This is a genomic window from Myxococcus sp. CA039A (genome assembly GCF_013336645.1).
Taxonomy (GTDB): Bacteria; Myxococcota; Myxococcia; order Myxococcales; family Myxococcaceae; genus Myxococcus; species Myxococcus llanfairpwllgwyngyllgogerychwyrndrobwllllantysiliogogogochensis.
The window spans coordinates 1-56,041 of sequence record NZ_JABUMQ010000027.1; the positions used below are offsets into that span (position 1 = coordinate 1).

Below are 56,041 nucleotides of genomic sequence, written 5' to 3' on the forward strand. Positions count from 1 at the left end.
GCATCGAGGAGGCGGGGAGGGCGGGGGAGGTGTTCACCATTTCACGCCGGGGCCCTGCCCGGCAACGGCCTCCGTGTGGAGGTGGCGAGGTGGATCTCCCCTCTCGGGTTACCTGCCTGCCCGGACATGGCGCGGAGGTCGTCACCTGGAGTGTGCCTGGATGTGTGGTGCCGTCGCGGAGGAAGGTGTTTCACTGACCTGGCGGCACATGCGGGTGTGGCCGTGTCGTGCCGACGTGGAGACATCGTGAGGGGGACGCTCGGGCTCCCGGGTCAGCAAGCTTCCCGGGGCCTGTATGGGATTGGGTAATCCCATACAAATGCCGCCATGCGGGTCGGGGCTGGCGAGCCGCACACTCGCCAGCGACCCACGTGCTCGCGCTACAGGCCGTACGTCTCCAGCAAGCGCAGCCACACCTCACTCATCGTGGGGAACGACGGCACGGCATGCCAGAGCGTGTCGAGCGACACCTCACCCGCGACGGCGATGGTGGCAGCGTGAAGCATCTCGCCCACCTCGGGTCCGGTGAAGGTGGCACCCAGGATGACCCGGCGCTTCTCGTCCACCACCAGCTTCGCCGTGCCACCGAGCTTCTCGCCGAACAGTGATGTACCCGACACCTTGCCCAGGTCGTACTGCACGGTGCGCACGGGCAGCCCCGCTTCACGGGCCTTCGCCTCCGTGAGGCCCACGCTCGCCACCTGCGGGTGCGTGAAGATGACCTGCGGCGTCGCCTTCGTGTCCGCCCACGCGCTCGCCTTCTTGCCCGCGATGACGTCACCCACCAGTCGCGCCTGGTACTTGCCCATGTGCGTCAGCAGGTTGCGGCCATTCACATCGCCGCATGCGTAGAGCCAGCCACCCTCCACGCCCTTCGCGCGGAGCTGGTCATCCACCTGCACCGTCTCGCCGGCCTTCAGCCCCACCGTCTCCAGGCCCAGGGAGTCCGTGCGCGGCACGCGGCCCATGCCCACCAACACCGCATCGCCCTTCAGCTCCTCGCCCGTCGAGAGTTTCACCGTCACCTCGCCTTGGCCTCCCGGGCGACTCACGCCGGTGATGGATGTGCTCAGCATCACCTTCACGCCTTCGTCGCGCAGGGCCTGGGCCACCTGCTCACCCACGAAGGGCTCGAAGCGGGACAGCAGCGCCTTGCCGCGCTCCACCAGCGTCACCTCCGAGCCCAGCGAGCGCCACGCCTGCGCCAGCTCCACCGCCACCACGCCGCCGCCCAGCACCAGCAGCCGCTTGGGCACCTGCTTCGCGCCCGTGCCCTCGCGGTTGTCCCACGGCCGGGCTTCCTTCAGCCCCGGGATGTCCGGGATGCGCGGCCGACTGCCCGTCGCGAGCACCACCGCGCGCTTTGCCTCCAGCTCGCGCACGGTGCCGTCCTTGGCCTCGACGCGCACCTTGCGTGGGCCGGTGAGCTTGCCGTGGCCGCGCACCACCGTCAGCTTCGCGCCCTCGGCCCACTTCACCTGGGAGTCGTCGTTGTAGTAGCCGACCATGGCATCGCGGTGCTCCAACACCGCGCTGGCGACCAGCGGCCCCTTGATGGTCTCTCGCACACCCGGCGAGTGCTTCGCCAACCAGAGCGCCTCCGCTGGACGCAACAGCGCCTTGCTCGGAACGCAGGCCCAGTAGGAGCACTCGCCGCCGAGCAGCTCGTGTTCGACCAGCGCCACGGAAAGCCCGGCCGCGGCGGCTCGCGCTCCCGCATTCTCTCCCGTGGGCCCACCACCAATCACCACCACATCGAAGACATCCGCCATGTGTTCGCCCTCGCGCCCTGCTGCGTAGGCAGGGAGGTGCGAAGGGGCCAATCCCACGCGAGGCTTCTCGTCGGATGGTGGAAAGAAGGGGTGGCGACCACCGGACATCCGCCCCCTCTCCAGGAAGGTCGACGGTGCGCGCTGTCCTCCAGGTGACGCCTGCCTTGTCCCGAGAGGAGGGCCCCCGTCCCCGCGTGTCAGGAGTCCCCAGGCATTTTCGTCGGCGTCCGCCGGTGTGCGCGGACAGGCGGTGAGCGCCGTCCGTTCTCCCCGTCGGAAACCCACGAGTGCCCGTGCCGGAGACTCCGAGCGCGGCGGGAGGTGTGCCATGGGGACTGTATTGAACGGTGTCTCGGGTCGCTTCGCGTCGTGCTCGTCTCACGAGCGCTGAGTTCCTCCCTCACCCGCCTTCGAGGATGAGTGGGTCGGAGAGGGTTGTGTCCTCGTCGAACCAGCACCGCGCGCAAGCCTTTGTCACCGTGCACTCCGGCCGTCGTGCCGCACGCGTCCTCGTGAGCTGAGTCACGAGGTGTGCGCCGCACGCGCGGCCTGCTGGGAACTCTTCGTCCACTCATGGCTTCTTCCAGGAATCGTCGTCCCCGCGCGTCCCGTCGGCGCGAGGGTGCTGCTGCATCATCGTTCTCGTTGTCGTCGTCCGAACCTCCCTCCGCGCGTCACCTGCGCGTTCAGTCCACCCTGTTCCAGGAGGTCTCCCTCCTCTTCCGGAGCGAGCTGTCCGACCCTCGACTCGAAGGTGTCTCACCGGCGTCCTTCGAACTCACACCGGATGGTCGGCTCATCCGCATTGGCTACACCCTCACCCCGGCGGCGGTGTCCGGCGCGCGTGAAGTCCAGGAGGCACTGGCCCGAGCCAGTGGCTACCTGCGCTCGCAGCTCGCACAGCACCTGGACCTCAAGCGGGTGCCTCAACTGCGCTTCATCTACATCGGCGTGGCCGAGCACCCGACGGAGGCGTTGTCCGCCGAGCCTCCAGACGACGCCGTCCCCGAAGACGAGGACGAAGTACCCGGGTCCTTCGACGAGGACGGCGATGACGAAGGAGGTGCGCGATGAATCCACGCATCCTCCCGGCGGCGCCCGGCGCCGTGCCCATCCTCGTCTGGGCACGCGCCCTTCCACCCGGCGCGGAGAAACAACTCCGGCACCTCGCCGCCCAGCCCTACGTCGTCGAGCACGTGGCCGCGATGCCGGATGTCCACGTCGCGCACGGCGTCGCGGTGGGCTCCGTCTTCGCCACCGAGCACCACGTTGTCCCCGGTGCCCTCGGTGGAGACCTGGGCTGTGGCGTGAGTGCCTACCGCTTCGCATATCCCGCCGCGTCGCTGGGGCGTGACACGCTGGAGCTGCTGCTCACCCGCTTGTCCCAGGTCATCCCGGTGGGAGACGCGACGCATCGAGGTCGCGGCCTTCCTCTTCCGTCCGCGCTGGAGGCGCCGCCGCTCTCGACCCAGAAGCTGCGCCATGCCTGGGAGCGGCTGGCGCCGCGACACCTGGGCACGCTCGGCGGTGGCAACCACTTCCTCGAGCTGGACCGGGACGCGGGAGGGGACCTCTGGCTGCTCCTGCACTCCGGCTCTCGCGGCGTGGGCGCGGCCATCGGCGAGCATCACCAGCGTGTCGCGAAGACGCTCGGGGAAGGCAGCCTGCCTGGCCTGAGCCTGCACACGCCCGAGGGAGCCGCCTGCCTCGCGGACCTGGACCTCGCCTGTCGCTTCGCCCGAGCGAACCGCGACGCGCTGGCCGCCCGGGCCCTGGAGGTGTTGTCCCAGACGCTGGGCATCTCACCGGAGCTCGAGTCCACGGTGGACCTCCACCACAACCACGTCGCCGGGGAGACGCACTTCGGCCGCGCGCTGTGGGTCCACCGCAAGGGCGCGGTGGGCCTGGAGTCAGGGCGGCAAGGGCTCATCCCCGGTTCGATGGGCACCGCCTCCTATGTGGTGGAAGGCCGGGCCGAGCCCCGCGCGTTCCGCTCCTGCTCCCACGGAGCCGGTCGGGTCCTCACCCGGACCGAGGCCCGCGCCCGCATCCGTCCCTCGGCCCTGGAGCACGCCCTGCGCAGGGTGGTGCATGACTCCCGCCGGGCCGCGGCGCTCGTGGAGGAGGCGCCCGCCGCCTACCGCGACATCGTCGAGGTCCTCGAGGACGAGGCGGACCTCGTCACTCCCGTCCGGCGCCTGACACCCATCGCCGTCCTCAAGGGCTGAATCCCGCCTCCCGGGGGCCCGGAGCTTCGTCTCCGGGCCCTCGCGCCGATACACACGGAGTGGTCAATTCACTCCAGGTGGAATTCAGCGCGTCCGGACCCGTTCTTTCCGGGGTTGATCCTCGTGGAAGAGGGGTGGAAGGGGGAGACGACACATCCCGACGTCAGAGTGGGTTCCCGAGCCCGTCCAGATGCCGTAGAATCGGCCGCCAGAAGTTCACGTGCGAACCTGCTGGGGCGTCGTCTAATGGCAGGACATCAGACTTTGACTCTGAGTATCAAGGTTCGAATCCTTGCGCCCCAGTCATTCCGCTCCGGGGGGACGCGGTAGCCAGCGCGTCCGTCCGTGTGCATGAAGGACGGTGGCCCGATGCCGCAGAAGACGCTCCTGCTGGTCTCCGTGGGAAGCCCAACGGCAACCCTGTTGAAAGACCTCCAGGACCCACTGACCACACAGATGGGCACCGCTTCGGTGGTGGCGAAGACGGCGCTCCCGACGCCGGCCTATGCCTTCAACAAGGACCGTGCCCAGTACCACTGCAACGCCATCATGCGTCGGCTCACGCCGATGATGGAGCCCGGTCAGCACCTGGTGCTCGGCGTGACGGACGTGGACCTCTTCGTCCCGGACTCGCCCTTTGTCTTCGGCGAGGCGGACCGCGAGTCCCGCACGGCGGTGGTGAGCGTGTTCAGGCTTCGCCAGGGCGCTGACGGCGAGCACCTGCGGCGGCGCATCCAGGTGGAGGTCACCCACCAGGCGGGCCACCTGCTCGGGTTGTCCTACTGCGAGGACCCCCGGTGCGTGATGTTCTTCGCGCAGTCCCCGCAGGACTGCGACCGCAAGCAGCTGTCGCTCTGCAACCAGTGTCGCAACGAGCTGGCCAAGCTCAACCGCTGAACCCCTTCGCGCGGGCTTGCCCGTGAATGCCTTCGCACGCGTTGACGTCCGACCCGGCGCGCCCTGTAGTGCGGGGCGCTGAACCGGGCCGGCAACGTGGAGCGATTGTGATGACGGGCACGCGGTATTTCGTCGGTGGGCTGTTGGTGGTGGGGCTGCTGGGTGGCTGCGAGCCGTTCGAGGATGATGGCGGCGGCGGCGGCGTGGGAGGCGTCCGGTTCAGCAAGGGCTTTGCCTTCGTGCGCGAGGACGACCGCAACGTCTTCGTGGTGGACGACGCGGGAGACCCCAACAGTCCGCAGCGGCTGACCAGCACGGGCGGGGCCTACTGGCCCTCGGTGTCGAAGGATGGTCGCAGCGTCGTCTTCGTCCAGCGCGGTGGCCTTGGCACCTCGCTGCTGACGGTGCCCACCACGGGTGGCACTGTGGCCACGTTGTTCAGCGAGAATGACGCGGCCTGCGCGCGGGGCTGCACCAATTTCCGCACGCCCACCTTCAGTCCGGACGGCCGCGGCGTCGTCTTCGTCTTCTCCCCCGGCAACAGCTCCCTCACGTCGCTCGGGCGGGTGAACACGGACGGCAGCGGCTTCCAGGAGCTCACCCCGAACTCCGTCGTCGCCTATGGGGCGCCGTCCTTCGTCCCCAATGGGACCGCCGTCGTCGCGCCCACGGGCAGCGGGCTCCAGCAGCTCAATCAGGTGGCGTACGTGCCGCTCTCGGGGGGCGCCATCATCGCCTCGTCGCTGGGCAATGACGTCGGGACCGTGGCCAACCGTGTCGCGGTGTCGCCGGACGGCTCGCAGGTGGTGCTGGACGGGCGCGGCTCCTCGAGCAGCGTGCGCACCTATGTGGGAGCCCTGAGTGGAGGTCGCCTGGGCGCTTTGCGACGCGTCACCAGCTATGGCGGCGCGAGCGCCCAGGAGACGTGGCCGGTGTGGACGGGCGCGAGCCAGGTCGGCTTCCTCTTCGCCGACTCGGCGGGTGGGGACCCGGGCATCTACCGCTCCACCGTGAGCGCGGCGCCGTCCAACTCCGTCACGCTCGCGGTGCCCAGCGCGGCCGAGCCTTCGTACGGCCCGCTGTAGGCCTGTCCCCAGGCTCCCAGGTCCCTGGCATCCGCGCCCCCGAGGCGCGATGCTGTCGCGCTGGAGGCTGCCATGTCCCTCTTCGATGCCGTGCTCGCGGGAGACCGCGAGTCCTTGAAGTCCCAGCTCGACGCGGGCGCGGACCCCAATCCGTTCGATGACGAGGGACTCACGCCGCTGATGGTGGCGGCGCGGGAGGGACACGCAGGGCTCGTGGAGCTGCTGCTGAAGGCGGGCGCGGACGCGACGATTACGAACCGCATCGGAGAGTCCGCGGTCATCATCGCCGCCGCCCATGGCCACTCGAACTGCGTGTCGGCGCTCTGGGAGAGCGCGACGGAGGACGAGCGCTCCATGGTGCCCCTGTTGCTGCGCACCGATGCCATCACCGGTCCGGGCACGGCCTCTCCGGCCGCGACACCGCCGAAGGAAGACTTCCGCCGGAAGCTCGCGTCCGCGGGTGCGTACGTCGCGGGCAAGCTCGGGGATGACGGGGCCACGAAGCGGTTGGAGCGAGTGCTGCGTTCGGAAAAGCAACGCAAGCCCTGAGCACGCGTCCGTGTCCGGACACTCGCGGCGTTCACCACCCTCCACGTGCGGGCGGCCCCGCACCGCATGGGGGGCTTCACACGTACGGTCCGCCCCCGTCCGAGAGGAGCCACCGCATGGCGACGTCCGAGCCAAAAATCGTCCACAGCGGGACGGTGCAGGGCCTCTTCCAGATTGCGCTGAAGGACCGTCTGTCCGAGGACGCGTGGCGCCTGCTGCGTGAGGCGGGGTTGGATTTGTCCGTCCCGCTGCAGCCGACGTATCCCCTGGCCTCGTGGCTGCGCTGGCAACACATCGTGCTGGGTGACTTGTGGCCGCACCTTCCGCTCGATGAGGCCTGGCGTCAGTTGGGGCACGCGGTGATGGAGGGCCTGCTGGCCACGGTGCTCGGCCGGATGCTGGGCGTGGGCGCTCGCGCGTTGGGACCCCAGTTCATGTTGTTCCAGCTCAACCGGGGCTTTCGCGGCACGGACAACTATGTGGAGACGCTGGTGAAGGCCAGCTCGCCGGGGCGCGCCGAGCTGTGGCTCAGCGACATCAACGACAGGCCCATCTACTACGTCGGCGTCCTGGAATTCCTGCTCACCCTCTCGGGCGCGAAGGAGCCCCGAGTCTCCGTGCTCGTGCGCGAGGGCTCCTCCTGCACGTACCTGCTGGAGTGGGTGAAGTGAGCGCCTGAAACGACGAAGGCCCGGGGCTTCACGGTGGAAGCCTCCGGGCCCAGTGTCTGCTTCCCGAGCCGCTACTCCGGCTTGGCGCTCAACGTCGCGCCGGGAGCCACGCCACCGGCCGCGCCGCTGCGGACCTCCATCGCGTCGGCGACCAGCTCGGTGATGTCCTTGACCTTGATGTTCCCCTCGCGGCCGGTGTCGTTGACCGCGTCGCCGAGCATCGTCGAGCAGAAGGGACACGCGACGGCGACGATGCCCGTGCCGCCCTTCTCCTTGTAGTCGCCCACCAGGCCCGGCTTCTTCCTGTCCGCGGCGTCGGGGAACGGCGTGGTCGGGTCCTCGGCGTGCTTGAGCGTCAGCGCGACTTCGTTCAACCGGTTGTGGTTGATGCGCGTGCCAATGTGCTCCTCCATCCACATGCGGCCGCCACCGGCGCCGCAGCAGAAGCCCTCGCGCTTGCTGCGCTGCATCTCCACGACTTCCAGCCCGGGGATGGCCTTGAGCACTTCGCGGGGCGCGTCATACACGCCGTTGTGCCGGCCCAGGTAGCAGGGGTCGTGGTACGTCAGCTTGGTGTTCATCACCGCGGACAGCTTGATGCGCTTGTCGCGCAACAGCTCGTTGATGAGCTCCGTGTGATTGATGACGCGGTACTCGCCGCCGAACTCCGGGTACTCGTTCTTGATGGTGTTGAAGCAGTGCGGGCACTGGGTGATGACCGCCTTGACGCCCATCGAGTTCCACGACTCGACGTTCGTCTTCGCCATCGTCTGGTACAGGTACTCGTTGCCCATGCGGCGCGCGGAGTCGCCGTTGCACATCTCCTGCTTGGACAGCGTGGCGAAGCTCACGCCCGCCTCCCGCATGATTTTCACCAGCGAGCGGCTGACCTTCTTCTGCTTGTCGTCGTAGCTGCCCGCGCAGCCCACGAAGAACAGGTACTCGTACGGGCCACCTTCGTCACCCCACGTGGGCAGCGCCAGGTCCTCCGCCCACTCGTCGCGACGGTCCTGGCCCAGGCCCCAGGGGTTGCCCTGGCGCTCCATGCCTTCGAACACGCGCTGGATTTCAGGCGGGAAGTCCGCCTTCACCTGCACCTGGTAGCGGCGCATGTCGATGAGGCGCGGCACGTTCTCGATGAACACCGGACACGCCTGCTCGCACCACCCGCAGCTGGTACAGGCCCAGACCGTCTCGGAGCTCAGCGCGCCGCCGACGATTTCCGGCAGGGGCTCCTTGATGCGGTTGGGGCTGTAGCCCTCCTCCGCCCACTGCTCGTGGTCCCAGATCCAATGCTTCAGGTCCTGGTTGACGGCCTTGTGCGTGAGCGGCTTGCCGGTGATGTACGTGGGGCAGTGCGTCTGGCAGCGACCGCACTCCGTGCAGGAGTACAAATCCAGGCCCTGCTTCCACGTGAGGTCCCTCACCGTGGCGGTGCCGAACTCTTCCTTCTCCAGGTTGGGCGTGGGCAGCTTGCCGGTGGAGTGGGTGCGCTGGAAGAAGACGTTGGGCAGGCCGGTGATGATGTGGAAGTGCTTGCCGATGGGCAGGAAGTTCAGGAACGCCAGGACGATGATGAGGTGGGTCCAGAAGCCTCCAATGCCCAGCACGTGCGCGGCCGTGGAGCCCAGGGGCATCATCGCCATGCCGACCAGGCTGGTGAACGGCTCCCACCACACCAGCGCGGACGGGGCCGCGGGCACCTGCGTGGCGCCCATCGGCACCTGCTGCGCCGCCGCGTGCGCCGCCACCATGTGGCTGCCGCCGAACAGGAACTCGGAGACCATCAACCCGGAGATGAAGCCCAGGATGAGGTACGCCTCCCAGGACTGCGACATGCGGTCCGGCTTCACCTTCCAGCGCGTCCACACGTAGTAGCCGCAGCCCACCAGGGCCAGGGCCGCCACCACGTCCTTGATCAGCAGATAGCCACGGTAGGCGCCCAGCAGCACCGTGTTGTCCAGCCAGAAGGGGTGGCTCAGGTCGGTGAACAGCTCCAGCGCGCCGGACGAGAAGCCCATCGCGAACATCATGATGGTGCGCACCTGCAGCACCATGAACGCCGCGTAGATGAGCACGTGCATCAAACCCGGGGTGAACTCCTCCGGGTCGACCATGCGCTTCTGCCCGAGCCCGAAGAGCACGAGCCGCTTGATGCGCAGCGGGATGTTGTCGAGCCGCCGCTCCTTCTTCATCGCGAGCAACACGCCCACGCGACCGGACATGGTCATCACGAAGATGGGAACGGCGATGGCAAGCAATAGGCCGGTGATGATGGGACTCATTGGGACTCGGAGGACCTCTGGGGGGACGCGGCGGAAGGCCCGTTGCCGCGACGCGGCAAAACTTGAGTGCCCGTCAACCCTAACAGGGGTGATTCTCGAATCAAGCGCTGAGCGGGCGAGGTGTCCGGGACTGAAGCACGGAGTGGCGCCACGAGCGAGCAAGCTTGCCCGCTACACCGATTTACTGACACCCGCACTGGCAGCCTACCGCCTTGAAAATGGCGAAGTGTTGACTGCTGTGTGGTTCCATCCGACGCCAGGCCGACCTACCTTGTACGACGGCCTCGCACGCTGTCTGTCAGTCAACGCCTTCTCAACCTGCTGAAATAATTGGAGTGAAGGTTGGAGGGCAGGCGAGTAGACGTGGGGTCGAAGCAGGGGTCGGAAGTTTGATTCCCCAAGGGCTTTACAACGCGAAGCGACATGAGCACCATGGTCGGTAAATCGGTCAACGAGTCGTAAGCCGGGCACCGCATCGGGCGGACCCACGCGGACCGAACAGGGGGGCGCCCACAAGGAGGCGAGCCGAAAGGCCGTCCACCTTCCCTGAAGCGGAGCGCCCAAAGGAGTCGGACATGGTTCACGATGACACCACCTACATGGACGATGAAGGGCTGCCGTATGTGGACCTCGCGGAAGATGGTGAGAGCGAGTCCGTGACTCCCGTGGATGGGGCTCCCGGTGGCCGGATGTGGGGCTATGGGGATGAGTCGTGGGGCGGCTGGAGCGCGGCCGAGTGATTCGCGGCCCCCGCGGCCGGTGGATGCGCGGGGGCGCTTCTTTGTAACCGGTGGTTCGGCTCGTGCGGTGGCGCCCTCAGTGGGTGGCTCCCGGGCCGGTGGTCTTACGGTGACGCCTGGGCGTTCGGGGCGGCCGTCATCTCCTCCTTCTTGCTGACGTCGTTGAGCGCGGCTCCGACGCGGTCAGGACCTACCCTGACGCTGGGGATGAAGGGCGCTGCCTCTTGATTCCGGGGTGTGTCTGCCCACATCCTCGACGTGGAAGCCTTTCCGTGAGGATCCATGCCATTGGTGTTGTGGCCCATGAGACTTCCGGTCGTGAGGGACGTCGTCTTTCACGGGGCGGTTCGCGGCAGAATGTCTCGTGAGAGCGCGCGGGAGCACGGATGAAGCAGACGGCCTTGGCAGTGGAGCGCGACGCGGAGCACGGCCGGGAAGTGTTGCTGCTCGTCACGCTGGAAGCGGACGCGGACGCGCCCCGGGCTCCCGTGACGGCGAACCTCGTGTTGGACCGCAGCGCGTCCATGCGCGGCGTCCCGCTGCTCGCCGCGGTGCAGGCCGCGCAATCCCTGGTGGAGCGCGCCAGCCCTCGCGACTACCTGGGCCTCCTCACTTTCGACGCGGAGCCGGAGCAACTGCTGCCCGTGCGCGCGATGGACGCTTCCGCCAAGGCCCAGTTCCTCAAGGCGCTGTCGCGCCTGGAGTCCGGTGAGGGCACCGCGCTGCACGAGGCCATCGAGCGGGGCGCGGAGGCTGTGCGCCGCGTGCTCGTCCCAGGTGCGCGCCCCCAGGTGCTGATGCTCACGGATGGCGAGCCGTCCGTCGGCCCCTCCCAGCTCTCCGACTTCAAGACGCTGGGCGCGCGCGTCGTGGAGTCTGGCGTCGTGCTGCACGCGCTGGGACTGGGCCGTCACTACCTGCCCGACATCCTGGAAGCCCTCACGGGACCGTCCGGCACCGGCTTCGTCCACGTGGATGACCCGGAGGGTCTGCCGCTGGCCGTGGGCACGATGTCCGCGGAGCTGTTCGGCGAGGTGGGCTCGGACGCGCGCGTGTACGTGTTGCCCTCGGGCTTCTCGGAGCTGCGCTGCCGTCACCGCTACTCCTCCCGTGTCGAAGGGGACGCGATGAGTGCGTCGCTCGGCGCGGTGTCGCAGTCCTTCCCGCGTCGGGTCCTCTTCTCCGGCAGGCTGGACGCGGCCGAGTGGAACCTGGGCGTGACGACTTCCTACACGGAGGGCACGGACACGCGGCGCATGCCTGTCCCCGTGTCACGCGTACTGCCCGACAGCGACCAGGGCCGCTTCGTGCGCGCGGTGTCGGCGGAGCTGGAGCTGGTGGCCGCCGAGGCCTCCGCCTGGAAGGCCCTGGGCCGCCGCAACCAGGGGGCCGCGGAGCAGGCGCTGGAGACCGCCGACCTCGCCCTCTACAAGCTCGCGCGACTGGGCTCGCTGGAAGTCCCACCGCAACGCCACATGGAGCGACTGGCGGACCTGCGCCGCATCGTCGAGCGCCGCGCCGCGCAACCCCAGGCGCTGGTGATGCGCCGCGCCCACTCCGAGGTCTCCCGCGTCACCTTGAGCCGCGTGGGTCCGGCGCTCCCGCTGCCCGCCCTGGCCCCCTGGAAGTCGGAGGACTGAGCTGCTCCTGGCCTGGCCGCCCGGTCGCCCGCCCCGACGGAGCGGGTCCTTCTGTCCACGCCGCGTCACCCGGGATGTTTCCTGCCCTGTCGCACGCCCCGGATGCGGGCGGGCGCGGGGAATGTCCCCCCGCCTGGAAGGTTCTCCCTCGGAAGCGGGGCCCGTCGGATGCTGGCGACCTGGCTTCGGGTGGGTTAACGGGAGACGCATGAAGCACTCGGTGTCCAAGAGGCTCGCCCTGGTGGGCGGTATCGGCATGTGGCTGGTGGCGGCGGTGGCGCAGGCGGCGCTTCCTCCGTCCGCGGTGGCCACGGGCGCGCCCGACGAGGGCGATCCGCGCTTGGAGGCCGCGCTGCTGGTGGATGCCACCCAGGTGAAGCCGGGCGACACCTACCGCGTGGGCGTGCGCTTCCGGTTGGACCCGGGCTGGCACATCTACTGGAAGAACCCGGGTGACTCCGGCCTGGAGACGGACGTCGCGTGGGACACGCCCGGCTCCACGGTGGGCGCGCTCCAGTGGCCCTTCCCGAGCACCTTCCGCACGCCCGACGGCTTCATCGTCACCCACGGCTATGACGGCGAGGTGCTCCTCTTCGCCGAGGCACGCGCTTCCGAGCAGGCCGTCGGCACGCTCAACCTGTCGGCCGCGGTGAACGCGCTGGTGTGCGAGGTGCACTGCATCCCCGCGGACCTGATGCTCACGCGCTCCATCCCCGTGGGGCCGACGACGCTCGCGGACGCGGAGACCACGCCAACGTTCGATGCGGCGAAGGCGCGCGTTCCTCGCCCGGTGGCGGACACCGGCCACACCGCCGCGCTCGCGCTGGATGTGAAGCAGCTCACCGCGGGCCAGGAGTTCACCGGCACCGTCACGGTGGCGAAGTCCGGTGGTGGCGCGGTGCCCACCGCGGAGAAGGACGCCTTCGTCCCCGAGCGCATCCCCGGCCTGGACAAGGTGACGCTCACGCAGACGGCCCCGGGGCGCTTCGCGCTGAAGGGCAAGGCGGAGCCGGATGCACCGAAGGCGGAGCCTCGACTCAAGGGCGTGTTGCGCCTGGGGACCGAGGCCACGGGCTATCAGGCGCTGGAAGTCGACGTGCCGATGGCGCCCTTCGTGGCCGCCGTGGGTGCGGCGCCGACGCCTGTCGTGGCGAAGGCGCCCTCCATCAAGGACTCGCTCGCGGCGGTGAAGCCGGTGGCGAGCGCCGCGACGGCCGCGCCCCCGGAGTCGTCGATGGGGCTGGGCATGGCGCTCTTGTTCGCGTTCCTGGGCGGTGCGCTGCTCAACCTGATGCCGTGCGTGTTCCCCGTGCTGGCGCTCAAGGCGTATGGCTTCACGCGCATGGTGCGCCAGGAGCAGGGCCGGGTGGGCGCGCACGCGGCGGCGTACGCGGGCGGAATCGTCGCCAGCATGCTAGCGCTCGCGGGCGCGGTGCTGGCGGTGCGCGCGGGCGGCGCGGGTGTGGGCTGGGGCTTCCAGTTCCAGGAGCCGCTCTTCGTCGCGGCGGTGAGCGCGGTGCTGGTGGCGTTCGCCCTCAACCTTTTTGGTGTCTTCAACGTGGGCCTGGATGGCACCGCGCTCGCGGGCAAGGTGGACCAGAGCCACGGACTGCTTCACAGCGCGGGCGAGGGCGTGCTCGCGGTGGTGCTGGCGACTCCGTGCTCGGCGCCGCTGCTCGGCACGGCGGTGGGCTTCGCCTTCGCGGCGGGCCCGCTCACGGTGCTCGCCGTCTTCACCGCGCTGGGCCTGGGCCTGGCGCTGCCCTTCTGTCTGCTGGTGCTGGTGCCGGGGCTTGCGCAGAAGCTGCCGAAGCCGGGCGCGTGGATGGAGCGCTTCAAGCAGGTGCTGGGCTTCGCGCTCCTGGGCACCACGGTGTGGCTCGTCTGGGTGATGGGGGGGCTTGCCGGCGTGGACGGCATGGCGCGGCTGTTGGCCTTCCTCGTCGCGGTGGGCCTGGGCACGTGGGTGTATGGCCAGTCGCAGCTCCAGGAGGGCGGGCGCCGGTGGGGCACGCTGGCGGTGGCGGCGCTGGTGCTGGTGGGCTCGGGCGTGGCGGCGCTGCGCTTCGAGGAGGCGGCCCCGGCGGCGCGCGCGTCAACCACGGTGGGGCAGGCGCAGCCTTGGAGCGACGAGGCGGTGGCCTCCGCGCTGGCGGCGGGGCAGCCGGTGTTCATCGACTTCACCGCGGACTGGTGCCTCACCTGCAAGTTCAACGAGCGCACCGTGCTGGCTCGCGAGGAGGTGCGCGCGGCCTTCACGGAGCACCAGGTGGCGTTCTTCGTGGCGGACTGGACGCGCCGCGATGCGCGCATCACCGCGCGGCTGGCGGACCATGGCCGCGCGGGCGTGCCCATGTACCTGGTGCTGAGCCCCGGCGCGCCGGACAAGCCGGAGGTGTTGCAGGAGTTGTTGACGGTGGATGCGGTGGTGGACTCGGTGAAGCGTGCGTCGGAGTGCTCACCGCTGCGCCGGCAGGACGGCTCGAAGGTCCTCTGCGCCGCTGGATTCCCTCGGCCTTGAAACGCAGTCATCCGCAGTCAAGCAGTGCCCAATCAGGAGGAATGCCATGAAGCAGGTCTTCACCGCTCTCGCGCTCGGTTCGGTACTCGTGGGTGTCCCCGCTTTCGCGGACGCGGAGGTCGGCAAGCCGGCCCCGGCCTTCACGCTGAAGGACGAGGCGGGCAAGGAGCATTCGCTGTCGCAGTACAAGGGCAAGGTGGTGGTGCTGGAGTGGACCAACCCCGAGTGCCCCTTCGTGAAGCGCCACTATGAGGCGGACACGATGGCCAACACCTTGAAGGGCTTCGACGCCAAGAAGGTGGTGTGGCTGGCGGTGGACTCGACGGCGCACAACACGCCGGAGAAGTCCGCCACGTGGAAGAAGACGGAGGGCTTCACGTACCCCGTGCTCCAGGACGCCAGCGGCGCGACGGGCAAGACGTACGGCGCCAAGACGACGCCGCACATGTACATCATCGACGCGGAGGGTGTGGTCCGCTACGCGGGCGCCATCGACGATGACCCGCGCGGCAAGAGCGACAAGAAGGTCAACCACGTGCAGACGACCGTGGACGCGGTGCTCAACGGCAAGCCCGTTCCCGCCGCCACCACCACGCCGTACGGCTGCTCGGTGAAGTACAAGAGCTAGTGCGCACGACGGACGCACCCATGCGGTGACAAGGGCTCTCTTCCCATCGGGAAGGGGGCCCTTCGTGCTTCTGGAGTCGCGCGCCCGCGCGCGGGTAGCAGCACGGTGGAAGGACCGCAAAGTCCACGGGCCGGGGAGCAAGCATGTCCGGAGAGGAGGTTCCTGACATGGATTGCAACTTGATGACCGTGGCAATGAAGGTGCGAACCTGCCCGGGACCGCCGGGGGACGGAGCAGGGGGCGTCGCGCCGTGTCCTGTGGCCAGACGTGTCTCGACTCCTTCTCCCGGTATGGAGAGACATCGTGATGCGGAAACAGCACTTCCTGGCTCGGCGTTTCTGGATGGGCGCGCTGGCCCTGGTCGCGACGTTGGGTGTCGGGTGCGACGCGCCGGAGGCGCCCGCGCCCGCGATGGTCCTGGGCGAAGACTTCGTCGAAGTCCCTCGCGAGCTCACGTCCGAGCAGCACACGCAGGTGACGCAGAAGCTCGACGGCGTGGTGGACGCGACGGGGCGGACGTTCTACCTCGCCATCCGAAAGAGCGAGCTGAAGCAGCGCTGGTTCCTGTCCGCCACGCTTCGACAGCTCAACTTCGACCCGGAGTACTACGGCCTCCCCGCGAATCTCATTCCCCGCGTGATTCGCTTCCAGGAGCAGAACGGCAAGCTCTACGCCTTCGACGCCCGCGACGGGTTGACGCGCAACGACATCTTCAAGCCGGACTCGTTGGTGGATGCGTATCCCATCGTCACGGACCACGCCCCGTTCAACCGCTTGCCAGGCTCGGACCAGTACGTGCTCATCGACCCGGCGGCGGGGCTCAACCGTGTCGGCATCCTCGGAGACCACTGGTATGCGCCCGGGGCCATCGACTTCCGGATGGAGCTGCTCTTCTCCCAGCGCTTTCGGCGTCTCTCGGACGGCGTCCAGTACGAACAGGTCTTCACGGGCTTCACGGACGTCTTCGACGACCGGAGCGACTCCCTGGAGCGCAACGGCTTTCGCGCCTCGGGCACGCTGGCCATGGCGCTGCGCAAGTACAAGGAAGGTGAGGGCTTCACGGAGATGCCAGCACCGGAGCCGCGGCACTACTTCCGCAGCGAGGGCCGCTTCATCCCCAACACGGGCGAGCTGGCGTTGAATGCCATCAAGTGGAACATCCGGCCGGGGATGAAACCCATCCGCTTCTACATCACCCCCAACTTCCTGGAACTGAACGAGGACCCCCGCTACCGGGGTGCGGACGTGGTGGGCGCCGTGAAGCGAGGCATCGAGGGTTGGAACGCGGCGTTCGGCTTCAAGGTCTTCGAGGCCGTGCTGGGTGACAGCAGCATGGACATCGGAGAGGACGACAAGAACTTCGCTGTCCTCGACCCGAAGGTCCACGCCCATCTGGCCATCGCTGACTTCAGCTCGAATCCCAATACGGGCGAGGTCCGCCGGGCCACCGTCATGATCAGCGCCGCCATGATTCACGATGCCGAGGCCTTCTTCGCGGGAGAGCTGACGGCTTTCTCCTCGGCCAGCGCGCGTGACGAGAACCCGAGGCCCAGGCTGTACTGGGTCGGGCTCACCCGCGAGCCCTCCTGTGAGCTGGACGCGGCGTCCCTCCCATCGGGCTTCTCCGCCCGACTGTCGTCAGAGGAGGACCGCTCCGAAGGACCCGCCCTCACCGTGAAGCAGAAGGTGGAGCGCTACCTCACCTACATCATGCTGCACGAGGTCGGTCACACGCTGGGCCTGCGACACAACTTCAATGGGTCGCGCGTGTACGACGGCACGCCCCAAACGCCGCGTTCGAGCACCGTCATGGACTACTCCGCCATGCCCGACACCCTTCACGTGCAGGCGCCCGGCACGTACGACGTGGCGGCGGTGCGCTACCTCTATGGACTGTCCACGGCGCTGCCCACGGACCTGTTCTGTACGGACAGTGACGTCCTGGCCTGGGCGGAGCCTGCTTGTGTCCACTACGACCGCTATGACGACCCGTTGACGCGTTTTCATCTGCCCAACATGCGGACCCTGGCGGAGCAGGTGCTGCGTGGCGCGCCCGTCGGCGTCGATTTCCGCGCGAGCCTCCAGGCGCTGGACTCCTTCGTCAGGGGCGGGGACGCGAGCGGACAGGCCCAGGCCTACGACGTCCTCATGCAGCAGGTGCGGCCACCCCTCCAGATTCCCTCGGGCGAAGGTGCGGCGTACGCGGTCCGTGCCAATGACCTGGCCCGCCGCATCCTCAGCTTCCTCTATCTGGACACACGCGTCGGGCAGCCCCATGCGGTGAAGCCGCCGCCGACCACCCCTGCGTATACGCAGGCCCTGCTCGCGGACGTGCGCGGCATCCTGCTGAACGTGGATGGGGTGCGCACCTTCCCCGTGCGCCGGGTCATGGTGAATCTCCTGAAGGCGCACCAGACGCTCGCGGCCTATGGCGTGTTGCAGGAGGTGCACACGGAGCTGACGGCGCGTCTGCCCACGCTCAGCGGTGAGGAGCGACTGGGAACGATGGAGCTGCTGGGCCGCATCGAAGTGGCCCGCTCGCCCTACTTCCGCTGACTCCGGAACTGAAGACCCGGGCGTGAGCCTGGAGGCGCGGTGGAGCGCGGGCTCGGTCTCGAGGGCTCGCGCTTCACCCGGCCGACATCCCGGGGCAACAGCAGGAACGAGCACAGCGCGCCCAGCACGCACAGGCCCGCGGACACCCACAGCGCTTCACGTGTCCCCGCGAGGAACGCGTCCCCCGTCTTGTTCGCGAGTCCTCCCAGGAGCGGCAGCAGTGCCACCGCCAGGAGTCCGGCGATTCGCGCCACGGCGTTGTTCACCCCCGAGGCGATGCCCGCGTGCCGGTCCTCCACCGCGCCGAGCACCACCGCCGTCAGCGGCCCCACCGTGAGACTCAACCCCAGGCCCAGCACGAGCACCCCCGGCAGCACCGTGCCCACGTAGCTTCCATCCCGGTGGATGAGCGTGAGCAGCGCCATGCCCACGCCCGCCAGCAGCGGCCCCGCCGTCATCAAGGGCCGTGCGCCGATGCGTCCCGCGAGCCTCCCCACCACCGGTGAGAACAACAGCAGCATCACGGTGATGGGCAGCAACGACGCTCCCGCCGCGAGCGCCGAGTACCCGAGCTGTTGTTGCAGCGCGAGGATGAGCAGGAAGCCCACGCCGCCCAGCGCGAAGTACACCGTCAGCGTCGTGAGGTTGGCACCAGAGAAGGTCCGCGAACGGAACAGCCCCAACGGCAACATCGGGTTTCGCGCGCGCGACTCGATGACGAGGAAGGCGGCCAGCATCGCCGCGCCGAACACCGCGGCGAGCACGGGGGCCACGGACCAGCCATGCGCGGGCCCTTCGATGAGCGCGTAGATGACGCCGCCGAGCCCCAGCGCGGCCGTCACCGAACCGGCGAGGTCCAGCTTGCGCGCATCCCCCGTGGGCCGGTCGTCCGGAACGTGGCGCAGCGTGGCCCAGGCGGTGAGCGCCGCCAGGGGAAGATTCAGGAAGAACACCAGCCGCCAGGAGGCCACGTCCACCAGCCAGCCTCCCAGCAGCGGCCCCAGCGCGGTGGTGACGCCGGACAGGCCCGCCCATGCGGCCACCGCGCGCTGTCGGTCCGCTTCGGGGAACGAGGTCCGCAAGAGCGCCAGGCTCGCGGGCACCAGCAGCGCCGCGCCCATGCCCTGCGCGGCGCGGAAGAGGGCGAGCGTCCAGGCGTTCGGCGCCAGGCCGCACAGCACGGACATGGCGGTGAAGCCCACCACGCCCAGCAAGAAGACGCGGCGCTGTCCCCAGGCATCACCGAGCGCGCCGCCGGTGAGCACCAGCGAACCGAGGGTGAGCAGGTAGGCGTCCACGGCCCACTGGAGGCCCGTCAGCCCCGTGTTGAGCTCTCGGCCCAGCGCGGGCAGCGCCACGTTGACGGCGGTGGAGTCGAGGAAGGCCATGCCACTGCCGAGCACGCTCGCGAGCAGCACGCCGCGTCCCCGCGCACTGGCATAGGAAACGGACGCGCCGCCGGAAGAAGTGTCGGAAGGCATACGGCTCAACCGTGGGACGTGCGCCTCCGTCGCGCCACTCCTCGCGGTCCACGAGTGTCGGCCACCCTGGTGGCGAGAGCCTGACCGCATGGCCGCCCGGCATGTGGATGCGCGGGGCCTTCGTGCACACCCTGTCCGCGGGCGACGGGTTATCAGGGAGGCGAACGATGGCGACCGAGTGCAAGCACATCAAGCAGGCGGGGAACCCCGAGGCGAGGACCGACGGCTGCGAGGAGTGTCTGAAGATGGGGGCCCAGTGGGTCCACCTCCGGCGCTGCCTGGAGTGCGGTCACGTCGGGTGCTGCGACTCGTCGCAGCACAAGCACGCGACGAAGCACTTCCATCAGACGAAGCACCCCGTCATCCAGTCGTTCGAGCCGGGTGAGACGTGGGTGTGGTGCTTCGAGGATCGGCTCCTGCTGGACGACAGACCGGAGCAAGGTGGCTCGGCTCGCGTCTAGGGACGGGGCGAGTCCTCCGGGGGCGGGCTCACGGGAAACGTGAGCTCGATATCCTGGTCGTTGCCCTCGCCACCACCCACGCCGTCGGAGCCCAGGCTGCGCAACTCCACCCACGCACCGCGAAGCGTGTACTGGTAGGGGTTGACCCAAGGGTCGAGGGGCAGTTCATCGAGTACCCCATGGTCCACGAGGAGTTGGAGCCCTTCGGCATGCGTGGGCAACTGGCCCGTCTTGCGCTGGTAGAGGCGCACGGCGCTCTTGATGTTCTTCAAGTCGAGCTCGGCCCGACTGTGTCTCGACTCGCCCCAACATTCGGAGAGCACTATCCAGAAGAAGAGTGGCAGCACGAAGGCCGCCACCCCCGCCAAGAAAAGCAGCAGGAGGGGAAGGACCTGTCGGAGCGAGTGGCGCAGCGTGCGGCGTGGAAGCGTTTCATTCATGGCGGCTCGTGACTCTTCAAGCCGCGTGCCTGCCTGGTCTCCGGAGTGGAGTCTCGCCGCGCGTCTCACGGGCGACTGTCACTCCGTCACGGGCTCTTGTGGGCCCGGGTCGAAATGACAGCGCGTCCGTGGCTCCGGGCCGCATGCACCCGGAGCCACGTCCCGCTCACGCCGCCACGGGCTCGATGCGGGGGCGCGTGCGCGCGGAGACCTGCTTGCGCCGTCCCTTGCGCAACACGTCCAGCGACACCTCTTCATCGGTGGCCAGGGCCATCAGCCGCTGGAGGTCATCCACGCTGCCCACGGCGCGACGGTTGATGGCCAAGAGCAGGTCCTCCGGCTGGAGCCCCGCGTCGTCCGCGGGCGTCCCGTCCTGCACCCGGAGGATTCGCACCGCGCGGGGCTGCCCCGTGTCGCGGGCATGCTCCGGCGTCAGGTCCACCGCCACCGCCGCGATGCCGAGGAAGCGCCGCTCCACCTTCCCCCGCTGGATGAGCAGGCTGGCCACCCACGCCGCCGTGGTGGCGCTCACCGCGAAGCCGATGCCCTGCGCGTACGGCAGCACCAGCGTGTTGAGCCCCACCACCTCGCCTCGCGTGTTGATGAGCGGCCCGCCGGAGTTGCCCGGGTTGATGGCCGCGTCTGTCTGGAGCATGCCCTCCAGGATGACGCCGTCAGGCAGCGTGACGCTGCGATTGACGGCGCTCACGACCCCGAGCGCCACCGACTGCTCCAGCCGGAAGGGATTGCCAATCGCCATCACCAACTGCCCCACGCGCACCGTCTCCGGCGCGGCCAGGGGCAGCGTGGGGAAGTCGCCGCCCTCCGCTCGCACCACCGCGAGGTCCGTGGGCGCGTCCCCGCCCACCAGCGAGCCGCGCAGCTCCTCGCCGTTGGACAGCTGCACCGTCAGCTTGCGAGAGCCCCGCATGACGACGTGGCGGTTGGTGAGGACATAGCCGTCCGGCGTGAGGAAGAGACCGGTGCCGTGGCCCCTGGCGTGCTCCACGCCCACCACCGCGGGCGAGGCGCGCGACACGAGCGTCTCCAGGTCGTCCGAGAACTGTTGCAGCAACTTCATCGCGTCACCCCTCTCCTCACGAACGCTTGCCGATGGTGATGGGCACTTCACGCACCTCGCCGGCTCGCAGCACGCGCGCCGGCACGGAGGTGCCCACCTTCTCGTCGCCCAGGTAGCCGAGCAGGTCCTCCACGCCGTGCAGCGCCTGGCCTCCCAGGCTCACCAGCACGTCCCCGAGCAACAGTCCGGCCCGGTGCGCGGGCCCGTCCGGGTCCACGGAGAGGAAGATGAGCCCCGCCTCCGCGCCCGCCGCCGCCCACTGGTGCTGGGGCAGCTTCACGGGATACGCCCCCACGCCCAGGTAGCCGCGCCGGATGCCTCCGTGCTCGCGCAGCGACGCCGTCACCCGCGTCAGCGTGTCATGCGGAATGACGACGGCCGCGGTGCGTGAGAACGCCGCGGTGAGCAGCCCGACGAAGCGCCCCTCCACGTCCACCAGCGCGCCTCCAGAGAAGCCCGGCGGCAGGTCCGCGTCCGTCTCGAGATAACGGTCCACGCGCCCGCCCGCGTGGGTGCGCCAGCCCTCTCCATGTGTGCTCACCATGCCGAGCGTGGCGCGCGCCGTGCGTCCCGGCCGCGCCACCGTGACGACGAGGTTGCCCACCTTCACGGCGTCCAAGGGCGCGAGCGCGAGCGGGGAGAGCTTCGCCGCGTCGATTTTGAGCAGCGCCACGTCCGTGCTGGCATCGCGGCCGATGAGCTCGGCGGACACGGTGCCGCCGTCGGGCAGGCCTACTTGCAGGGAGCCCTCGTGCTCGACGGCGTGGCTGGTGGTGACGATGTGGCCCTCGGCACTCCAGACGACACCAGTGGCGCCGCGCCGTCGTCGAGCGTCCACGCGGACGATGCTCGGCGAGGCCCGCTCGACGAGGGAGGCGAGAGACTGGGAGAGGGCGGGAAGAAAGTCGGTGGACATGGCGTGTTCCTTTCGAGGCGGAAGGTAAAAGCCTCGAAGGCGCGCCACATCGGCGAACCAGGCAGGGTGTGCACCTGCCCGTTCAGGCAGGTGGCCCCTCCTTTCGGGGAGCTCCCGGGCTACTTCTCGATGACGACGTGGATGGGAGGAGAGACGCCGCCGCCGGGTCCGAGCGTCTCCAGCGTGACGTCCACCCCTCCGGGAGTCTCGAGCGCTTCCGCGGGGAGGGTCGCCTCGTGGTGCGCCACGTGGTCATCCCAGGTGAGCACGGGCTCGAGGCTCGAACGGAACTCCTTCCATCGCAGCACCGTGGCGGAGTGGATGCCCTGCCCCTTGATTCGGAGTGTCAACGCGGGCGCACCACTCGGAACGCTCAAGGGCTCCACGTGGGTCAGCAGCGGCGCGGGTCGCTCGGAGACCACGTTGAGCAGCGCGGGCAGTGACACTCCACCGCCTTCCGCGACACGAGACACCGTCAGCGAATGGATTCCCACCTGCTCCAGTTCCGTGCCCGCCAGCCGTGTCATCCCCCCTGGAACGGAGCCGACGCTGTAGCTCCGGGTCAGTGGTAGTGACTGACCGCTCCAGTCCAGGGTGACCTGAGCGTTTTTCAGGGAGCTGCGGAACCAGAAGAAGTTCTCTCCCAGAACGACGAAGCGCCGTTGCTGGGCGCCGGCCCACTCTCCCTGGGAGATGACACCCGGCGCCAACCCTCGGAGGTTCGGTGTGAGCGCGCCCTGGACTCTCAAATAGGCGGGGGAGCTCAATCCGTGTCCCGGGGTGAAAGTCCGTAGCTCGTAGACCCGCGGGGTCGCGACCTCCTCCTCGCTCAAGAGCAGGCTCGAAGGGCCGCTGAAGGCGTGCGCCACGCCATTCACGAAGAGGTCCGAGGCCTGGACGATGTTCCCCATGACACGTGTCCAGGCGCCCACGTCGCGCTCGAAGTCGTGGCTCACGCCCACATCCACCACATCAGGGAACACGTGGAGCGTGGGCTCCCCCTCCGCGGTGAGGACGAAGAACCACTCCAGGCTCTCGCCGCCTCCGGGGCCCGGGTTGAACACCGTCACCCGGCCGACGCCAGGTTGAGCCACCAGTTCGGCGGGGACATCCACCGACAAGATGGGTCGGTCGCCAGGGCCCGCCATGCAGCCGCCCCAGGTCTCGCACGGCCACTGGGCTGGCAGCGGTTGACCGTTCCACCGGACGACCGAGAGGGGACTGAAGCCCTGTCCCTGGATGCGCAGAGCCAGGACGCCACCGCCGGCGGGGGCGGATGTCCGCGCACCGCTCGAGACGTCGTGGATGACGGGCACGGGTTGTTCCTCATGCACCACGAGCAGCAGGGGTAGGGTGGTGCCTCCTCCTGGCGAGGGCGTGCTCACGGTGACGGTGCGCACGCCCTTCGTCGTCAGGTCCGCGGTTTGGAGCGGAGTGGACAGCCTCGATGCGCTGTGGAGGCGGGTGGTGCGCTCCTGTCCGTCCAGCAGGATGACGGACTGGGGCGTGAAGCCGGCACCGTCGACGAAGAGAAGACCCGGTGCATCTCCGACGGACAGCAGCGAGGGCATCAGCGAGTGGGCGATGGGCGCGGGGGCCTGGGCGAGCACCTGGACGAAGAGGGGTGATGACACGGCGCCGTCGAACGTGCGCGTCAGCGTCACGGGGATAGTGCCGGACTGGGTCAGCAGCGCGGTGGGGACGGTGAACTCCCAGACATCCTCCGAGTCAGGGCTGGAGAGCTGCTCCAGGCGGTGGCTGTTCCAGTGGACGACCTGCGCCCTGAAGAGCCCCAGCCCTTCGCCCTTGAGCTGGAAGGTGACATCCCCCGAGCCCGCGAGGACCCAGGCCGGGGATACGGCATGCAGCACAGGCTCGGCCTTCACGGGGAGGGCGTAGCTGGAGGACGTTTTGCCTCCGTCGGGGTCGGGCGTCTCCAGCGTCAACTGGACGGTGCCGGCTTGCATCCGAGCGGTGCGGGGAATCCAAGCCTGGACCCGCTTCCTGCCGTCGTAGGTCGTGGTGTCCAGGACGGTGCCATTCCACTTCAGCACCGTGTTGGAGCGCATCTGGAGGCCGCTGACGATGATGCGCTCGAAGGTGGCGCTGCCCGCGTTGCCATGGTGCAGGTCCGTGGCGTTCAGCGAGGACGGCCACACGCCCGTGATTTCCGGGGTGGGGCTCGTCACCGTCAAGGGCAGGGGCTGCGTGGTGGCTGTGCGTGGGTGCGGGACCTGGATGACGAGCTGGTCTTGTGTCGCCAGGGCCTTCAGGGCCGACGGTGGAAGTCGGAAGCTCCCTTCGCGGGAGCTGGTCAGCGTCAACGGATAGGACGTGTCGCGGAAGATGGCCTGGCTGCCATGCACGAGGTTCTTCCCTGTCACGGTGATTTGAACGGCGTCCGCGGGCTCCGAGGGCAGGGAGTCTGGAGTCACGGAGGTCAGCTCGGGCGCCGGCACGGTGAACGGGATGCGAGCGGACCGGGCGCCTCCCCTGTAATCGGGGTCGCCTCGGGCAACCCGCACGTCGAAGAAGAGGTCCGTCGCGGCGGTGACGGACCAGGACGGAACCACGGCTCGCAGCTCCGTGGCGCTCACGAACTGGGTCGTCAGGCGCTGGTCGTTCAGGAACACGTCACTGAACCGGGCGAAGCCGACGCCGAGCACCTGCATGCTCATCTCGGAGCCCTCCACGTTCGACACGACCACCTCTCCCAGGGTGACGAAGGGCAGCTCCACCTCCGCGTCCGCGGGAAGGGAGCCTGCGTCGGGCTCCTCGACAGGTGCCGGGTGGCGCTTGAGGCCGGGTCCACAGGCACAGCAGAGGACCCACAGCAGACACAGCCACCCTCGTGTCACGTCTTGTCGCATCCGGATGATTCCTCTCGGAGGGAGCGCCCCCAGCAGGCACAGTCCTCCGCCCAGCAGCTCACGGCGCATCCGGATGCTTCCTTTCCCCGTTCATGGGCAGGAGACACCCGAGGGCTTTTTCTTGCGCAATTTCACGCGGGCCGCCCGTCCGGCCCCGCCGCGCACACGCCGTTCTTTCGAGCGCCCGGCGTGTGCGGAGGGGCTCAGGGCGTCAGGGCTCCGTTGGTGATGACGAGGTCGTCCAGATAGCCCCGGTAGTCGCCGGTGCCCGCGGGCCTGTCATAGCTGACCAGGATGCGGTCCACCGTCTTCCCGTTCAGCCACTGCCCCACGTTGCTCTGGATGCGCGTCCAGGTGTTGAGCGGAATCGCTCCGCCGTGGCCCGCGTGGGCGTGCAGGCTGAACCCGTTGGAGTCGGTGGCGCCGCTGTCTCGCAGCGTTGTCCCGTCCGTGCAGACGAAGTCCACGGCGACATAGCGGCCGTGGTCCTGCTGCGGGTGAAGCCAGTAGCTGAGCTTCGTCGTGGCGGTGATGGGGATGTTCACGTCGAACACGCGCGCGTTCGCATAGGACACCGTCGCGCTGGTGTCCTTGCCCGAGTACATCAGCGCAGCGAGCCCCGTGTGCGGCGACTCCTGGCGCGGCGAGCACTCCACCTGCGTCGCCCACGTCTGGGCCACGACGTTCTGGCTCGCCTCCACCGAGTCCAGCCACGTGGGCTGCGGGTCCGTGCTCTCGAAGCCGGACTGGAACAGCACGCCGCCCGCGGGGGCGGGAGGGATTTCGAAGGAGACCACGTGGTAGGGCGGCACGCTGTAGGTGAAGGCGGAGCCCGTGAAGGGGACCGGGGTGTACGCGGTGGGGTTCGCCGTGGTCGCCGCGTTGACGACGCGGACCTTCACGGTGCCCGTGGCGCTGCCGTGGTTGGCCAGGGAGACGGTGACGTCATACGTGTTGCCCACCGTGTCCTTGTTCACCACGGTGAGGAACGTCGTTCCCGTCGCGGTGTCGCGGCTGGCGAGGGCCTCCAGATTGGCCGTGCCGCCCGTCGTCGTCAGCCGCTGGTTGCCCGTGTAGTTGCCGAAGAGGAACAGCGTGAAGTACGGCTTGTAGGGCGTGAAGTCCGTGTTGGTGAGCAGGCCGAGGTGGTTCTTGTCGTTCTCGGAGAGGTTGTAGAGGGTGAAGAGGTCGACTCCGCCCTTCATCGCGTTGATGAGGGCGCTGGCCGTCCACGTCGCGTTGAACTCGCTGTGGTACTTCGGGTTGAAGGCCGCGAAGTCACCCTGGGCCACGTTGTACTCGGTGATGGCCGCGCCGTACTTCTTGCCCGAGGGGCCGGTGAGCACGCCGTTGAGGCCGCCGTTCTTCACCTTGATGACGTCGTCCTGGTAGTGGGGCTTCGTCCAGGCCATCCGGTCCGCGTCCGTCTTGGAGGTGTCGTCGGCCCAGGGGCCGTAGTTGTGCCAGCTCAGGAGGTCCAGGTTCGCCTCCAGGTTCTTGGCCGCGTTGGACAGCCAGCTCTCGGTGGGGCCCTTGTCCAAATCTCCGGAGTGCGAGTCCACGGGGCCGATGAGCTTGAGCGTCGGGTCCTTGGCGCGCATGGCCGTCGCGACGGTGGAGTAGAAGGTGTTGTAGTCCGCCATGGAGGCGAAGTGGCCGTCGCCTTCAATCGTCGGCTCGTTCCACATCTCGAAGTAGCGGACGGACTTCGCGGTGCCCAGCACCTTGTCCACGTTGTAGCGCTGGACGAGGCCCGCCATGAAGTGGCCGTACTCGGCCCAGTCGGCGGAGAGGATGACCTTGGTGGGGCTGAACGTCTTGGTGACGCCCGCGGGGAAGCCACACACGACGATGAGGGGTTCGGCGCCCGCGTCCCAGATGGTGTTGAGCAGCGCGTCGAGCGTCGTCCAGTTCCAGGTGTCGTGTGCCGGGTAGACGTCGCTGTTGTTGTACAGCCCCCACTGGGTGAGTCCCACGCGGACGATTTTCACCTTCGCGTCGGTGATGCGCTGGCGGAGCGCCGCGTTGCCGGGCCAGTGCGCGATGTGCTTGTCCGGCGCTCCGACACCCCAGGAGTACGGGCTGATGGGGCCGGCGTTGGACGCGGAGTCGAGAGTCACGGTGGTGGCCAGGGCCGCGCGTGCGACGCCCGGGGGTTCTGGAGGGGAGTGCTCGGGGGCGGTGTTTCCGCAGGCGCTCAGCAGCGCGAGGCAGAGGCCGCCGATGAAGGGCTTGAGGGAGAGGCAGGGGTGTGGTGACAAGGGGTTCCTCCGGATGTCTGACTTGATGCCGCGTTCAGGTCCGGCGTGAAGCTAGAAGTCGACTCCGTGAGGCGCAACGCGAAATGCCGCCAGGTCTGTCTTTGACGGTGGCGCTGCGGAATTCGCGCGAGGATGTTTCACCGTGCTGATGGTGGGGCGGTCCGGTTCGGCCCGGACCGGAATGGGTCAGCGTGTTGGCAGCTCGCGGAAGGTCATGCCGACGAGCCCGAGGCGGTGTACGGCGTTCATGAACTGCTCGGTGCCGATGATCATCGTGGCGAAGTTGCCCACGCGGAAGAGGTCGAGGTCCTGAGGGAGGCCGCGTCCAGGATGGGTTCGTCGGGGCGCGTGAGGTCGAGCCGGCCACATGTCTGGCACGGTGGAGGCGTGTCCGAGGGGATGCAGTCCGGGTGAAGCTGGCCGAGCGGCTCAAGTTGAGGCTCAAGCAACTCCGGCGGGTTCTTCTTACGGAATCGCAGCTCCGTGCGGGCACCGAGCAAGCCTCGCACGCCCGCAGCCTGAAGTCGTTCGAGCGTTTCCCGGCGCATCAGCAGCATGGAATCTCCCAACCATGTGAAGGGACCAAACTCTCCAAAGGCACGTCCCACCAACGGTCCGAAGGTCGTTCCAGGCGGCAGTGCCGCACCGAGGGGTGCCAAGGGTCGCACCAACTCGCGCAGGCGTATGAACTCAGAGAAGGACTCAAGTCTGGCCTTCACGAACTCATCGACCTCAGGCAGTTGTGACAGGTCGACACAAGGGTAGTTGCGACCCGAGCCGGCGCCAGGTGGCGCCACAGGCGGGGCAGCTCAATCCGGGCAGTCCCCACTTGTGGGCGGCTTCGAACTCTCCATCGAACGTTGTTTCCGACCTGTCTTCACGTATCCAGAAGAACCGTGTCCTCGGTTTCTACTCACCAGGATGGGCACATCGAGTTGAGCAGTGAAGGCCAGAGTGCGTTAGGGATTCGCATGGACCGCGAAGGCTATCAGGTCTTGGTCACCGAGCTGGCGTCCTACTCGCTGGGTGATGCGGAAGTCGTGAGCAGTGCTCCTCCGGGGCCGAAGCCCAGCGTGAGGCAGAGGATGCGACGGTGCTTGTGCTTTCGGAGCTCCAGGCGCGCCGCCTCGGCCGCGAGCTCCGCGTCGTTGAGCACGAGCACCTCTCCGCCACCCGGCAGGGCTGCTTCCTCCAGGATGTCGGTCACCAACGATGCATGCCCTTCCCAACCATAAGTGCAGCCTCCCGGAACGAGAGCCTCATCCAGGGGACAGGGAAGCGCGAGACACACGCCCTCCACGGCCAGGTGACCGAGGTTTCGTGTACAGGCCCGCAGCGCGTTGGCGATGAAGTGCACCGCCGCGACGATGTGGTGCCCATCCGTGGGGCGAGGCATCCCGATGAATAGGCGGGGCAGCGTGTGGAGGTCCCGCTCGAAGACACGTTGGACTCCAGGGCGCGCGCACTTGATGCTCGTCTGGCCCACGTCGAGCACCAGCGGCGTTCGCGCCGCCACAAGCGCGAAGCCCGCGTACGCGGGCGCGAAGCGCGGCGACTCCGAGACATACACTGGACACCCGAGCGCGGCAGTGGCCTTCTCCACCCCCACCTCGAAACCCTCCAGGCAGGCCAGTCCTCCACTCAACCACACCGCATCCACGGAATGCCGATGCACCAATTGTTCAAGTGCGCTCGTGAGCGCTGGAAACAGTTGCTCCGCGAGCTGGTCCTCTGGCACCCCCGCGCGTCGGTCGGCCTCCACTCGCGGCGCGCCAATCAACTCCCACAACTCGCGTCCGAACACTGGGAGGTTCCACACCTCCAGCGGTGTCACTCTCTCCGCGTGGTAACGACGGGCCGTCCACCTTCGCGGCGCGGAACTCACGCGACGAGCCCGGCGATTCGCTCCGCTGCATCCTTCGCGCCGTCTCGGGATTGATACGACTCCGAGATGGCCGCCACCTTCGCGCGCAACGGCGTTCCCGGCTCCAGGAGCTGGCGAAGCGCGGCGCGACAGTCCTCCACCGTCAACGTGTCCAGCTCCCGCGTGAGTCCCGCCCCCGAGGCTCGGAGGAAGTGCGCCTGGATGGGCTGGTCATTGCAAACAGGCAACAGCAGCAGCGGCACGCCCGCCGTCAGTGCTTCCATCACGGAGTTGGCGCCTCCATGCGAGACAAAGACAGACGCCCGCGGAAGGAGCTGCCGCTGCGGCGTATAGGGCACCGCCACCACGTCCCCTGGCAACGAGCGCGAGAAGTCCGTGTCCGCCAGCTCACCCGCGCTCAACACCACCGTGACACCCAGCGGCGCGGCGGCTTCCGCGATGGTGTGGAACAGCGTGGGCTGCCATGAAATCTGACTGCCGAAGGACACGTACACCACGGGCTTCGAACCCAATCGCTCCCACGGGAAATCCACCTCGTCTCCCCGAGGCTCGGGTGGAATCGACGGGCCCACCAGCCGCCCGGCGGGAGGAAGGTCCACCTCCGGTCCGAGGAACGCCTCCGTGGCGAAGAGGATGTTGAGGTGGGGCGAGAGGGCCTCGCAGTTGCGGAAGCTCGCCACGAAGCCATGTCGTGCGAACAGCTCCGCGCGCTCCTTCGCCAGGGCTCGCACGTTGCGGCGCAGCCCGTAGTCCTCCATGGGCTCCAGCAGCGAGAGCGCGGAGGACACTCCGGCCCACGGTATCCGCTCCTGATGCGCGGCCAGCACCGCCGCATACTGCATCCCATCCAGCGCCATGACGTCCGGACGGAAGCGACGCACCACCTCGCGCACGGGCTCGATGAGCGCGGGCACCGCATCCAGCAACAGGCCGCGAATCCACTTCCCCAGGGCCACCTCGTCACGCACCAGCCGGGCCAGCGCCTCGCCGCCCGTTTCAATGGTGGGAGCATCCCTCGCCGAGTGGGGCAGGTGCAGCACCTCCACGCCGAGCTTCGCGAGCTGAGGCGCGGGCTCGGGGATGCAGAGCCAGCCCACGGTGTGGCCCAGGCGGCGCAGCCACTGCGCGACGCCCATCATCGGGTTGATGTGGCCCTTCTCAGGCGAGGTCGCAATCAGGATTCGGGACATGGGGAGCCGTTCGCTGCGTGCGCGTGGAGCATGGCGAGGGAGCACAGCCGCATCAACAGGCGATCCACGCCATCCGCCTCCGGAGCCTCGGGCTCCATTCGCGTGTAGCGCTCCAGGAGCGTGAGCACGGCCTTCGGGTCGATGACCGCCAGCGGCTCCAGTCGCGAGGCCGACAGCCAGGCGCGGTACAGCTCCAGCCACCGGGTACGCACGGGGCTTGAGAGTGCCGTGTGCCCATAGCGCGGCGTCTTGCGCGCGAGCCGGACCTCGTCGGGGACGAGTCCTCGCACCGCGTGGCGGAAGAGCCACTTGCCGACTCCCTCGCGGACGAGCGAGGACTCGGGCAGCGAGAGCGCCACGTCCGCGAACCGGGAGTCGAGATACGGCGTGTGCACCGTGAGTCCGTGGGCCCGCGCGCCCCTCAGCTCGGGAGGAAGTACCAGCTCGCGCAGCACCCACTCCGCGTAGCGGACCTCCTCGGAGACCTCCATGTCTTCGGGAGACCAGGGCCCGCCACGGGCCGCGTTGGAGAGCTCCGGGCCGTCCTCCTGGGACCAGGGCCCGCCACGGACCGCGGCGGAGGCCTCCGTGTCTTGGAGAGACCAGGGCCCGCCACGGACCGCGTCGGAGAGCTCCGGGCGGTCCTCTTGGGACCAGGGCTCGCCACGGGCCTCGTCTGGACTCCTCCCCAAGTTGTCCACAGCGGCGCGTAGGACCGTCCGTGCGAGTCGTCGGTCTTCCTCGATGCGCGCGAGCGCCGAAGCGAGCGCCAGGGGATTGCCCCTCAACACCTCATCGGCGCCGGCTCCGCTCAGCATCACCGAGGCTCCGAGCCGCTTCGCCTCCGCGTAGAACGCGAAGCTCGCCACCGCCCGTGCATTGAGGATGGCGCCCTCGTTGGCGATGACGGCGGGCTCGAACAGGTCCGGCAGGAGGGCATCCGGAATCGGAACGTCGACCTGCTCCACTCCCGCGAGCCGGGCCACCGTCCTCGCGTTGTGTCGCTCGACCGCGTCGGCGAAGTGGACATCCATGCTCCACGCGCGAACCCGGCCCGGTGCATGCCGCGCCGCCAGCGTGCACAGCACGGCGCTGTCCACGCCGCCGCTCAGGCTCACGTCCAGCGCGCCCGAGGCCACCCGGGTACCGACAGCGTCGGAGCACGCGGCCAGGAGCGCCCGTGCTCGTGGCTCGTCATCTTCTTCCGGGGAGCGCGGTGAGGATTGGCGGCGGATTCGCGGCGGGAGCGGCGCCACGCGGCTCACCCCTCGAAAGAGGCTCCAGGTCGACGGCAGGCTGTGTCGCAGGAACGCCGTGACGGATGCAGGCTCCAGGCCCACGACTTCACCGCTCAGGAGCGGGAGCAGGCGCCACACCGACTCCACGGGAGCGTCCGTCCGGGGTCCGGCTGTCGGCTGGTAGGAGGGCAGGGCGGCGAGCGGGCCGCTCGGGTCGCCGGGAGCGTCGGACACGCGGGGACTGTCGCAAGGCCCGGGGGCACCCGGCAACCCCGCTATAGTCCCTCCGTGCGTTACGAGCTGCACGACGGCCGAATCCTCACCTGGTCCCTGGAGACGCACGTCGTCACCCACTGCAACCTGCGCTGCGTGCAGTGTTGCCCCATGTCGCCCCACCTGCCCGCCTGGGCCGTGGAGCCCGCCGTGCTCGGCGCCGACCTCACCCGGCTCGCCCGCGTGCTCAAGCCCAACATCTTCAAGCTCACCGGCGGCGAGCCCTTCCTCCACCCGGACCTCCCCGCCGTGCTCGACGCCGTCCGCGCGTCAGGCATCTCCGAGCAGCTCTCCGTCACCACCAACGGTTTCCTCGCCCAGAGCGCGCCCGACGCCGTCTACGAGCGCCTGGACCGGATGACCCTGTCCGTCTACTCCTCCGCTCCGCTGCCGGAGAAGTCCCTGGCCCGCATCACCGAGCGCTGTGCGCGACACGACGTCCTCCTCACGGTGAAGCACATCGACGCCTTCCAGCAGCTCACCCCGGACGCGCCCCTGGCCACCGACGCGGAGGTCCGCGACGTCCACGCGCGCTGTTGGCTCAAGGTCCGCTGCCACCTGGTCCACCGGGGCCACTTCTACACCTGCACCCGTCCGCCTCACGTGGCCACGGTGCTGGGCCCCTCGCACCCGGAGATGCCCGCGCTGGCCGAGGTGGATGGTGTGCGCCTCGACGCTCCGGAGCTGCTGGAGCGGATGCTCGGCCACCTGGAGCGGGACACGCCGCTGGCCACCTGCCGCTACTGCCTGGGCGCCAGTGGCCCGTGGCAGCCGCACGCGCAGCTCCCACGGGCCCACGGCTGACCCCCGAGGCTACTCGCGGGACTTCGACAGCGCGCGCTGCATCGACGCCGGATAGCGGTCTCCCACCGCGACGCCCGGAGGCGCCACGAGGTCGATGTCCTTCAGGTCCTTCTCCGTGAGCTTCACGTCGAGCGCGCCCAGGTTCTCATCCAGGTACTTGCGCCGCTTGGTGCCCGGGATGGGGACCACGTCCTGGCCGCGCGCCATCACCCACGCGAGCGCGAGCTGCGCGGGCGTGCAGCCCTTGTCCTTCGCCAGCCGCTCCACCTTCACCACCAGCTCCAGGTTGCGCGTGAAGTTCTCCCCCTGGAAGCGCGGCGAGTGGCGGCGGTAGTCGTCCGCGGCCAGGTCCTCGTAGCGCTTTATCTGCCCCGTCAGGAAGCCGCGCCCCAGCGGGCTGTACGGCACGAAGCCGATGCCCAGCTCGTGGCAGGCCTGGAGCACCCCGTCCTCCGGCTCGCGGCTCCACAGCGAGTACTCACTCTGGAGCGCGGCGATGGGGTGCACCTTGGAGGCCCGGCGCAGCGTGTCCGCATCCACCTCCGACAACCCCAGGTGCCGCACCTTGCCCGCGCGCACCAGGTCCGCCATGGCCCCCACCGTGTCCTCGATGGGCGTCGACGCGTCCAGCCGGTGCAGGTAGTACAGGTCGATGACGTCCACGCCCAGCCGGCGCAGGCTGGCCTCGCACGCGCGCTTCACGTACTCGGGGCTGCCGTTGATGCCGCGCGCCTGCGGGTTGTTCGGGTCCCGGACGATGCCGAACTTGGTGGCCAGGACGACCTTCGCGCGGTGGGGCTTGAGCACCCGGCCCACCAGCTCCTCGTTGCTTCCAGAGCCGTACATGTCCGCCGTGTCGAAGAAGGTGATGCCCTTGTCCAGCGCGTGCAGCAGCGTGGCTTCCGACTCGGCGTCATCCCGCCCCGCGTAGAAATCCGACATCCCCATGCAGCCCAGGCCCAAGGCGGACACCTTCAGGCCCTGCTTTCCGAGAGTCCGTGTCTCCATGTCGACAGCCCCTTCGCCGGCCGCCGACATGGCGTCCGTTTTCGCGCGGAGCCTTTACTGTGGCTGGGCCACCGACGCGTCAACTGGAAGCGTTCGCTCCCGAGGCAAATCGACGGTGAAGGTGGAGCCGCGGCCCTGCTCGCTCTCCACGCGCACCCGCCCTCCCATGGCCTCCACCAGCGTCCGGGTGATGTAGAGGCCCAGGCCCAGGCCGCCATAGTGCCGCTCCGACACGGCGCGCTCGAAGCGGCCGAAGAGGCGCGGCAGGTGTTCGGGCGCAATCCCGATGCCCTGGTCCCTCACCCGCAGGCGCGCACGGGTGGGGCCCTGCTCCAGGCTCAGCTGGATGGGCTTGCCCGAGCCGTACTTCACCGCGTTGTCGATGAGGTTGGTGACGACCTGCTCCAGCCGGAGCCGGTCCCATCGACCGATGAGGCCCGACTCGCCTCCCTCCACCTCCAGCGTGGAGCCGGCCCGGGTCGCGTGGGGCTCGTAGCGCACCACCACCTCGCGGATGAGCGCGCCCAGGTCCACGTCCTCCAGTTCCAGGGCCAGCCTGCCCGCGGCGATGCGCGACACGTCGAGCAAATCTCCCACGAGCTCCGCCAGCTTCTTCACCTGCCGGGCGCCCGTGTCCACGTAGCCTTTCACGACGGAGTAGGGGATTGCGTCGGGGTGGCGCTCCAGCTCGCGCGCGAGCGCCTGGAGCTTGAGGCTCAGCGGGGTGAGGGGCGTCTTCAGCTCGTGACTGGCGATGGAGAGGAACTCGTCGCGCAGGCGGATGGCCTCCTGGGCCTCGCGGTACAGGCGCGCGTTCTCCATGGAGAGCGCGGCGCGGTACGCCAGCTCCAGCCCGAAGGCGAGGTCCGCCTGGGTGTAGCGGCGGTTGGAGAACGAGGTGAAGAAGCTGAAGACTCCCAGCGTGTGGCCGCGCACCACCAGCGGCACGGCGATGAAGGAGCGCAGGCCGGTGGCCAGCATCACCCGGGCGTGGTTCTCGTTGTGGGCGCTGCGCTTGATGTGCGCGGGCGTCATCTCCTCCAGGAGGATGGCCTCGCCGCGCAGGAGCGCCGCGGTGGGCGGATGGCGCGGGTTGCCCTCCGGCATGAGCTGGAAGTTGAGGACCTCCGCGGCGGTGGCGGCGTCCTCGGGGCGTGCGTGGGCGACCTCCAGCCGGCGGAAGTTGCCATCGGGTTGCGCCAGGTCCACGAAGCACCAGTCCGCGAGCGCGGGCACCACGAGCTTGGCCAGGTTGCGCATCGTCGCCTCGTAGTCGAGCGAGGACGCGAGCACCGTGCTCACCTCGGCGAGGACGCGGGTGCGGAACTCGGCCTGGCGCAGTTCGATGGCCAGGGCCTCCGCGCGCTGGCGTGCGTGCACCAGGTCCGTCACGTCGAAGCCGAAGCCCGCGATGCCGTCCACCTGTCCCTGGGTGTCGCGGGTGGGCTGGTAGACGAGGTTGTGGAAGGTCTCCTTCTCCATCCCGTCCGTCTGGAGGAAGCGCAGCGGCACGGCGTTGCCCACGAAGGGCTCACCCGTGGCGAAGACGCGGTCCAGCACGTCGCGCGCGTCCTGCTCCGCCACCTTCACCACGCCCTCCTGGAAGGGCATGCCCAGGGTGTCCCGGCTCTTCAAGAGCGAGCTGTTGCGCGCGTTGGAGAAGTCGAAGTCGTGCGAGGCGCCGCGCAGGAAGAAAATCTGCGCGGGGGCCTGCATGAAGATGGTGTGCAGGCGAGTCCTCGCGGCCTCGGACGCGGCGCGGGCCTGGCGCTCGCTCTCCAGCAGCCCCGCACGCTCCTCCATGGCCCGGCTGAGCGACACGTTCAGCTTGGTGATGAAGATGGCGAGCAGGGCGAAGATGCCCAGGGACAGCACATCCGCGGACCTCATCTGGAGTGTCAGCCGCGGCGGGAGGAACTCGTGGTCCACGGCTCCCAGCGACAACGCCGTCACCAGGAGCGCGGGCCCCCAGCCTCCCCACCAGCCGGCCACCATGACGGCGCCATAGAAGAAGAGGAAGGGGCTGGTGGACATCAGCGACGCGAGCTCCATCTGGAGCAGCAGCGCGCAGAGGAAGAAGAGCAGGGCGACGCCATAGCGGCCCAGTCGGGACTTCTGAAGCCAGCTCCAGGCCTTTCGGGGGTCCGGCGTGAGGCGCTGCTCGAGCGGAGCCGACAGGGAGCGCGTGCTCCCCGACGGACGGGTGGTTTCCAGATGCGAGACGGGCGTGGGCAAGGCGAGGGGCCTCCTCACGGCGAGGGAGCACCGCGAGCGTCCGGAATCGAAACGCTCCCGGCGCGAGGCGGGGTCCGCGCATGATGGTCCTACTTGGCGCTCGTCTGCCTTCTTCTCGGATGCAAGTGATTGAAGGAGCACGCTCGGCGGTTCAACGCGCGACTTCTTGCTCCGACTTGTTGAGTGGACAGCTCCCCCGAGAGGGACGGGGCACCACCGACCCGGTGTTCCCTGACGCTGACGATGAAGTCTTTCAGGTGTGTTGTTTGTGAATGGCGCCGTGTGAGGGTTGGCGTCAAATCATTGGAGCTTCGAGCATGTCACGCATGCGCATCGAGTCTCGGTCCTGAGGCCTCCCCATGCTGAACGAGTCCGACTGGGACAGGAGGCCGGGGCCCTGGGACATGCCCTTGTTGTACTTCCGGGTGGGGCAGCAGTGACCATCGATGCCCATGCTCGGGCCGCCCATGTTGCTCGGGCCCATGTCGAAGCGGTCCCGCATCAGCATGGGATTGCCGATGAAGCTCCCCGGAGGTGCGGAGCCACCGTTGCCCGTGGCGCCCTGGAGGGTGATGGGCTCCTGAGTGGCCGGCTGCTTCTGGACCTGCCGCAGGTGAAGCGTGTGCCTGGCGGAAGAGAGCTTTGGGGTCATGGCGTGTACCTCCAAGTGGGCGGTGTGGCTTCATTACGGCGCACACGCGCACACGGTTACATCGCCTCGACAGGGGCCGCGCTGGCGTGCGCGCGGCCCGGTGCGTCACTTCACGGTGGGCGGCGGATACGGGTTGTAGTCCCAGCGCCAGGGCATGTCCGTGGGGCCCAGGATGGCTTCGATGAGTGGAGGGAAGACGTGGGGGCCCTTCACGCTGTTGGCGAGCAGGACGACGCAGCGCGCGCCGCGCTCCAGGCAGAGGACGAAGTTGTCGGTGTGCTCGTCGTGGCCACCCTTGAAGAAGGCGGGGCTGGAGCGGTCATCGAAGAGCACCATGCCCAGTCCGGCGGACAGGGCGATGGCCTGGTTGCGCGGGTCCTTCTCCTCGGTGAGGGTGGGGAACTGGTGGGCCCAGGGGATGGCGAGCTGCGGGGAGAGCAGCTCCGCGCGCGCCTTGGAGGAGAGGCCTTCTCCGCGCATGAGGCCGGCGAGGAACTTCGCGTAGTCCTCGATGGTGGTGTCCATGGAGCCGGCGGCGCGGACGCTGCCGCGCTGGTGGTGGGCCTTGGCCACGCCGTGCTCGTCGTAGCCGGTGGTGACGTTGGGGGCGAAGTCGTCGCGCCAGACCATGCTGGTGCGGCGCATGCCGAAGCGGTCGAAGACGCGCCGCTGGAACTCCTGGCCGGCGTCGAGTCCGAGGCCCGCGTCCTCGAGGACGAACTGGAGCAGGTTGATGCCCTCGCCGGAGTAGGCGTAGCGCGCGCCCGGGTCGAACTTGAAGTCGAGCTTCCCGTCCGGGTTGAGGAAACGGAAGTTGGGGAAGCCGGGCGAGTGGCTCAGCAGCATGCGCGGCGTGAGCTGCTTCCAGCGCGGGTCCGCCGCGAGGTCCTCGTACTTCTTGAACTCGGGCAGGGGCTTCTTGAGGTAGCGCTCGATGGGCGTGTCCAGGTCCAGCACGCCCTCGTCGACGAGCTGCATGACGAGGTAGCCGAAGACGAGCTTGGTCAGTGATGCGCCGTACATGACGGTGTCGGTCTGAAGGGGCGCGGCCTGCTCGACGTCGCGCAGGCCGTAGGCCTTCACGGCGACGACCTGGCCTTCCTCGATGATGGCCAGCGCGAGCCCGGGCAGCTTCGCCTCGGTCATGAGGCGCACGGCGGTGGCATCGATGTCCGGGCCGTGGCGCACGGGTTCAGGCTCGGGCAGGGAACACACCCTGGTGCACGCGGAGAGCAGGCCCAGCAGACCCAGCAGGCTCGGGAGGAGGAGACGGGCGAGGGGACGAACGAGCGAGGAGGGCATGCCTGGAGAATGTGGTGACGGCCAGGTTGTCGCAATTCCAAGCGGCCTCGTGCCGACACGCCGAGGTGGCTGTTACGCGATGACTGAGTCGTGCGAGACGACGCGTGCGGGTCTGCCCCGGAGGGATGACCTGTGGTGCGGCTGCGCGATTCAGGCCGTCGCGCGGTGTCTGTCATTGGGGGCAGGGCCCGCGCCGCGCGAGTGAAGCCGGCCCTACGGAACGCGGACGCGGCTTCGGAACGGCAGGGGCTTGGTGCCGGTGGCCAGGTCCTCCGCGCTCACGTGCCGCACGTCCAGTCGCGGTGACCCGCTCCACCCGAGGTTGCGCAGGGCGGCGACGAGTCGCTCACACAGTGGCGTTACCTCGGAGGCGTCCGCGCCGGCCAGCTCCAGCTCGAAGGAAGAGGGTGTCATCTGCGTCAGCCGGAAGGCGCGCAGGGCGTGGTGCTTGAACACCCAGGCGAGCGCCCACGCATCCACCGTCCGGCCCGTAGGCGTCGTGAAGTGGCACGCGCCGCGACCGCCGAAGTGCTCCAGCGTCCAGCCGTGGAAGCCGCACGCGCACGCGTCCCTGTCCACCGTCCCCGAGTCACCGGGCAGATAGCGCAGGAGTGGCAGCACGGTGGGACGCAGCCGCGTCACCACCACCTCGTCGAGTCCCGGCTCCAGCCACACGTCGGGCGCGAGGACATGGAAGCGCCCCGGCCCTTCCAGGCACTCCCAGGCAAGCGGCCCTGTCTCCGTCGTTGCGTAGTAGTTCAGCAGCGGCGCGGGCACCGAGCGCGCCAGGGCGTCCCGGGTGTCCTGGGGCAGGTGCTGCGCGGAGGTGAGCAGCAGCGCGGGCGGCGGGAGGTCGCGCTGCTCGGAGAGCCAACGCAGTCCCTCCGGGTCCGAGAAGATGACGGCGGGACGTACGCGGCTCAGCCGCTCGCGTGCATTGTCTCGCAGCACGGAGATGCGGTGCAGCGCGCCGTCCTGGAGGATGGGCAGCCGCACCGAGTACTCGAGTCCACCCGGCAGGGCATCCAGCAGCACCACACGGGGACGCGGCGGCAGCACGGCCCGCGCGCGCTCCAGCCAGAACCGCAGCACCGCCCACATGTGCAGGCAGTCGCGCCTGTCTCTCACCACCTTCACCGGCTCGCCCGTGGAGCCGGAGCTTCGCACCACCACGCTCTCGTCCTCATGGGACAGCGGTGTGGGCACCTGGTCCCAGTGTCGCGCCAGCGTGCCTCGTTCCAGCGTGGGGAAGTGCCTCAGGTCCGCGAGCGTTCGGAGGTCTCCAGGGTGAAGCCCCGCGTCCCGCAGTCGCCGCGTGTAATAGGGAGAAGCCAGCAGGCCAGCGCGCAGCCCTTCCAGTCGCGACTCCAGCTCCGCGCGGGCCGCTGCCTCGTCGGGGAGGACGGCGAAGCGCGACAGGTCCCGGGCGATGGACTCCGCCCACGGGACATGGGGACGCTGGGTGGCGGTGTCCCGGCGGATGTTCGCGCGGGGAGCCACGCGTGCATCCGAGGGGAGCCCCAACGTCACTCGCGCCATCCTCGAGCGTCGGCGGCGCGCTGGGCCGCATCCGCGAGGTCCTTGGCGCGCTTGTCCGCTTCCTGGCGGCGGGCCTGCTCCGCCCGCTCCATCTCCTGCAGCGCGGCGCGGTAGTCGAGCTGCTTCAGCCGCGCGGAGGTGTCACGGGATGACTCGTCCTTCACCTGCCCGTCCACCGCGTGCACCCACTTGCGCAGGAACTCCTCCTGACGGAAGGCGTTGGAGCGCACCATCTCCGCCGTCAGGGGCTCCACCCACACGAAGAACCCCCGCATCACGGTGGCGGCGTCCGCGTTCTTCCTCAGCATCGCCGCCGTGTCCGCACCCAGCGAGGACGACGTCAGCACGTACGCGAGCATCACCACCTGCTCCCGCCAGAGCGCTGGCGTCTTCGCTCTGCGCTCGATGTCCTCCCAGTCCGCGCGCGACGGAGGACGCACGCCCGCGAGGCGGAAGGTGTCGCAGATGATGGCCACCGCGAGCTCGTGCGGATACGGCGAAACGAGAGGCACGTCGGTGAGCTGCTTCTGGATGTTCTTGACGTCGAAGGCCATCACTTCTCCAGCAAAGCCTGGGACAAGGCCGCGGCGGCGGGGCCGAAGTCCGACAGCCATTTCACCACCACCAGGCGGAAGTTGCGCTCCTTCAGCGCGGGCGCCAGCGCCTGCCTCGCCCGGTGCTCGTCCGGCAGCGCGAGGAGCGCGACGAGCAGGCGAGAGCGCCGCGTCGCCTCCACCAACATCTTCATGTGCTCGTCCGTCGCCACGTTCGACAGGAAGTCGCTGTCGGAGATGATGACGCGCAGCGCGTCCGGCCGCTCCTTGGACAGCGTGCCCAGCACGTCGAAGGGGAACATCGTCCCCCCACCGATGTAGTGCAGCAGGAACTCGCGCGCCGTCTCCTCGTCGTACATCCACGGGGAGAGCTTGGGGTCGGTGTGCGAGTAGATGATGCCGCGCACCTTCGCCTGCTTGCGCAGCGCGGAGGCGGACAGCACCTGCGCGGCCAGCGTCATCGTGTTGAGCTGTGCATCCGGGTTCGGCATGGAGCCGCTGGTGTCCAGGTACAGCTCCACCGAGGGCACACCGAGCTCGGACGCGGGAGGCACGTCGGCCTCCAGTTCGCGACGCAGCGGCGACACCGCAGCGAGGTGCCCCTGGGTGAGCACCGTCAAGGTCCAGTCGATGGCGGAGGGGTCATCGCCGTACTCCCACGCCTCGGGCGTGGTGCGCAGGTACGGCTCCGGCTTCGAGGGCGCGGAGGGGAGCTTCAGCAGGTGCTGATCGACGAGCCGTCGGTAGTGCCGGGCCACCAGCGCGCGGCGCAGCTTTCCCCTGCCCGTTCCGGGCAGGTGTTGGGTGACGCGGTTGATGTGGTCCAGCGCGTCGGGCGCCTTCGTGTCGTGGGCCTCGTCGAGCCAGCCCTTCGCGCGAGCTTCCTCCAGCGCGTCTTCCCACCTGCCACCACTCTGGAGCGCGGAGTCCCAGTCATCCACGTCCGGCAGCGACACGTCGTCACCCAGCGGCAGGGTGTACGTCGTCTCGTCGAGCTTGCCGAGGTAGCGGATGAAGGTGGCGCAGAAGTAGAGGAACTGGAGGCGCGGGTGCGGCAGCGCATAGAAGGTCTGCGCGAACATCCGAGCCTCCGCGCGCAGGCCAGGGAACTGCTCTTCCATCGGCGCCATCGCAGCGCGAGGCACCAGGTCTCCAGGCTCGCGTCCCCACAGCTCCTCGTAGATGGCCAGGTAGAAGAAGAACATCGGCGAGACTTCGCCGCCGCCCTGCGTGCGCTGGAACCCGCGATACACCCGGCACAGGTCCTCCGGGTGCGTGCGACCCACGAACTCGTTCACCTGGAGGTCGTAGAAGAGGTTGGTGAGGGACTGCTTCAGGCCAGGGAGCAGCCGCTGCTCCATGACGCGCAGCTCCGCGTCCCAACCCAGCGTGTGCGGGAATCGCGCGTGGTGGCCGATTTCGTGCGCGAGCACCGCCATCAAGCTGTCCGCCGCGCCCATGGACTCCAGCAGCTCGAAGTGGACGAAGACCTGACGCTTCGTGAGGTCGATGTACGCGAGTGGCTCGTTCGCGTGGTCCGCGTCCGGACGGAAGGGGATGTGAGGCTCCGGAGGGCTGAGCCGCACCTGCACGTCCCACAGCGCCAGCGCGTCCCGCCAGCATCCCGCGATGTGCTCTGGCGTGAAGCGCGACGTGCTCATACGGGCACGAGCACCACGACGTGCTGCGAGGTGTCCAGCGTGCCGGCGGCGCGCCAGTCATTCGTCACGGTGGCGAACCAGGAGTCCACGCGCGCATCCCTCCACGCGACGGTGGACAGGTGCGGGCTCTGCTGGAGCGTCACCTCGGGGGTCTCGCGACAACCCATGGCGCCGAGGGGAATCGGTGTGTCCGACAGGAGCAGGCCCTGTGCCGCGGCCTCACGTCCGGCGATGGCGTGGCGGTGGCGGTCGTGCACGCACAGCACCGTGGGCGCCAGGAAGTGCAGGGGACCGGGCAGGAAGCGGCTGTCCTCTCGGGACAGGTCCACGAGGAAGGGCTGGGCCTTGTCGCCGAGCTTCATCGCGGGAGGCTCCATGGCGAGCGCGGCGGTTTCACGCAGGCGCTCCTCGATGCCCGTGAGCGAGCCGAGCCGCTGGCTCACGCGATAGAAGATGCGCTGCACCCACGGTGGAGCGGACTCCAGGTTTTCGCCCACGTTCCACAGCTGCGCGAGCACGCCGGCGCGTTGGGACTCGGGGACACCCGAGAGCAGGCGGGGGACCAGGTCCGTCCACGCGAGGGTGAAGAGGTTCTGTCGGCCCGCGGTCGCCGGGTACAGGTAGCCCAGGCCGATGGCCTCGGCGCCCAGGCGCAGATATGCGCGCAGCAGTTCCTCTGCGTCGGCGGGGGAGGCGCCTGTCTGGGACAGGGACTCTCCGAGCTTCCGTGCGGGTCCTTCGAGCAGGGCGCGCCACAGCTCGGAGTCCCACCGCACGTAGCGGCCACGGGCGCTGGCTTCCAGTTCGTCCGCGAAGCCGCTCATGGCTGGCCGCCCGGGTTTTCCTTCAGCCACGTCGCGTAGTTCCGGTAGCGGCTGTACATGGACTTGAGGTGGATGAGGTCCTCGTAGACGGGGCCGGACAGCTCCTGCTTGGTGAGCAGTTCGTTCATCAACGCGGTGACGGTGGTGAGGCGCTTCTCGGTGGTGCGCAGGTCGATGCCGGACAGGCCCTTGTCCAGCTCGGTGCGCAGCACACCGACCTTGCGGCGGATGGGCTCGTGCTTGTCGTAGTGGCCCATGGCCATGTCGAACATGTTCCGAATCCAGGCGACGCGGTCCTGGAGGAGCATCTTGTTGCCGCGCACCTCGAAGAAGGCGCTGCGGGTGTTGGGGACGAGCTTCTCGTGCAGCACCCACGGGGCGATTTGACGGAAGTCCTCCAGCTCCACGGTGCCGTGGCCTCGGAAGAAGGCGAGGGCCTTCGCGTAGTGGAGGATGGTCTGGTAGGCGCGCACGCTGACACCGTTCTCCGTCTGCGTGCAGAGGTGCACCTTCTTGTCGAGCGGGCACTGCTCGTTGCACACGGCGGCGACCGTCTGCCCCGCGAGCTTGAGGGTGTCCTTGTGCTTGAACTCGAAGCGGGGCGAGGCCATGCGGCAGAAGTCGAGCTGGCCCAGGAAGAAGGCGATGCGTTCGAGGACGTGTCGCGGCACTTCCACTTCGAGGATGGAGGCGTAGGCGCGCTCCAGCTCGCCGGGGGTGAAGACGATGTCCTTGGGGAGCATCTCCTCGGGGGACTTGTCGGCTTCGATGCGCTGGAGGAGGGTGTCGATGAAGTTCGAGTTGAAGGGGACGGCGCGGACGACGACGTCGATGCGGTCCTTGAGGGCGTCGATGACCTGGAAGGTGCCGCCGCCCTGGTCGTCATTGGCGGTGAGGAACCAGGACGAGCGGCCGGTGTAGACGTACTGGTCCATCATCTCCGCGTAGCCCTCGGCGAGGAGGGAGAGGAGGGCGGACTGCGTCTTGGTGGGGATGCGGTTGTACTCGTCGATGATTTTGACGCGCTGGGTGATCCACTTGCGCCAGCTGACCTTGACGGCGGAGAGGTCCTCCGCCTTGAGCATGTCGGAGGGGAGGGGCGCGCCGAGCAGGTCGGCGATGGAGAGCTGGGGGTGGCCGCGCTGGATGGAGCGGTGGATGTCCTCGCGGGACATGCCGGACAGCAGGGCCATGAGGATGGCGGAGGTGGTTTTTCCGCGGCCGGGGCCGCCGATGAGGAGGGCTCGGCGGCAGGTGAAGAGGGTGAGCAGGGGGATGAGGACGAAGGAGCTGTAGCTCATGTCCTCGGGGAGATGGAGTTCGTCGCCGGTGGCGCTCTTGAGCGAGGCGGCGTGGCCGAACTCGATGTCGTAGTAGGGGCAGATGACGGCGTTGTTGGTGATCCACCAGTACGCCTGCCGCATCTTGTCGTGGAGGCTGCCGCCGTCACGCTCGGAGAGGTGGACGTTGAGCCCCTTGTCCACCGACGCGCGCCCGGAGAGCAGGCGCGACACCCAATCCTGATTGGCCATGCGACGCACAGCCTAGCATCCGGGACGTGAGGTGGGGCGCGGAGTGTCGACTCGTGCCGAGTGTGGTCGGCTGGCTGTCCCCCAGGCCCCTGTGCCGCAGCTCACCACGCCAACATGCGGGGGAACGGAATCGCTGGGAGCCGGCCCTTCAACTCCCGCGCTTGCGCCAGCCCGGCATGCTGCCGCCGCGTGAAGGCCCGTGTCTGGAACTGCCAGGCACCCCGACTTCGGACGGAGAACTCCAGCGCGAGCATGTGCCGACGCCGCATGGGACCCCATTCCAGCTCATCCAGCAGTGCGTCTACGCTGAACTCGCGACCACGCAGGTAGCGGGTGTCGGCGGCGAACCCCGTCCGAGCCGTCTTCCACCACGTGGACACTGCCTGCCCCGCGGGTCTCGGCAGTGCATGCTCCGGCCGGAGCTCCAAGTCTCTCGAGAGGTCCTCCTCAAGCGGCGGTAGAGAATCTTCTTCCTCAGGTGCCTTCACATAGGCGCCTTCCAACTTCAGCCCGGTGATGGCGCTGAAGGCCTCGCCTGCGAGTGACGCCAGGGCCGTCGACTCCATGAAGGCCAGGCACGTCTCGGCGGCCTTCGCCCAACCACTGAAACCCAACGCCCAGAGGGCGTCCTCGCGCATGGACTCCTCATCGGTGCATTCCAGCAGCCGAGTCAGGTCACGCCCGTTGCCACCGAAGGCCAGCAGTACGAGCGCCGTCGGGTCTGACTTCGTGCGGGCCGCCACGGACTTACGAACGGTCTCCCAGGCGGCAGGCACTCCAGCAATCATCCCCGCGATGACCGCGGCGTCTTTGACTCCAGGCCGCGAGTCCGCCAGCAATCGGGGAAGTTCACGCAACGCCACGTCCCGGGACAGGAAGGGCGTAGTTCGGAGCGCGGCCACGACGACTCGGCCGTCCGGGTGTCCAAGCAACTCCACCACCAGATCACGCGGAAGCTGTCCCCTGGCGCCGAGCACCTCCAATGCCCAGCAATGGCGGGAGGCCACCTGGGGCTTCACGAGCGACAGCAGGGTGTCGGCTACATCTGGCCGCTCGCAAAGCTCCAGCGCCTGCTGGAGGGCGGCACGAGTACCTTCGGGAGCGGTCTGCAGGCGTTCCACCACGTTTGCCAGCTCGATACGCCCTGATTTGGCGAGCAGCACCCAGAGCGCCGCGGAGATGCGCGGTGGGTCCTCTGAATCCAGCGCGGGCAGAAGCAGCTCCCGCGCCACGGGTTCTCCGCCGACCACCAGGCCGTCCAGGTGCGCCAACAATCGCTCCTCCAGCGAGGCCGCATCCCGCAGCTCCCGGTCTGGCGCCACCAGGGTTCGGTTCCATTGCCCCCAGAGGAAACTCGCCTCGTCCAGGTGCTCCTCTTGGATGTCCATCAACAGAACAGGCATGACCTGGTGTGTGGCCCGTCCCACGCTGCTCTTGAGGGAGAATCCTTCATGTGGTGGCTTCTCTGGTTGGATAGGGACTCCACTCTTCTTTTTACCAGGATGCCATTCCATCAGGCCCGCCTCTTGCCAGGATGTTCTGCCTTGGTTGAGGACTTGACGGTGGATGCGCGGATTGTCGGGAGTGTCTGGGTTTTGCTAGGTTGAAGCGATGTGGGCCTTGAAGAACCAGACGCCCTACGCTGCGGAACGAAACTGGACCCGAGACAAGCATGGCGTGCACTGGTGGCTCGTCGCCGTCAAGGCGACCTTCGACATTGCGCCAGATGGGCAGCTCACGCTTGCTGATGAGCAGTTGCCCCCTGTGCTCGCACCTGAGTACCTTGGCGAGCCAGGCAGGTCGAGTTTGCGCTCCGATTCGGAACTCCTCGCGGAGAAGCCTCTCACCGACATCCTTGTCCATGCGTGCGCATATGCGCCCGGGGGGAAACCGGTTCCGACGGTGCCAGTCTCGCTCCGTGTAGACAGGCTCCACAAGGACTTGCTCGTCCACGGAGACCGGACCTACGAGAACGGCCTGCTGGGAGTCGCGCCGACCCGGCCGCGGCCATTCACCACGCGCCCCATTCGCTATGAATCAGCATTTGGAGGGAGTGACCTGTCGGGCGACCTCCAGCAGCAGAGCATGGATGCGCGCAACCCCATCGGGCGGGGTTTCGCACGTCGAGCGGCGCATCTGGTGGGGCGACCGGCCCACTCCATTGAGTATCCCCGTGGCGCTCCATCGGAGAGAGGGCCCGCGGGCTTCGGACCGATTGATTCTTCATGGATGCCGCGTCGCAAGCTCGCGGGGACCTACGATGCACGATGGGCGCAGTCGAAAAAGCCGCTGTTGCCCGATGACCACGACGCCGCTTTTGCACTCAGCGCTCCCACGGATCAGCGAACCCAGATGCCGCTTCTCGGTGGAGAGCACGTCGAGCTGCTCAACATGACTCCCAAAGGGGTCTTGCGCTTCAAGTTGCCGCGCATTTCACTGGGCTTCACCACCCGTATCCTCGCGCGGCGCCAACTGCATGCCGCGCGTCTGGTGACGGTGCTGATGGAGTTGGAGGCGTGGCGCCTTTCGCTGGTGTGGCAGAGCGTGTTGCGTGTTCCCTCGCCAGAGGCGGACTACCTCGACGAAACGACAATCATCGAGGACGGGGGCGTGAGATGAACGCTCAGGTCGAAGTGGTGGCCATGGGTGCACGAACGCCTGTCGGCCTCACCGCCGCGAGCAGCGCGGCCTCCGTGCGGGCTGGCATCTCGCGCTACGCCGAGTATCCGTTCATAGACCTGCGCGGCGAGCGGGTCGTGGTTGCCGCTGACGCGCTGCTGACGACCCGGCTTGAAGGGCGCGAGCGCCTGCTGCCCATGGCCGAGAGTGTGCTTGATGAGTTGGAGGCGGAGCTGGGCGAGAAGGTTCTCTATGGAGGAAGGCTCACCGTGTTGCTCGCGCTTCCAGAAACCCGCCCAGGGTTTTCGGAGAACGATGCGGCATGGGTCGTCCAGTCCCTGGAGGCGCGCCTTTCGAGGAAGACGTCCAAGGTGAGCGTTGAACTTGCCGGGCGCGGGCATTCTGGAGCGATTCTGGCTGTCGAGCAGGTGGTGAAGGAGTGCAGCGAGGGCCGGGACAATCTGTTCCTGGTGGTGGGAGCGGACAGCTACCACCACCCGGAGACATTCGTGTGGCTGGAGCAATGCCGCCGGTTCGCACAGCCGGGAGTCCGAAGTGGATTCGTTCCAGGCGAAGGTGCGGGAGGGCTTGCACTGATGAGCGCTGGCTTGCGCCGGCGCCTGGGCTTTCCCAGCGGGGCCATCGTGCGCGGCGCGTGCACGGCTCAGGAGGCGCGCCTCCGCGATAGTGAGACGGGCTCTCTGGGAGTCGGAATGACTCAAGCAGTGCAAGGGGCTGTCGCGAGGCTAGACCTCGCGACAGAGAGTGTGGACACCGTGTACGCGGACATCAACGGCGAGCGCTACCGAAGTGAGGAGTGGGGCTTCGTCGCCCTGCGGGCGCCGAAGGTATGGAAGGGCCCGAGCTACAAAGCCCCAAGTGACTGTTGGGGCGACATGGGGGCCGCGTTCGGGGCGCTCGGGGGAGTGCTGGCCATCCAGTCGTTCGCGCGGGGATACGCACGCGGCCCTCGAGCCCTGGTCATGGCGGGCTCGGATTCCGGGCTGCGGGGGGCGATGCTCTTGGAGGCTCCGCGGGCTGCATGAGAGGAGATTTCCCATGGCGAAAGTGTCAGTGAATGCTCCGAAGACTCCAGTAACCGAAGGGAGCAGCGGAGTCGCGGCGGCGACGCTGCCCAATGTCTGCAAGATGCCGGGGCCCCCGGCACCGTTCGTGCCCACGCCGTTGCCCAACATCGGCAAGAGTGGGTCGCAGACGAAGGGGTATTCCACGAGTGTGACAATCGAAGGGAAGAAGGTCGCCATTCGGGGAGCGACCTTCGGCTCGATGGGGGACGTGGCCAGTCAGGGGACCGGGGGCGGGATGGTCTCCTCCAACGTGGAGGGCCCGACGAGCTTCGTGGGGCCTGGGTCCATGGACGTGAAGATAGAGGGGAAGAACGTCCAGTTGCTCGGTGACCCGATGTTCAACAACTGCGGACCGAGGGGTAGTCCGGCCAACTCTGCGACGCTGATGGGGGTCATACAGGTTTCCGGTTGGTTGCTTACGCTCGTCACGGGAGAGGAAAACTGTCCTCTCTGCGATGAAAAACATTCATCCGCTGGCGCGCTGAAAGAGACGGATGCGACGAGGGAGGACGCCAAGACGTTGGCAAAGGCGCTCACCAAGAACAATCAAGGTCCCGACCAGAGCCGGAAGTTTCCCTCGCCGAGAATGGACACGGGAAGAATGCTTGGCGTGGTTCAGTGTATGTGCAACCAGAAGTATGCAGACCACTCAAGCAGGACGGAGAAGGTGTTCCGTGAAATCGTCACGGACGAACTCCATTGGCACGCCCCCGCGGATGGAGGCCTCGATATTTCAATCGCCCGTAAAAATGCGGAAACAGGCCAGAGCGAAAACATCAAGCTCAGGAAGGTCCAGGCGTTCGCCCAGAGGTTCTGCGAAAAGAACGGACTGGACCCAAACCGTGTAGATGCGGCGTGGAATCGGGCTGCTGGCCTTCATGAAAAATGGCTTCGAACCTCCACCCCGCCCGCCTGTTACCCTCCGGGCAGTTGCGCTGGTCCCAAGGCGCTCGCGCTCGCGCTCGATGCTGGGGCCAAAGTCAGCGGTCTGACCGAGCGATGGTTCCACAGCGCCAATCAGCGGACCGACGGGGAAGTCGAGTACCTCCGCAGTGACCGGACTGAGCCGGTCCTGGGCTCCTTCGGGCATGGAGAAAGCGTCCCCCCATGCGGAACCTGCAATATCATTCTGCCCCTGATGCTCTGCACCAAAGGCAAGACCGAGGATGAAGAATGTCGGCACGAGAAGAAGAAGCGGTAGAGGAATTGCTCCTACGCGTCGTGCCAGGGCTCGCGGCGCAGTGGAAGGGCGCCTCGCCTGCTTCCCTGGAGCAAATCGAGAAGATTGCAGGCCGTCCCCTACCAACCTTCTATCGGTGGTTCCTCAGCCGCATGGGGCAACGCATGGGCCCTCTGGCCTATCCTACGCTCGACTTCTCGGCACAGCGCATACTCGACTGCTATGCCAAGGGCTGGGTCGAGCCTCATCCTCGACTCTTGCTGATTGCACATGATTCCAATGGCATGATGCCCATGCCTCTCTTCTACGACCTTGATGCACCAGCACGCGGTGATGCGCTGGTGGCGTCAAAAGAGGAAGGTGCTGACGAGGATGACCTCTACGAGAAGTTCGAAACGTTGCGCGAGATGCTGGCATGGGGTGCACTCGCCAAGTTTCGAGTGGGCACGATGCCGCAGGCCTGCAATGGCACTTTCTCTGGAGACGAACCCAATCTCCTTGCCGTCATCGCTCCGGTGATGAGCAGCCTGGGCTTCAAGCAGCCAATTCCCACGGGGCCCTACTGCGGCATCTATGAACGTGACGATGCAGCCATGATCTGCATGGGGATGCCCCGGCACGGAGTCGACAAGGCGCGCTCCTTCGAGTTGGGTGGTACGACCGCGGGAGTCCTCAGAAAGGTCCTGGGGGAAGTCGTAGCGGCGTCTTCGCTAAAGCTTCGAGTCGACGAGTGGGTTCCAGCGCTTGTGTGAAGGGTCCGTGCGGATGACGGTGACCAGGAAGGGCGTCTGTCTGTCGCGAACCTGAAGCACCCTTGGTGCAACTGGCGGCTACAGCGTGACGAGGCCCATCCGCGCGGCGCGGACGACAGCTTCGGTGCGGCGCTGGACGCCCAGCTTTCCGAGCACCGCGTTCACATGGAACTTGGCCGTGTGCTCGCTGATGGAGAGACGGTCCGCGATGGCCTTGTTCGACAGGCCCTCCGCCAGCAAGGCGAGCACCTCCCGCTCACGCGGCGTGAGCGCATCGGGGCCCAGGGCGCTGCTCCCTGGGGCGGCCGTTCTCGTGGACGTCCTCAGCTCGGAGAGTCCTGGGTCGAACACCACGAGCCCTCGTGCCACCGCGAGCAGCGCCGCCGTGAGCGGCATGGGCGCCACGTCCCGGAACAACAACCCCTTCGCCCCTGCTGTCAGCGCGAACTCGCCCGCTGTCTCATCCGCCACCAGCGCGAGCACGGGCGCCCCCAGGTCCGGCACCTCCACGCGCGCCTCCGCCTCCACCACGCGCAGTCCCGTGTCCCAGAGCACCACGTCGAAGGCTTCGCCCCTCGCGGACTCCAGCTCCACCTGTGTGCCGGACGCCACCGTGAGCAGCTCGCTCCCCTGGTCGCTGAGCACCCGTGAGAGCGCACCCCGAGCCAGCGGGTCTTCCGCGACCAATGCGAGACGAAGCGGGGCGAGGGGGGCATCCAACACGGAACCTCTTTCTTAACCAGGGGCCCTGCACTTCGCTCGGGGTGGCTTCCCAGACTCAAGGGCACCCCACGAGAGGTCACGCCCAGCCCACCGTCTGTCCATGAAGTAGTTTGAAGAGACGCCGTCCGAGCAGATGATGCCGCCCTCACGCGCGGGACTCGTACCGCGAGGAGGACACAAGGAATGGCGCTCCGTCTTCACTTCGTCGCCGTGGTCGTCTGCGCCCTGCTCGCCACCGCAGCCCACGCCGCGTCCCCATTCCTCAAGCCCGGTGACGAAGTCGTCGAACACGTCCGCAAGCGCTTCTTCGACGCGAAGCGCGGCGAGGCCTGGGCCACGAAGCACCAGGGCTATGGCGCCGCCGCCACCAGCGCGGAGGACTTCGCCCGCCTCACGCGCGCCGCCCTCGCCGAACTCAGTGCCTCACACACCACCTTCTACCCGCGCGACAGCGAGGGCTACGCTGGCCTCTCCGCCATCTTCCAGCGCTACCTCAAGCTCCCGAAGTACGAAGCCCCGAGCATCGGCGCCGATGTCATGGAAACCCCCGAGGGCTTCTTTGTCCGCCACGTCTTCGCCAACGGCCCCGCCGCCAAGGCCGGCCTGCTTCGCGGCGATCGGCTCGTCTCCGTCGAGGACAAACCCTTCACCTCCGTGACGTCGCTCACCCGCCGCGTCGGCAAGCCCACGCGCTTCTCCGTCGAGCGCACCCAGGGCGCAACCCCGCTCACCCTCACCATCACCCCTCGACTCATCAACCCGAAGTCCGAGTGGCTCGACGCCCAGAAGGCCAGCTCGAGCATCGTCGAACGCGGCGGCCGTCGCGTGGCCTACCAGCAGCTCTACTCCTGCGCGGGCCCCGAACATCAGGACCTGCTCGAGGAGACCCTCGCCGGGGACTTCTCCGCCGCGGATGCACTGGTCATCGACTTCCGCGATGGCTGGGGCGGCTGCAATCCCACCTTCCTCAACCTCTTCAACCGCACCGTCCCCATCTTCACCGGCATCAGTCGCGAGGGCCGTCGCAACGCCTGGTCCGCCACCTGGCGCAAGCCCGTCGTCCTGCTCGTCAATGGCAACTCCCGCAGCGGCAAGGAGATGGTGGCCCTCGTCATGAAACAGCACGCCCTGGCCACCCTCGTGGGACAGCGCACCGCTGGCGCGGTCCTCGCGGGGACTCCGCTGCGTCTGTCCACCGGAGACCTGCTCTACCTCGCCGTGGAAGACGTGGAGGTCGACGGCGTACGCCTCGAAGGGCAGGGCGTCCCCGTGGATGTCGACGTCCCCGACTCACTGGCCTTCGCCTCGGGCAAGGACCCGCAGCTCGACAAGGCCCTCGACGTGGCGTCGGTCGCGCTCTCCCCGCGCTGAAACTGCTTCAGTGTCTCCAGCTGCCGTACAGGTACGCGAGCCCCGCCGCGAGCACCACCAACATGCCCAGCACGCTCCACGTCACGATGGAGCACCCCGGTGTGGACCGGGAGATGACGGGCAGCTTCTGCGTCTTCAGCTCCTCCACGAGCTGCGACAGTCGCCCCGTGTCGTAGCTCACCGGCTCACCCGTGCGAATCTTCCGCCCGAGTTCCTTCAGCGACTCCTCACCGAAGAAGCGCTCCGAGAGCAACAGGCTGCGCGCCTGGAGCATCCGGTCCGTCCCACCGCGAGCGGGGTCCAGTCCGCAGCCATCACAAGGCTCGAAAGCGCCTTCCTTCGTTTCGCCGCATCCCACACAGACGGCCACGCTCATGCCCCCATCCTAGCGCGACCGCCCAAGCCCTTGGTCAAGCCAACGTGACGCCGTGCCCCACCGCCTCCGCGTCCAGGTGCAGCCGCGCGCCCTCGTAGCGCAGCCCTCCCTGGAACGGATGCCGCGCGATGAACAGCGGCGTGTCCAGGTCCGCATACGTGAAGCCGCCCAGCCCCGCCGCCAGATGCGCCGACGCGCTCATCGCCAGCACGCTCTCCACCATCCCCCCCACCATCAGCTCCAGCCCCGCCGCGCGCGCCAGGCTCCACATCGTCAACGCCTCCACCACGCCGCACTTCATCGTCTTGATGTTGATGCCGTGCGCCGCCCCCTCGCGGATGAGCCGCAGCACGTCCTTCGCCGAGCGCGCTGACTCGTCCGCGCAGATGCGCACCTTCGAGCGCCGACAGACTTCCGCCATGCCCGCGAAGTCCGACGCCGGTACCGGCTGCTCCAGGAGCGCGAGCGGCACGTCCGCCCGCTCCAGCTCCTTCAAGAACGCCAGCGCCTCCGCCACGTCGTAACCGCCATTCGCATCCGCGAACAGTCGCGCCTGGGGCGCCACCTCGTGAATCGCCACCATCCGCGCCGCGTCCTCGTCCGGCGCCAGCGCCCCCACCTTCACCTTCAACGTGGTGATGCCCCGCTTCAGGATGGCCCGCGCCGACTCCGCCGCGTGCGGCACGTCACCCGCCGTCACCGTCATGTCGATGTCCAGCGTCGTCCCCGCGCCCCCGAGCATCACGTACAACGGCACGCGGTGATGTCGCGCCAGCGCATCCAGCACCGCCATCTCCACCCCCGCGCGCGCCGCCGGCGCCAACGCGAGCCCGTCGCCGAGCCACTCCGACAACGGCCTCCACGCACGCACGTCCTTGCCCAGGAGCCCCGCGTGCACCTGCTCCAGCGCAGCGAGCGTGCTCGCCTGCGTCTCTCCGCTCACCGCTGGAAACGGCGCCGCCTCGCCCAGCCCCACCGTGCCGTCCGCGAGTGTCAGTCGCACCAGCACGTTCTGTGCGATGTGCTGCGCCCCCGTGGCGATGGCGAAGGGCTCCGTCAGCGGCAAGTCGAGCGGCGTGAAGCGGACAGCGGTGATGAGCGTGGGCGTCATGTCGAGAGGCGCATCCTGGTCCGCTCCCTGGAAAGAAGGGGACACGCGAGAGGTAGGTTCATCGTATTCAACCCGGTGCTCCCAGGTGTCAGGGAGGCAGATGTGTGCCTCGCAGCCTCGGCTTGTGCCTGCAGCCCTTTCATGGCGACATGCGGGGACTCCGGACGTTTCCAGGAATTGCGGCCCCGTGATGGGGTTCCGGAGCTTTGCCTCCGGGTGACGTGGAAGCCCGGAGTGGGCGGGGCATGTCGGCGACGGACACGAGACAGGCAGTCCCGGGCGCGGATGCGCTGCTGGATGCGCTGGAGGAAGCGGAGCGCCATGACTCGGAAGGGTGCATGGTGTTGCGTGCCGTCCGCGACGAGTCCGGCGTCATCACCGACTTCGAGTGGCTCTGGTCCAACCCCGCCGCGTCGCGAGCGCTGGGCCGGGGCACCGACACGCTGCGCGGCCTGCGACTGAAGGACATCTCCCCCATCGCGGGTCTGGGTGGACGGCTGGCGGTGCTCAAGCAGGTGGTGGAGTCAGGCCGGCCCGCCGCGGACAGCTTCCCGGAGGGCGACGCGTGGTTGCTCGGCACCGCGGTGCCGCTGCGGGACGGCGTGCTGTTGCGCCTGCGCGATGTCACCAGCGCCCTGCGCATGGAAGAGGGGCTGCGCGACACGCTGGACTGGGTGCGCGACGTGCTGGAGAGCACGCCCGAGGCCTTCTTCACCGTGGATGCGGAGTGGCGCATCACCTACGTCAACAGGCAGGCCGCCGAAATCACCGGCCGCACGCAGGAGCAGGTCTTCCGGAAGCTGTTGTGGCAGGCGTGCCCGGAGCTGGTCGGCACCTTGTTCGAGCGCGAGCTGCGCCGCGTGGCCGCCGAGGGTTCCTCCACCATCTTCGAGGTGCGCACCGCGCCGGACCGCTGGCACGAGGTGCATGCCTGGTGCTCGGGGCAGAACGTCTCCGTCTTCTCGCGCGACATCACCGGCAAGAAGCGCGCGGAGGCGGAGCGCGATGCCTTGCTGACGCGCGAGCACTCCGGCCGGCTGGAGGCGGAGGCCCTGGTGCGCGAGCGCACCGAGGAGCTGGTCGCCGCGCGCGAGCGCCTGGTGCAGTCGGAGAAGCTGGCCATGGCGGGCCAGCTCGCCGAGGGCGTGGGCCACGAAATCAACAATCCGCTCTCGTACGTCAGCGGCAATCTCCAGTTCGCGCTGGAGCAGTTGGAGCTGTCGATGGAGGGGGGCATCCTCGGGAAGAACGCGCCCCTGGCCGAGGCCCTGGAGGCGCTGCGAGAGGCCCGTGAAGGCGCCGAGCGCATCCGCGTCATCGTCCGTGACCTGCAGACGTTCGCCCGCGCGGATGAGCCGCACCTGTCCCCGGTGGACGTGCACGCGGCGCTGGAGTTCGGCCTCTCCATGGCCATGCCGCACCTGCGCTACCGCGCGGAGGTGGAGCGACGCTTCGCCGAGGTGCCCACCGTCATGGCGCATGAGGCGCGGCTGGGGCAGGTGTTCCTGCACCTGCTCGTCAACGCGGCGCATGCGATTCCGGAAGGGGACTTCACCCGGCACCGCGTCACGCTCTCCACGCGCGTGGAGGGACCGTGGGTGGTGGTGGAGGTGTCGGACACGGGCCACGGCATGACACCCGAGGTCGCCGAGCGCGTCTTCGAGCCGTTCTTCACCACGCGCGCGGTGGGTGAGGGCAGCGGGCTGGGGTTGTCCACCAGCCTGGGCATGGTGCGCAGCATGCGTGGCGAACTCACCGTCAACACGACGCCGGGCGTGGGCAGCACCTTCAGCGTGCGCCTGCCGATGACGGAGGCGGTGCCGGACGCGGTGACGAAGGGCTCCACGCAGGAGGTGCCCGAGCGCAAGCGGGTGCTGGTGGTGGACGACGAGCCGCAGCTCGCGTCGCTGTTGCGGCGGCTGTTGGGGCAGCACCACGAGGTGGTGGTGAGGCACAGCGGGCGGGAGGCGCTGGCGCTCTTGGAGCAGGACGCGGACTTCGACCGTGTCTTCTGCGACTTGATGATGGCGGACGTGACGGGGATGGACCTGCACGCGGAGCTGCTGTCGCGCGGGCCGGAGTTGCTGTCGCGCTTCGTCTTCATGACGGGCGGCGCATTCACCGAGCGGGCGCGCGCGTTCCTGCAGACGGTGCCGCTGCCTCGAATCGAGAAGCCGTTCGACCCGGGGACGTTGCGGGCGCTGGTGGAGGGAGCACCTCCGCGCGCCAGGGCCTTGGGGCCGCTGGCGCGCGTGGCTCGGAGCGGGTGACTACAGCTTCACTTCCTCGCGGTCCGGGTGGGTGATGTACCCGGTGCCGGCCGTGACGAGCTTCTCCATCAGCTTGTCCAGGCCGTTGGAGCGCGCGAAGGCCATCTCGTTCTTGGTGACGCCCACGAGCGTGAGCAGCTGCACCTTGCCGCTGGGCAGGGCGAAGTGGTCGGGGCGGGACGGGTCCCGGACGAAGACGAAGCCTCCCAGCTTGGAGTCTCCGCCGTCGAGCGTGCCTTCCACCGGGTAGCGGTGGTTGAGGGCGAAGGCGCGCATCGTCACGAGGTTGTAGGCCATCATGTCCAGCAGCCGGAACACGGGCCACTTGGCCTGCTCTGGCGTGTGGATGACCATCTCGTAACCGATGCCACTGGGTGTCTCGTCGGTAATCTCGTCACCTGGGGCCACGGTGAAGGGATTGGACAGCCCGCTGGTGACATAGGTCCAGTAGGGGTAGTCCGGGCTCGGCGGCGCGGCGCGCACGCCCATGGGGCCCCAGTTGGGGTCCGCTTCACCTTCTACTTGTGCGAGGTCGCTCTCCATCCAGGCCTGGATGGCATCCGTCTGGTCGAGCGTGAAGACGCCTTCATCAATGGCGCCGAACATCTTGGGGTACTCGACTTCATCGCGGTCAGCCCAGCAGTCTTCGTACCACTGGATGAAGTCTTCGTCCGTCTCCGGTGCTTTCATGACGGACCCACTCTAGAGGGTCACCCCGGTTTCTCAACTTCCCCGTGAGGGTTCCCCCTCGGACCTGGCAGGTGGGAAACAG

The 56,041-nt window shown here is 68.3% G+C and carries 45 protein-coding genes, 1 tRNA gene and 1 pseudogene; 20 read left to right on the forward strand and 27 right to left on the reverse strand.

Translation table 11 applies throughout. From position 1 onward, the window contains the following. Positions 1-380 precede the first annotated feature (380 nt). Positions 381-1,772: an NAD(P)/FAD-dependent oxidoreductase gene (locus HR086_RS06665; protein WP_174460176.1), complete on the reverse strand. Its 1,392-nt coding sequence runs from the start codon at positions 1,770-1,772 to the stop codon at positions 381-383. 573 nt (positions 1,773-2,345) lie between these two features. On the opposite strand from HR086_RS06665, the gene HR086_RS06670 reads away from it, so the two are divergent. The 7 genes from HR086_RS06670 (at position 2,346) to HR086_RS06700 (ending at position 7,202) form a co-directional block, all read left to right on the forward strand. Further along, positions 2,346-2,846 carry a ribosome-binding factor A gene (locus HR086_RS06670; RefSeq protein ID WP_174465151.1) on the forward strand — a complete coding sequence of 167 codons (501 nt, stop codon included), beginning with the start codon at positions 2,346-2,348 and terminating at the stop codon, positions 2,844-2,846. After that, a complete protein-coding gene (locus tag HR086_RS06675) occupies positions 2,843-4,000 on the forward strand; it encodes an RtcB family protein (protein WP_174465152.1) in 1,158 nt (385 codons plus the stop codon). Before HR086_RS06670 ends, HR086_RS06675 begins: the two co-directional genes overlap by 4 nt. 232 nt (positions 4,001-4,232) lie before the next feature. Then, a tRNA-Gln gene (locus HR086_RS06680) sits at positions 4,233-4,303 on the forward strand. A gap of 66 nt (positions 4,304-4,369) precedes the next feature. Then, complete coding sequence (locus HR086_RS06685; RefSeq protein ID WP_141641118.1) at positions 4,370-4,897, forward strand: non-proteolytic archaemetzincin-like protein; 528 nt, start codon at positions 4,370-4,372, stop codon at positions 4,895-4,897. Between the two features lie 110 nt (positions 4,898-5,007). Then, complete coding sequence (locus tag HR086_RS06690) at positions 5,008-5,982, forward strand: PD40 domain-containing protein (protein WP_174465153.1); 975 nt, start codon at positions 5,008-5,010, stop codon at positions 5,980-5,982. Between the two features lie 72 nt (positions 5,983-6,054). Further along, positions 6,055-6,531, forward strand: coding sequence for an ankyrin repeat domain-containing protein (locus HR086_RS06695; protein ID WP_174459050.1), 477 nt, complete (start codon positions 6,055-6,057; stop codon positions 6,529-6,531). A 116-nt stretch (positions 6,532-6,647) separates the two neighbouring features. Beyond that, positions 6,648-7,202, forward strand: a complete 555-nt coding sequence (locus HR086_RS06700; protein ID WP_141641121.1) for a DUF2378 family protein — start codon at positions 6,648-6,650, stop codon at positions 7,200-7,202. A gap of 71 nt (positions 7,203-7,273) precedes the next feature. Here HR086_RS06700 and HR086_RS06705 read toward each other — a convergent pair whose 3' ends face one another. Continuing rightward, positions 7,274-9,487: a (Fe-S)-binding protein gene (locus HR086_RS06705; protein ID WP_141641122.1), complete on the reverse strand. Its 2,214-nt coding sequence runs from the start codon at positions 9,485-9,487 to the stop codon at positions 7,274-7,276. Positions 9,488-10,062: 575 nt separating this feature from the next. Here HR086_RS06705 and HR086_RS06710 point away from each other — a divergent pair. The 5 genes from HR086_RS06710 (at position 10,063) to HR086_RS06730 (ending at position 17,572) form a co-directional block, all read left to right on the forward strand. Continuing rightward, complete coding sequence (locus HR086_RS06710) at positions 10,063-10,227, forward strand: hypothetical protein (protein ID WP_174460170.1); 165 nt, start codon at positions 10,063-10,065, stop codon at positions 10,225-10,227. A 386-nt stretch (positions 10,228-10,613) separates the two neighbouring features. Beyond that, positions 10,614-11,867: a VWA domain-containing protein gene (locus tag HR086_RS06715; RefSeq protein ID WP_141641123.1), complete on the forward strand. Its 1,254-nt coding sequence runs from the start codon at positions 10,614-10,616 to the stop codon at positions 11,865-11,867. 208 nt (positions 11,868-12,075) lie between these two features. After that, positions 12,076-14,388: a protein-disulfide reductase DsbD gene (locus HR086_RS06720; RefSeq protein ID WP_174465154.1), complete on the forward strand. Its 2,313-nt coding sequence runs from the start codon at positions 12,076-12,078 to the stop codon at positions 14,386-14,388. Positions 14,389-14,434: 46 nt separating this feature from the next. Further along, a complete protein-coding gene (locus HR086_RS06725) occupies positions 14,435-15,016 on the forward strand; it encodes a thioredoxin family protein (protein ID WP_174459055.1) in 582 nt (193 codons plus the stop codon). A gap of 306 nt (positions 15,017-15,322) precedes the next feature. Next, positions 15,323-17,572, forward strand: a complete 2,250-nt coding sequence (locus HR086_RS06730; RefSeq protein WP_254626214.1) for a zinc-dependent metalloprotease — start codon at positions 15,323-15,325, stop codon at positions 17,570-17,572. Here HR086_RS06730 and HR086_RS06735 read toward each other — a convergent pair. Beyond that, entirely contained in the window at positions 17,560-19,053 is a 1,494-nt protein-coding gene (locus HR086_RS06735) for an MFS transporter (protein WP_174460166.1), read from the reverse strand. The genes HR086_RS06730 and HR086_RS06735 overlap by 13 nt on opposite strands. Before the next feature lie 167 nt (positions 19,054-19,220). Here HR086_RS06735 and HR086_RS06740 point away from each other — a divergent pair, with 167 nt between their 5' ends. Further along, positions 19,221-19,514, forward strand: coding sequence for a UBP-type zinc finger domain-containing protein (locus HR086_RS06740; protein WP_174460165.1), 294 nt, complete (start codon positions 19,221-19,223; stop codon positions 19,512-19,514). Here the strand turns inward: HR086_RS06740 and HR086_RS06745 are convergent. The 10 genes and pseudogenes from HR086_RS06745 to HR086_RS06790 form a co-directional block, all read right to left on the reverse strand. Beyond that, positions 19,511-19,954, reverse strand: a complete 444-nt coding sequence (locus tag HR086_RS06745; protein WP_174460164.1) for a type II secretion system protein GspG — start codon at positions 19,952-19,954, stop codon at positions 19,511-19,513. The genes HR086_RS06740 and HR086_RS06745 overlap by 4 nt on opposite strands. 166 nt (positions 19,955-20,120) lie before the next feature. Next, positions 20,121-21,035 (reverse strand): S1C family serine protease, encoded by a 915-nt coding sequence (locus HR086_RS06750; protein WP_174460163.1) that lies wholly within the window; start codon positions 21,033-21,035, stop codon positions 20,121-20,123. A 16-nt stretch (positions 21,036-21,051) separates the two neighbouring features. Next, entirely contained in the window at positions 21,052-21,951 is a 900-nt protein-coding gene (locus HR086_RS06755; RefSeq protein ID WP_174465156.1) for a S1C family serine protease, read from the reverse strand. Between the two features lie 119 nt (positions 21,952-22,070). Next, entirely contained in the window at positions 22,071-24,890 is a 2,820-nt protein-coding gene (locus tag HR086_RS06760; protein WP_174465157.1) for a hypothetical protein, read from the reverse strand. A 134-nt stretch (positions 24,891-25,024) separates the two neighbouring features. Continuing rightward, the gene (locus tag HR086_RS06765; RefSeq protein ID WP_174465158.1) at positions 25,025-27,082 is read right to left on the reverse strand and encodes a hypothetical protein; all 2,058 of its coding nucleotides are present in this window, start codon (positions 27,080-27,082) and stop codon (positions 25,025-25,027) included. Between the two features lie 186 nt (positions 27,083-27,268). Next, positions 27,269-27,879: pseudogene (locus tag HR086_RS06770) on the reverse strand (double-CXXCG motif protein). Continuing rightward, on the reverse strand, positions 27,815-27,967 hold the full coding sequence (locus HR086_RS49715) for a double-CXXCG motif protein (RefSeq protein WP_174465169.1): 153 nt from the start codon (positions 27,965-27,967) through the stop codon (positions 27,815-27,817). The pseudogene HR086_RS06770 and the gene HR086_RS49715 overlap by 65 nt, the downstream one beginning before the upstream one ends. Before the next feature lie 130 nt (positions 27,968-28,097). Next, the gene (locus HR086_RS06780; RefSeq protein ID WP_373564263.1) at positions 28,098-28,886 is read right to left on the reverse strand and encodes an ROK family protein; all 789 of its coding nucleotides are present in this window, start codon (positions 28,884-28,886) and stop codon (positions 28,098-28,100) included. A gap of 77 nt (positions 28,887-28,963) precedes the next feature. After that, positions 28,964-30,157 carry a glycosyltransferase gene (locus HR086_RS06785; protein ID WP_174465159.1) on the reverse strand — a complete coding sequence of 398 codons (1,194 nt, stop codon included), beginning with the start codon at positions 30,155-30,157 and terminating at the stop codon, positions 28,964-28,966. Beyond that, the gene (locus HR086_RS06790) at positions 30,142-31,629 is read right to left on the reverse strand and encodes an asparagine synthase-related protein (RefSeq protein ID WP_373564264.1); all 1,488 of its coding nucleotides are present in this window, start codon (positions 31,627-31,629) and stop codon (positions 30,142-30,144) included. The genes HR086_RS06785 and HR086_RS06790 overlap by 16 nt, the downstream gene beginning before the upstream one ends. 54 nt (positions 31,630-31,683) lie before the next feature. Between HR086_RS06790 and HR086_RS06795 the strand changes: the two genes are divergently transcribed. Beyond that, complete coding sequence (locus HR086_RS06795; RefSeq protein WP_141641139.1) at positions 31,684-32,472, forward strand: radical SAM protein; 789 nt, start codon at positions 31,684-31,686, stop codon at positions 32,470-32,472. A 9-nt stretch (positions 32,473-32,481) separates the two neighbouring features. Here the strand turns inward: HR086_RS06795 and HR086_RS06800 are convergent, their stop codons facing one another. The 10 genes from HR086_RS06800 to HR086_RS06845 all read right to left on the reverse strand — a co-directional run bounded on the left by HR086_RS06800 (position 32,482) and on the right by HR086_RS06845 (position 45,182). Next, positions 32,482-33,480 (reverse strand): aldo/keto reductase, encoded by a 999-nt coding sequence (locus HR086_RS06800; RefSeq protein WP_141641140.1) that lies wholly within the window; start codon positions 33,478-33,480, stop codon positions 32,482-32,484. Between the two features lie 54 nt (positions 33,481-33,534). Further along, positions 33,535-35,715, reverse strand: coding sequence for an ATP-binding protein (locus HR086_RS06805; RefSeq protein WP_217441705.1), 2,181 nt, complete (start codon positions 35,713-35,715; stop codon positions 33,535-33,537). 295 nt (positions 35,716-36,010) lie between these two features. After that, positions 36,011-36,367 carry a hypothetical protein gene (locus HR086_RS06810; protein WP_174459067.1) on the reverse strand — a complete coding sequence of 119 codons (357 nt, stop codon included), beginning with the start codon at positions 36,365-36,367 and terminating at the stop codon, positions 36,011-36,013. 105 nt (positions 36,368-36,472) lie between these two features. After that, a complete protein-coding gene (locus HR086_RS06815) occupies positions 36,473-37,669 on the reverse strand; it encodes a serine hydrolase (RefSeq protein ID WP_174460154.1) in 1,197 nt (398 codons plus the stop codon). 213 nt (positions 37,670-37,882) lie between these two features. Next, complete coding sequence (locus tag HR086_RS06820) at positions 37,883-39,208, reverse strand: coenzyme synthetase (protein ID WP_174465161.1); 1,326 nt, start codon at positions 39,206-39,208, stop codon at positions 37,883-37,885. Next, on the reverse strand, positions 39,196-39,762 hold the full coding sequence (locus HR086_RS06825) for a hypothetical protein (protein WP_174465162.1): 567 nt from the start codon (positions 39,760-39,762) through the stop codon (positions 39,196-39,198). The genes HR086_RS06820 and HR086_RS06825 overlap by 13 nt, the downstream gene beginning before the upstream one ends. Next, a complete protein-coding gene (locus HR086_RS06830; RefSeq protein ID WP_174465163.1) occupies positions 39,762-41,423 on the reverse strand; it encodes a M48 family metalloprotease in 1,662 nt (553 codons plus the stop codon). The genes HR086_RS06825 and HR086_RS06830 overlap by 1 nt, the downstream gene beginning before the upstream one ends. Continuing rightward, positions 41,420-42,247, reverse strand: a complete 828-nt coding sequence (locus HR086_RS06835) for a hypothetical protein (protein ID WP_174460152.1) — start codon at positions 42,245-42,247, stop codon at positions 41,420-41,422. The genes HR086_RS06830 and HR086_RS06835 overlap by 4 nt, the downstream gene beginning before the upstream one ends. Further along, entirely contained in the window at positions 42,244-43,779 is a 1,536-nt protein-coding gene (locus tag HR086_RS06840) for a MoxR family ATPase (RefSeq protein ID WP_174457098.1), read from the reverse strand. The genes HR086_RS06835 and HR086_RS06840 overlap by 4 nt, the downstream gene beginning before the upstream one ends. 101 nt (positions 43,780-43,880) lie before the next feature. Further along, on the reverse strand, positions 43,881-45,182 hold the full coding sequence (locus HR086_RS06845) for a TIGR02270 family protein (RefSeq protein WP_174465164.1): 1,302 nt from the start codon (positions 45,180-45,182) through the stop codon (positions 43,881-43,883). 208 nt (positions 45,183-45,390) lie between these two features. Between HR086_RS06845 and HR086_RS06850 the strand changes: the two genes are divergently transcribed. From HR086_RS06850 to HR086_RS06865, 4 genes are all read left to right on the forward strand, one after another. After that, positions 45,391-46,398, forward strand: a complete 1,008-nt coding sequence (locus HR086_RS06850) for a DUF2169 domain-containing protein (RefSeq protein ID WP_174460150.1) — start codon at positions 45,391-45,393, stop codon at positions 46,396-46,398. Positions 46,399-46,472: 74 nt separating this feature from the next. Then, positions 46,473-47,444: a hypothetical protein gene (locus HR086_RS06855; protein ID WP_371745816.1), complete on the forward strand. Its 972-nt coding sequence runs from the start codon at positions 46,473-46,475 to the stop codon at positions 47,442-47,444. 13 nt (positions 47,445-47,457) lie between these two features. Then, positions 47,458-48,687, forward strand: a complete 1,230-nt coding sequence (locus HR086_RS06860) for a DUF4150 domain-containing protein (RefSeq protein ID WP_174460148.1) — start codon at positions 47,458-47,460, stop codon at positions 48,685-48,687. Further along, entirely contained in the window at positions 48,660-49,418 is a 759-nt protein-coding gene (locus HR086_RS06865) for an SMI1/KNR4 family protein (protein WP_174460147.1), read from the forward strand. The genes HR086_RS06860 and HR086_RS06865 overlap by 28 nt, the downstream gene beginning before the upstream one ends. A gap of 78 nt (positions 49,419-49,496) precedes the next feature. Here HR086_RS06865 and HR086_RS06870 read toward each other — a convergent pair whose 3' ends face one another. Next, complete coding sequence (locus tag HR086_RS06870; RefSeq protein WP_174465165.1) at positions 49,497-50,141, reverse strand: response regulator transcription factor; 645 nt, start codon at positions 50,139-50,141, stop codon at positions 49,497-49,499. Between the two features lie 183 nt (positions 50,142-50,324). Here HR086_RS06870 and HR086_RS06875 point away from each other — a divergent pair, with 183 nt between their 5' ends. Continuing rightward, positions 50,325-51,512: a S41 family peptidase gene (locus tag HR086_RS06875; RefSeq protein WP_174465166.1), complete on the forward strand. Its 1,188-nt coding sequence runs from the start codon at positions 50,325-50,327 to the stop codon at positions 51,510-51,512. Positions 51,513-51,519: 7 nt separating this feature from the next. On the opposite strand, the gene HR086_RS06880 is transcribed toward HR086_RS06875, so the two are convergent. Both HR086_RS06880 and HR086_RS06885 read right to left on the reverse strand, forming a co-directional pair. Further along, positions 51,520-51,888 carry a hypothetical protein gene (locus HR086_RS06880; RefSeq protein ID WP_141641153.1) on the reverse strand — a complete coding sequence of 123 codons (369 nt, stop codon included), beginning with the start codon at positions 51,886-51,888 and terminating at the stop codon, positions 51,520-51,522. A gap of 34 nt (positions 51,889-51,922) precedes the next feature. Next, a complete protein-coding gene (locus tag HR086_RS06885; RefSeq protein WP_174465167.1) occupies positions 51,923-52,999 on the reverse strand; it encodes a dipeptide epimerase in 1,077 nt (358 codons plus the stop codon). Positions 53,000-53,244: 245 nt separating this feature from the next. Between HR086_RS06885 and HR086_RS06890 the strand changes: the two genes are divergently transcribed. Further along, on the forward strand, positions 53,245-55,269 hold the full coding sequence (locus HR086_RS06890) for an ATP-binding protein (protein WP_174465168.1): 2,025 nt from the start codon (positions 53,245-53,247) through the stop codon (positions 55,267-55,269). Here HR086_RS06890 and HR086_RS06895 read toward each other — a convergent pair whose 3' ends face one another. After that, positions 55,270-55,959, reverse strand: a complete 690-nt coding sequence (locus tag HR086_RS06895; protein ID WP_141641155.1) for a suppressor of fused domain protein — start codon at positions 55,957-55,959, stop codon at positions 55,270-55,272. Positions 55,960-56,041: the final 82 nt, after the last annotated feature.

Bases quoted from the DNA above. Each gene is read 5' to 3' on its own strand.
- HR086_RS06665 (WP_174460176.1), bottom strand. From the start codon at position 1,772: ATGGCGGATGTCTTCGATGTGGTGGTGATTGGTGGTGGGCCCACGGGA.
- HR086_RS06670 (WP_174465151.1), top strand. From the start codon at position 2,346: ATGGCTTCTTCCAGGAATCGTCGTCCCCGCGCGTCCCGTCGGCGCGAG.
- HR086_RS06675 (WP_174465152.1), top strand. From the start codon at position 2,843: ATGAATCCACGCATCCTCCCGGCGGCGCCCGGCGCCGTGCCCATCCTC.
- HR086_RS06685 (WP_141641118.1), top strand. From the start codon at position 4,370: ATGCCGCAGAAGACGCTCCTGCTGGTCTCCGTGGGAAGCCCAACGGCA.
- HR086_RS06690 (WP_174465153.1), top strand. From the start codon at position 5,008: ATGACGGGCACGCGGTATTTCGTCGGTGGGCTGTTGGTGGTGGGGCTG.
- HR086_RS06695 (WP_174459050.1), top strand. From the start codon at position 6,055: ATGTCCCTCTTCGATGCCGTGCTCGCGGGAGACCGCGAGTCCTTGAAG.
- HR086_RS06700 (WP_141641121.1), top strand. From the start codon at position 6,648: ATGGCGACGTCCGAGCCAAAAATCGTCCACAGCGGGACGGTGCAGGGC.
- HR086_RS06705 (WP_141641122.1), bottom strand. From the start codon at position 9,487: ATGAGTCCCATCATCACCGGCCTATTGCTTGCCATCGCCGTTCCCATC.
- HR086_RS06710 (WP_174460170.1), top strand. From the start codon at position 10,063: ATGGTTCACGATGACACCACCTACATGGACGATGAAGGGCTGCCGTAT.
- HR086_RS06715 (WP_141641123.1), top strand. From the start codon at position 10,614: ATGAAGCAGACGGCCTTGGCAGTGGAGCGCGACGCGGAGCACGGCCGG.
- HR086_RS06720 (WP_174465154.1), top strand. From the start codon at position 12,076: ATGAAGCACTCGGTGTCCAAGAGGCTCGCCCTGGTGGGCGGTATCGGC.
- HR086_RS06725 (WP_174459055.1), top strand. From the start codon at position 14,435: ATGAAGCAGGTCTTCACCGCTCTCGCGCTCGGTTCGGTACTCGTGGGT.
- HR086_RS06730 (WP_254626214.1), top strand. From the start codon at position 15,323: ATGCGGAAACAGCACTTCCTGGCTCGGCGTTTCTGGATGGGCGCGCTG.
- HR086_RS06735 (WP_174460166.1), bottom strand. From the start codon at position 19,053: ATGCCTTCCGACACTTCTTCCGGCGGCGCGTCCGTTTCCTATGCCAGT.
- HR086_RS06740 (WP_174460165.1), top strand. From the start codon at position 19,221: ATGGCGACCGAGTGCAAGCACATCAAGCAGGCGGGGAACCCCGAGGCG.
- HR086_RS06745 (WP_174460164.1), bottom strand. From the start codon at position 19,954: ATGAATGAAACGCTTCCACGCCGCACGCTGCGCCACTCGCTCCGACAG.
- HR086_RS06750 (WP_174460163.1), bottom strand. From the start codon at position 21,035: ATGAAGTTGCTGCAACAGTTCTCGGACGACCTGGAGACGCTCGTGTCG.
- HR086_RS06755 (WP_174465156.1), bottom strand. From the start codon at position 21,951: ATGTCCACCGACTTTCTTCCCGCCCTCTCCCAGTCTCTCGCCTCCCTC.
- HR086_RS06760 (WP_174465157.1), bottom strand. From the start codon at position 24,890: ATGCGCCGTGAGCTGCTGGGCGGAGGACTGTGCCTGCTGGGGGCGCTC.
- HR086_RS06785 (WP_174465159.1), bottom strand. From the start codon at position 30,157: ATGTCCCGAATCCTGATTGCGACCTCGCCTGAGAAGGGCCACATCAAC.
- HR086_RS06800 (WP_141641140.1), bottom strand. From the start codon at position 33,480: ATGGAGACACGGACTCTCGGAAAGCAGGGCCTGAAGGTGTCCGCCTTG.
- HR086_RS06810 (WP_174459067.1), bottom strand. From the start codon at position 36,367: ATGACCCCAAAGCTCTCTTCCGCCAGGCACACGCTTCACCTGCGGCAG.
- HR086_RS06815 (WP_174460154.1), bottom strand. From the start codon at position 37,669: ATGCCCTCCTCGCTCGTTCGTCCCCTCGCCCGTCTCCTCCTCCCGAGC.
- HR086_RS06820 (WP_174465161.1), bottom strand. From the start codon at position 39,208: ATGGCGCGAGTGACGTTGGGGCTCCCCTCGGATGCACGCGTGGCTCCC.
- HR086_RS06825 (WP_174465162.1), bottom strand. From the start codon at position 39,762: ATGGCCTTCGACGTCAAGAACATCCAGAAGCAGCTCACCGACGTGCCT.
- HR086_RS06830 (WP_174465163.1), bottom strand. From the start codon at position 41,423: ATGAGCACGTCGCGCTTCACGCCAGAGCACATCGCGGGATGCTGGCGG.
- HR086_RS06835 (WP_174460152.1), bottom strand. From the start codon at position 42,247: ATGAGCGGCTTCGCGGACGAACTGGAAGCCAGCGCCCGTGGCCGCTAC.
- HR086_RS06840 (WP_174457098.1), bottom strand. From the start codon at position 43,779: ATGGCCAATCAGGATTGGGTGTCGCGCCTGCTCTCCGGGCGCGCGTCG.
- HR086_RS06845 (WP_174465164.1), bottom strand. From the start codon at position 45,182: ATGCCTGTTCTGTTGATGGACATCCAAGAGGAGCACCTGGACGAGGCG.
- HR086_RS06850 (WP_174460150.1), top strand. From the start codon at position 45,391: ATGTGGGCCTTGAAGAACCAGACGCCCTACGCTGCGGAACGAAACTGG.
- HR086_RS06860 (WP_174460148.1), top strand. From the start codon at position 47,458: ATGGCGAAAGTGTCAGTGAATGCTCCGAAGACTCCAGTAACCGAAGGG.
- HR086_RS06865 (WP_174460147.1), top strand. From the start codon at position 48,660: ATGTCGGCACGAGAAGAAGAAGCGGTAGAGGAATTGCTCCTACGCGTC.
- HR086_RS06875 (WP_174465166.1), top strand. From the start codon at position 50,325: ATGGCGCTCCGTCTTCACTTCGTCGCCGTGGTCGTCTGCGCCCTGCTC.
- HR086_RS06880 (WP_141641153.1), bottom strand. From the start codon at position 51,888: ATGAGCGTGGCCGTCTGTGTGGGATGCGGCGAAACGAAGGAAGGCGCT.
- HR086_RS06885 (WP_174465167.1), bottom strand. From the start codon at position 52,999: ATGACGCCCACGCTCATCACCGCTGTCCGCTTCACGCCGCTCGACTTG.
- HR086_RS06890 (WP_174465168.1), top strand. From the start codon at position 53,245: ATGTCGGCGACGGACACGAGACAGGCAGTCCCGGGCGCGGATGCGCTG.
- HR086_RS06895 (WP_141641155.1), bottom strand. From the start codon at position 55,959: ATGAAAGCACCGGAGACGGACGAAGACTTCATCCAGTGGTACGAAGAC.